Source organism: Chryseobacterium sp. MEBOG07 (assembly GCF_021869745.1).
GTDB lineage: Bacteria > Bacteroidota > Bacteroidia > Flavobacteriales > Weeksellaceae > Chryseobacterium > Chryseobacterium viscerum.
Genome location: NZ_CP084579.1, coordinates 4,902,078 through 4,957,574 on the forward strand (window position 1 = coordinate 4,902,078; position 55,497 = coordinate 4,957,574).

Sequence of the window (55,497 nt, forward strand, 5' to 3'; positions counted from 1 at the left end):
GAAAACATCAAAAGTAAGCTGCTTAAATTCCGGCCACGTGTGGATACAAAGGTGCGACTCTTTAAGGATCACTGCCGAAGTAAAACTCTCATTTTCAAAAACATGATTCGTTACTCCTACGATTTCTACATCTTTAGTTTTCAGAATTTCTTCCGTAAACGTCAGAAAACCTTTGCTGTCTAATAACAAATCTTCTGACTCTGTTTCCAAAGTCAGAAGAATATGTAAACCTTTACTTGATAATGGGTTCAATTAATTTTTTCGTAAATATATTATTTTTTTGGAAGAAAAACCTCAGCAAGCATACATCTTGCGCTTCCTCCTCCATTTACTTCAATGGTATTGAGGTCTGAATAGATAATTTCGCAGTATTTTTCAATAGCTGCAACCTGTTCTGTTGTTAAAGATTGGTAAGCAGTCTGGCTCATCACCAGGAATTTCTCTCCATCTTTGTTCTGAACCTGAAGCATATTTCCAGCAAACTGCTGCATCTGGTCTTCTGATATCTCAATAATTTCTTTTCCGGAAACTTTAATGGTTTCAATTACCTTTTCTCTTTCCAATTCATCATCAATACAGTCAAGGCAGATTACTACAAACTGATCAGCCACACACATCATTACGTTGGTGTGATAAATAGGAAGTCTTTCTGTTCCTACCGTCTGGAATGAATGGAAAACAACCGGAGTGAAACCATATTTTGTACAGAATTCTCTGAACAGTTTTTCATCTAGTCTTAAAGAAACAGAACCGTAAGCAATTTTATTTTCATGATCAAAAATCATACTTCCCGTTCCTTCCAGGAAGTGTCCCTGTGTTTCAGAAAAAGACCAGTCATCAATTTCAGCAACCTCAAAGCCCTGCCCCTGGATGCTTTCAATAATATCTTCTCTTCTTTCCACTCTTCTGTTGGAGGCGAACATCGGGTATAAAACCACTTTTCCGTCTTTATGGAAACTTACCCAGTTATTTGGGAAAATAGAATCCGGCGTATGAGGATCCAATGTATCTTTTATTGTAATTACATTGATTCCTTTTCCTCTCAGTTTTCCAACAAAGGTATTGAACTCTGCCAAAGCTTTGAACTGGATATCAGAACCTGTCTGTTCCACCTGGAAGTAATTGTTTTTCGCTGTCTCAGCGTTGTAACCGAATGCAATCGGTTCTATCATTAATACTGTATCTGTTGTTTGCATTTTCTATAAGTTTGAGGGTATTAGTGTATGAGAGTTTGAGAGTCTGAATAACGGTTTACAAATTATTCTCTTCTTTATTAACCGGAGAGAATGAGCACCACTTTTCCGACTGACTCATCATATTAACTAACATCCCTATTATTTGGTTATATTGTTTGTGCAAATTTTCATATTGCTCTTCATTGATATAATTGCAGGCAAAAGCAAACTGAAGCCATGTTTGGGTTTCTCTTGCTTCTCCCTCAGAATCTGTAAGCTTAGCGATGAAGGATTTTTCATATTTTCTTTTTCCCCAAGCCTCACTAATATTTGCTGTTACAGATCTTGAAGATCTCCTTATTTGGTCTGTAAGTGAATAAAGTTCTTCTTTGGGAAAAGACTTTGAGAGTTCATAAATCAGCTGTGCAGTTTCAAATGATTTCTGAAAAACTTTTAAGTCCTGATGAAATTTAATCGTTGACATACCCTATATATTTATTTAAAATTAAAAAAATATTCAACCGCACCAACACTCTAACTCTCAGACCCTAAAACAGCCGCACTCTAAAACTCTCCCACTCAATTATTCTCTCACAAGCGGCATTGTAGAGCATCTCAACAAACCACCCATTTTGGAGATTTCTCTGTAAGGAATTTCTTCAACGGTCATTCCCCATTCGTTTCTCAAATGATTGTTCATTCTTGTGAATGCTTTGTCAGAAACTACTATATCAGGAGAAATAGAGAAAATATTAGGGACCATTTCAAACATTTCTTCATCATTGATATGGAAACAGTTTTCTTCTCCGAAAATATCAATAATTAAACGGTAGTCGCTTTCATCTACGAATCCGTTTTTATAAATAATACATTTGTCTTCTCCTACCGGATTGAATGTACAATCCAAATGCAGAATACCTTCAAACGGAATTTTATCGTTTTTCTTCAGTTCCAGGTCAATGATTCTTTTCTTTGGAAAATATTCTTTTAATATTTCAATGGCATACTCATTGGTTCTTGCCGTCTTATAGTTTCTGTAATCTTCGCTGAAACAGGTTCCGATGAAAAGAAAATCATCCCATACGATAACATCACCTCCTTCAATATGGGCTGTTTCCGGAAGATTGATGATTTTTCTCCATGCTACTTTTTCAAAAACATTTTTGTATGCGCCCTGCTCGTCTGCTCTGTCTGCGATCACATTGGAAATGATCATTTTATCATCAATTACAAAGGCTACATCTCTTGAAAAAACCTGATTGTAATCTTTAATGATACTTGGACGCAGTACTTCAACGTCATACTTTTTTAGAACTGCTTCAAAAGCGTTCATTTCGTTAATAATATCCTGTTCTTTAGGATAAATATTATGTTCGATTGAGTAATATGACTTTGCGTCATAACTTTCCTCTAGTGTGGGAACCGGTCCCAGTGAATTAGGCTGGCCTAGAACTACTGACTTCAGCCTACCCGTTTCATTTTTAATGTTTAGTCTCATAAAGATTTATGCAATACTACAAATATAAGTAAAGGTCTCTACCTATAAAACTTTTGGATTATTTTATGCATTAAATTTGAATGTGTCCAAAATTTTTTTTACCATTTTTTAACAAAAAAGGAAAAGTATTATTTCAAAAATCTCTACAACCTACTATATTTCATCTACATAAGTATAAAAAAACATATTATTTTTATTATTTAAATTCATATCTTAGTGATATAGTTTTCGCGAAATTATAGATCATAAAACTTAACTATTAACACCAAAAAATCAAAGTCATGAACAAGAACAATCCGGTGCTGAAAAACGCACAAAAACTAGGAAGAGACCAACAAAAATCCGTTATGGGAGGAGCACCAATCTCTACAGCCAGAAGATGCTGTGAATGGGATGATACAGGAAAATGCTATATCTGGACATGCGACAGATGCCAATGTCCTTAATACAATCGAAAGCCTGCTTTTTCAAGCAGGTTTTCTTATCTCGCTCTGTTTTCTTCTTCTGTTTTCTGGGTTTCTTTTACCTGATATTTTGTACTTCCTATGCTGTAACTGAGCGAAAATACAAGCCGGCTGCTATCCCACCAGTGTGTAAGGCGGTTATCCATGATCTGTTTATGCCGGAATTCCAGTTGCTGTTCATATGAATCCAGGAGATTATTAAACCCGATTTTAGTGTTCAGTTTATTATCAAGCCAAGACTTCTGAATTGATACATCTATGGTATATCTTGGTTTAATGATGTAAAGACTGTTACCTGTTTTGGACTCATAATTGGCAAAAATATTCACCGTGTATCCTTTTGGAAGTGAAAATACCTGATTGATTCTTACTCCATAATTATAGATATTCAATGCAAAAACCTCATCCAGATAGGGCATAAATTCATAATTGTAATTTCCTGTGAACTGGCTGGTGATATTCCACCATTTTGTAATTCTGACCGGAAAACTGGTTTCAAAAACAGCGAAATTCCGATATGGAAGATTGGTTCCCAAATATTGCAGTACGTTCGTTTCCGGGTTGTAAATGGGATAACGTGTCATGAAATCTTTTTCTTTTCCGACCGTAAAGCTTGTAACCCAGTTTTTATAACGATAGGTTACTTTGATCTGACTGGTAAATGAAGGCCGTAAATAGGGATTCCCAATCCAGTAATTGAGTGGACTGAAATAAAACCTGAACGGATTAAGCTGCGAGAAAGCCGGTCTTGTTATCTTTCTGCTATAGGAGAGAGAAAGTTCACTGGATTTATTAAAAGTATAGCCTGTACTAAATGACGGAAGCCATTCCAGGTAGTTTCTTGAAACAACAGAATCTAAAGTAACCGCATTGGAAATACTGTTTGTATTTTCAAATCTTAACCCGACATTGATCTGCAGATTTCCAATTTTCTGCCTGTACGCGAGATACCCGGCCCATATTTTTTCTTTATATGAAAATACATTACTTCGCGTAGGGTCAAAAATAAACTGATTTCCGACAGACAATGTATCATACCTGATATTATTACGGGTATCAGAGTTACTGTACTTGAAACCTGCCTCGATGTCTATATTATTTATTTTTTGGGAAGCGTCTATCTGAGCGGTATAGATATTAATTTTGTTAAGCAGATCAGACTTCCAATAAGACAAAAGATTAGCTGTAGCCTTATCTTTATTGATAAAATCATCATCCTGCTTATTTTTAACGGAAAGATAGTTTCCTAAAAAGATGAGTTTAAATCCTCTGTCCTGGAAAGAATAATCGGCTGCTATTCCATAATTATCCTGCAAATAATTTGTGGGATTTTCACTCACAGTATGAAACACCAATTGTGTTTCATTTTTATCAGTAGCATAAAGTGATCCGCTGCGTTCACGGTCATTTTCACGGAAGTTACTTCTTAGACTGATTCCTGCTCTGTTTTTATCATTCAGTCTGAAATCTGCTCCTGCCTGAATATTATAGACTTTGCCGAAATCTTCCTGATAGGTATTGGTACGCAAAACATTAGTATTCGCTAACCGCTGCAGCGCTTGATATCGATAGGTTGAAATCCCTTCATTATAACCTGCCTGCAGATTGTATGTTGCCTTTCCTGTATGATAAGATAGGTTGAGTGCATTTTCCCGGTAGTTGAATTTATTAGTATACACATTCCCGCTATAGTTTGCTTTCCAGCCAAGGTTGGTATTCTTTTTTAATTTAATATCAATAATTCCTTTAAATTCTGCATCATATTTTGAAGATGGATTGGTATTTACTTCTACAGATTCTACCATTTCGGGTGATAAAGATCGTAAATATGCCTGTATCTCCTGATTACTCATGACAACAGGCTTGCCATCAATAAAAATGGCAGGAGTAATTCTTCCCCCAATAAAAATTCCGTCTTCCTGGTCTACTGTAACACCGGGTGTTTTTCTCAGAACATCGAGAAGATGGGTAGAGGTTTTAAAGTCTTTATTTCCAGCAACAGACATTACCACATTTCCATCGTTCAGTTTCATCTTTCGGGGGGCTGATTGAATAACAACTTCTGAAATATTGGTTGTGGAAGACTTTGTTTTTGTCAGAGAATCTGAGGTTACTTTCTGTGCTTTTCCATAAGATGAGAGAAGCAAGAACAGCATCAAAAACCATAATTTGATCATCATAAATATTAAATTTTATGACATCAAAAGTATTGGGTTGTCGTAAAAAAGAGGTTTTGAAATTAAAATTCCGCAGTACTGAATTATAAATCCAAACTTTGAAACCTAGGTTCAGTAAGGGTTTTTGATTGTTTGTACAAAAGTGGTGTTGTATTTTTTATTTTCTTAAAAGTAGAAAAGAAAGTTGATTTGGAATTAAATCCTACTTCATACCCAATCTCCTCAATTTTCAAATAGGATCCGTTTTCAATTTTTTCACAGGCTTCACCGATTCTGTATTCGTTGATATAGGTAGAAAAACTTTTATCCAAATTATCATTCAATAGTTGGGAAAGCTGATGGGCAGACATATTCATTCTGGAAGCCAGATCGCTCAGTTTAAGATTCGGATTTCTATAAAGTTCTTCAGCACTCATCAGCCTCTGTAATCTGGATACAAAATTATCGGCCTGTTCTTCTGAAATCTTTTTATTGGAGTATCTTACGGGTTCTTTTACCGGAAGCTGTTGATATTTTTTATTGAATAAGATCAAAAAGTTTGCATACAGCACAAATGAAAATACAAGACTCCCTCCCGCACAGTATATCTGTACCCAACCTGTAGAAATCAGCTGATATGTCAAAAAGATAATCACATTACTGATCAGTACCGGAAGAACAAATTGGTTTGGGCTTGTATGGTTCTGTTTAACCAAAGTATAATACTTATACACTGTAGAAAATATAAATACGGACCAGGCGGTATAAATGAAACTTCCAAAATAGTGATCCCAGGTAATAGGAAACACCAAATATAATAACCCGACTGCTCCTAAAATAATCGTTAATATCCCAAACCACTTCTGACAGTTTTTCCAATCAAATTGGTCTTGCTGGAAGGAAGATTTCACATAGTAATATAAGGCAGGGCCTGTAAAAAACAGAGCCGACAATCCCAAATGTGGGATAATTCTTGGTAAATCAGGATAAAAGTAGATGCATACAGAGATTCCTACTCTTGTACTCAGCATTAAAAGTAGAAGTCCAAGAAAAAAATTCGGCAGGTATTCCAGTTTTTTTATAAACAGCAGATAAATTCCCAGCAGGAACCCATTGAATGCTCCTACCGCACTAAAGAAAAATAACAGCTGCTGTCCGAAAGTCATTGTATATTAATTTTTTACAGTAGTAAATTTAATCAAAATATTGTATTCGGTTTTCTATAATTTTTGTAAAATAGTAAAATTGGTCCTTAAGGCTGCTCAACATTATTCTCTGATCCGTTTTCCAACCTTTTTAAAATCAATGTTCGCAAACGCTCTTCGTGATCATCCCCCCATTTTCCTAGTGCAGCAATCACAGGAATTAGTGTCTGTCCAAACTCTGTAAGCCTGTATTCTACTTTTGGAGGCAAAACAGGATAAATTTTCTTAGTCAGGAGATCATGCTCTTCAAGTTCTTTCAACTGCACATTCAAAACTCTACGGGAAGCATTGGGAATCTTCCGTTGCAGTTCACTTGGTCTCTGAATTCCTTCATTAATAAACCACAACAAACGGATTTTCCATTTACCATACAACACTTCTGCAATCAGATCGAGACCGCAGTTCAGGTTGGGCGGGATTTTTCTTTCATACATAAAACAAATGTAGCACAAAGACATGATACCACAATAGGGGATAAATTTATCCCTATTTGATTCGTAACCCCGTACTTGTATGAGCCTGTCATACTCCTGAAATTTGTACAAAAAGAAATCATGACAGAATCATTTAATTTCAACAACGAATTATCAGATAAAATCGTTTTGGTAACAGGGGGAACAAAGGGAACCGGAAAAGTAATTGCCGAAAGATTATTAGCTGCAGGCGCCACTGTAATTGTCACTGCAAGAAATCACCCTGAAAATATCAGCAACCGCCTTCATTTTATTGCTGGCGATATGAGTCAGCCAAAAGAAACCGAACAATTGGTACGGGAAGTTCTTTCCAAATTTGGCAGACTGGATATTCTGATTAATACTCTTGGCGGTTCAGATACGCCCGGTGGTGGTTTTGCTGTTCTCAGTGATGAAGATTGGGAGAACACGATTCAGACGAATCTTCTCGCGCCAGTTCGTTTAGACAGAGGATTTCTCCCCCAAATGCTGGAGCGAAAAAATGGAGTAATTATCCATATTGCCTCTATTCAGGGAAGATTACCTTTATTTGATTCTACATTACCCTATGCAGCTGCCAAAGCTGGACTTATCAACTACAGTAAAGGTTTATCAAAAGAAGTTTCCCCAAAAGGGATCCGTGTACTCACTGTTTCTCCGGGCTGGATTATGACTTCATCAGCAACCCGAATGATGGAACGTATTGCTGATAGTTCAAAGGTCACTATTGAAGAAGCTACGCAAAGTGTCATGGATGCACTGGGAGGTATCCCCATCGGTAAACCGGCACAACCTGAAGATATTGCAGAGTTTGTTGGTTTTCTAGTTTCTCCACGGGCTGGATATTTAACAGGAACCGAATATGTAGTAGATGGCGGCACCATTCCTACTATTTAATGATTTAAAATAACAATATGAATCTACCGAACATTTTACAGGAATTTTTAAAAGCACAGAAGCTTTTTGACAGTACATCTTTTTCCAATTGTTTTTCGGATCAGGCAACTGTGTTTGATGAAGGAAAAATATATCGCGGAAAAGAGGAAATAAGACAATGGAATGAGAAATCCAACAATGAATTTCAAACATTGTTTGAAGTACAAGATTTTTCAACAAGGGATACTACAATTCTTTTAAGGATTAATATTTCCGGCTCCTTCGATGGAAGCCCGGTACTACTGAATTTTTATTTCAGAATTGAGAGCAATCTTATTACAGCTTTAATTATTACTGGATAAGTTATAAAAAACAAAGAATCCCAAAGCAAGCTTTGGGATTCTTTTATGGTATAAGCAAATATTATCTGCTTGCAATATCGATGTAGTTTCTTTCCTGAGCACCTTGGTAAACCTGTCTTGGTCTTCCAATCGGGTCTCCTTTTAGTCTCATTTCTTTCCATTGAGAAATCCATCCTGGAAGTCTTCCTAATGCAAACATTACTGTGAACATTTCTGTAGGAATTCCTAATGCTCTGTAGATGATTCCTGAATAGAAGTCTACGTTTGGATATAGTTTTCTTTCGATGAAGTACTCATCCTCAAGTGCTACTCTTTCTAACTGCATTGCAATGTCAAGAGCTTTATCCTGAATACCAAGTGCAGTAAGGATATCGTCAGCAGCTTTCTTAATGATTTTCGCTCTTGGGTCGAAGTTTTTGTAAACTCTGTGTCCGAATCCCATTAGACGGAAGTTATCATTTTTATCTTTAGCTTTAGCAACATATTTAGATACATCACCACCATCTTTCTCGATAAGCTCAAGCATTTCGATTACAGCTTGGTTAGCTCCACCGTGAAGTGGTCCCCAAAGTGCAGATACTCCCGCAGAGATAGAAGCAAAAAGACCTGTGTGAGCAGAACCTACCATTCTTACTGTAGAAGTAGAACAGTTTTGCTCGTGGTCAGCGTGAAGAATTAATAATTTATCTAAAGCACCTACAACTACCGGATCAATTTCGAAATCAGCGTTTGGTAATCTGAATGCCATTTTGTAGAAGTTCTCTACGTAGTTTAGGTTGTTATCTCCGTGGTTTAATGGTAAACCTTGAGTTTTTCTGTAAGTCCAAGCACAAAGGTGAGAGAACTTAGCAATCATCAGCTCAGCTGCATGATCCATTTCTTCTTTAGAGTTTACATTAACGGCTTTAGGGTTAAAAGCTGTCAATGCAGAAGTCATAGAAGATAAAACTCCCATAGGGTGAGCAGAACGAGGAAAAACATCAATGATCTTTTTCATTTCGTCTGCGATGAAGTTATATTTTTTAATATTATTGTCGAATGAAGTAAACTGATCCTGGTTAGGTAATTCTCCATGTAATAAAAGATACATTACTTCAGTGAAGTTAGATTTTTCAGCAATTTGCTCAATTGGATAACCTCTGTAGAATAATTCTCCTTTATCTCCGTCTAAGTAAGTGATGTCGCTAATAGTAGCTCCTGTATTTTTGTAACCTAAATCCAGAGTGATCAAACCTGTCTGGTCTCTTAATTTTGAAATATCAATCCCTCTGTCTCCGATAGTACTATCCACGATTGGATATTCATATGAATTACCGTCGTAATTCAATATTACTTTGTTGTCTGACATTATTTATTTATTTTTTTTAAATATACCACTTTCCATAAAATACGGCAAACAAAAATTATCGCTTGCCGTTATTTATAAATTCAATTATCTTTTTATTTTAAATGCTTCCAGTCCTGGGAAAATTGCAGTTTCGCCTAGTGCTTCTTCAATTCTCAACAACTGGTTGTATTTTGCCATTCTGTCTGATCTTGAAGCTGAACCTGTTTTGATTTGTCCACAGTTCATTGCTACTGCTAAATCAGCAATGGTAGAATCTTCAGTTTCTCCTGATCTGTGAGACATTACGGAAGTGAATTTGTTATTCTGAGCCATTTGTACCGCTGCCATTGTTTCAGAAAGAGAACCAATCTGGTTTACTTTTACAAGGATAGAGTTGGCAATATTTTCTTTTACTCCTCTTGATAGCCTTTCTACGTTGGTTACAAATAAATCATCTCCTACTAACTGTACTCTGTCACCGATTTTATCAGTTAACATTTTCCAACCTTCCCAGTCATTTTCCTGCATACCGTCTTCGATAGAAATGATTGGATATTTAGCCGCCAATTCCGCAAGGTAAGAAACCTGTTCACTGCTTGAAAACTGAGCTGCATCCGGAGTCTGGAATTTTCTGTAATCGTAAATTCCATCTTTGTAGAATTCAGAAGCGGCACAGTCAAGTGCTAACATAATGTCGTCACCTGGCTTATAGCCTGCTTTTTCAATTGCCTGAAGTAATGTATCCAAAGCATCTTCAGTTCCTTTGAAAGTAGGAGCAAAACCACCTTCGTCACCTACCGCAGTAGATAAACCTCTTGAATGAAGAATAGATTTAAGATTGTGGAAAATCTCAGTTCCTTTTCTCAATGCATGAGAGAAAGAATCTGCTTTTACAGGCATAATCATGAATTCCTGGAATGCAATAGGAGCATCTGAGTGAGATCCACCATTGATAACATTCATCATAGGAACAGGAAGTGTATTTGCATTCACACCACCCACATATTTATATAGAGGCATTCCTAATTCTGCAGCTGCAGCTCTTGCTACGGCCAAAGAAACACCAAGAATTGCATTAGCACCAAGATTTCCTTTGTTTGAAGTTCCATCAAGATCAATCATAATCTGATCGATATAATTTTGTTCGAAAACCGGTTGTCCAACTAAATTCTCTGCAATTACTTCTTTTACATTTTCAATAGCTTTCAGAACTCCTTTTCCCTGATATTCTGAACCACCGTCACGTAATTCTACCGCTTCGTGTTCTCCTGTAGACGCTCCTGAAGGTACAGCAGCACGGCCCATAGCCCCACTTTCTGTAAATACATCTACTTCGATGGTAGGATTTCCTCTGGAATCTAAAATCTGTCTTGCTTCTATGTAAGAAATTGCACTCATTTTTTATTTTTTTAGTTTAGACAAATTTAATCAAAATTAAACTTTCAGGGGTATTTCAAGGGATTTTTTTGAAAGAAATGCAAGTTAAATTTTAGTTAATTTATATTATGATAACTCTACAAATTCTTTGTGGAGAGCCGGAGATTTAAAATGGGGAAATAATGATAAAAAAACTCACCTTTTAAAATTTAAAAGGTGAGTTTTTTACTTTAATTATGATACTATTCTTTTTTCATTGCATCAAAATTGAAACTGACATTTAAGAATCCAAAAAGATTATTGTTTTTAATGTCATATTTTAAAATCAATGGAACCCAAAGGTTTTTTAAAATCCTTATTCTTAAATCTGCATTGGCTAGGAACTGGTCATTTTTTTCATCAGTCATTATTCCTGAAACAATTCTTTTATATTCAAAATTAGGCTTAAGCTCTACGATAGATTTCTCTTTAGTTTCCCAAATCGAAATATTCAATCCTAATTGTGACGAAAATTCTTTTCGTTTTATAACCGATGTCGTGATACTGTCTTTTGCTTTAAACTGATTTCGGAAGTCTATTTCCAGTTTACTCCCTTTCTTAGATTTTAATCCTTGCAGATAAACCAAATTGGCATCAAACTCGTCTAAAAATTTTGTGTTTTTTTGAAAGTTACTATGGAACCCTATTGTTAATAAAGGCCGCCTTTTAAATCGGCCTAATTCATTTTGAAAGGTATCTAAAAATTTTTTAGCATCAATTCCATCCTGCTCTTCCAGTAATATTTTTTTAAAATCATCTGGTAAATTATCTATAGGTAAATAATATTGTTTTTCAATTGATTCTTTTGCTAATTTCTCTACTTTTTCATATTTATCAGAAGGTGCAATGTTTCTATATTTCTGTAAAGCAAATATTAAAGCAGAACTAAGCTTTTCAAAATACTTGCCTGATTCATACTCTTCTCGGGCTAGGCTTGCTATGGTTGTATCCCTTTTGTTAATGATTGCCCAATCAAATCCATAATTAAATCCTTTAAACTTATAATCATTATCAAGGTTTAATCCTATCTGCACTTGAAAATTTCTATAAAATGTCTCTCGCTTACTTGTGTAATTATAGTCAATTAATAATGTACTATCAGCCTTAGCTCTTAATGAAAATATATTTGCTTTAAACTGAAAAGATTTATTTTCACTTGTTAATCCTTTAAAAGAGGCTTGCATAAAATCAGTTAATACATCTTTCCAATTTCCTGATTTTGTTTCTTCAATTTTATTATAAAAACTGTCTGATTTTAAATCCTTTTTAGAAAGAACTCCATTCTGGGCAAAAACTAAGATTATATTAAAGAAAAATATAATAATCCCTAATTTATATGTTAGCGTTTTCATAATTTATCTTTATTTATTACTTTAAAATGATATGTTAATAAGTATCCATTTCCCTTTCTATTTGCAGGGTTTAAATCAGAATCTTCACTAAGAACAATATCACCATCAATTTTCACTCTTGTATTTTTATCTATTGATAAAGGATTTGATCCAATTATATAAAGATCATATTCTGCGTTTTCATTTAATTTAAAATCTTCAGAAAAAGATCCATTTTCTGTTTTCTCAAAAAGAGGCACTGTAGTTCCCTTTTTAAAGATTTTATAAATAATTCCCAAAATTGAAGTTCCACCACTTACTGTAATATTCAATGTTATAGTTTTCATGATATATAGTTTTTTTAAGTTATTTATTTTCTTGGTGTAGGAGATAAAAGCCCTGCTAAAGCACCTATTGCTCCTGATGAAATGGTCGCAAAAATAGTGACCAGTTGATTATCTTTAGCAGCACCATCATTCCAGTAAGCAATGAGAATAAGTCCTGCTATAATTGTAATGACTGCCAACCCGAGCATGAGTACAATAATTCTATAGATCCAATAGTCTGTGTCTTTTGGGCTTCTTATTTCTACGTTTTTAATAGCCTCTATCGGATTTGTTTTAAATCTTTCCTGAAGATCACTGTTGTTTTTTAAAGCAGCTTCCAAATCTCCAATACTGTCGTTAATAAGAGTTTTCATGGCTTTTAATTTTATATATCAAATTTCCCTCTAAAAAACAGAACAGTCAATTACACAAAAGGGTAATTTTTATACAGTTATTTTAAAAACCAGACAGGTTCCAGGGTTTTCAGATAAAATATGACATTCACCGGACAGTTCATTCATTCTTCTTTTCATATTTCTGAGGCCATTTCCCTTTGGTTGCTCATCCGGAATACCGATTCCGTTATCTGATATTTTCATAGAAAAATTATTTTTTTCCTGTGAAAATGAAAGTTTCAATGTATCTGCATGACTGTGTTTGTATACATTATTCACGGCTTCTTTTAAACAGAGAAAAAGATTACGTCTCATTTCTGTGGAAATAGAAGTTTCAGTAATGATATCTTCACATTCCGAACGTAATACTATTTTTGTTTTCTTTAAAAAATTTCCGGTATATAATATCGCATAATCGATGAAACTGCCTAATGTATCATTTCCTGAGTTCAGACTCCAGAGCATTTCTCTCATGGAGATGTTCATTTCTTCAGAGGTCTTCAGAAGTTCATCGATATCACTTTGCAGATCATCGTCTTCTGCTTTCTGTTTCAGAAATTCTGCCTGAAGTTTCAATGCTGAAATTCCTGCTCCCAGGTCATCATGCATATCGAGGGAAATACGTTCCCGTTCCTGTTTCAGCACTTTTTGTTTTTCGAGTTCTTTCTGGAGCAGCTGGTTTTGGTGTTCGGATTCTTTAAGCTGTTGCTGCTGAATATAAAAAAGCTGCCTTTTATTATACAAAACAACAATGAAAACAATGAAAATAACAAAAGTTATTAACAGAATGACTGCTATAATATAAGCCAATCTTATTGTATCCGGCAATTGTTTCATATTGTGTTTTATTTTCCGCTATTTTCAAATTTCCTTAGGGCAATATAGAATATTCCATACATAATGATGTTAACACAGTACTGTATAACTTTTAAAATTTGTAGAAAACCAGGATCATTCTCTTTAAGAAAAAACATTGGTATTGACCTAAAAAGAAAGAAGATACTCCAAAAGAGTAAGCCACAAGAAACCCAAAAATGGGGATCGTTAAAAATCTTTATTTCATCAAAGTTTTTCAGCCTGAAATAGAACCAAACCAATGCATTGATGATAAAATAAAAGCAAACTAATATTCCTAATGTATTTTCATAGTTTTCACTATAAAATTTCACAAACAGAACAATATAGGCAAGTATGGCAATGAGGACATACAGAAAGAGTGTTTTGAATTTTTGAGGGAAACTTTTTGCATAATATCTGTTGAAAAAGATAATCAGAAAAATACTGTAATAATTGAAGAGATAAGCAAAGTCGAATTCCTGAATATATATTTTATAATGTCCATAAAGCTCCAGACATAGAGACAGAAATAAATATACCGTAAAATAGTTTTGGCTGGAAAGACCTTTCTTCCCAGCTAAAACCATCGACTTTACAGTATCTATAAAGAGTATTGATATGTAGATAATCTGAATGAGCATTTCTATGGATAAAGTGAGCCCATATCGAAAAATACTTCTTTCCCGACAAGGTCATCCGGCAGGTATCTTCCGATTGGGGTAAGTCTTTTTTCATTTCCGTTATAGGCTGCAGCATACGCCACATCATCGAAAGCATAATAAGGATTGTCTCTGAAATACTCTCTGATGATGTCAAGCTCTATCACTTCACCAAGAGTAAACTGGACTTCTTTGTAAAGGTGACCATCTATATTTCTTTCATGCAATATCTTACTGATATCTGCCCAGGTATAGTATATTCCTTCTGCCTGCAGCAATGGAGCTCTGTAAGTATTCATATTAGTATAAAATTGTGATGACAGGTAGTTATCATGCAAGATTCGTCTTTCTTCAGGGCTAATGAAGTCCATATCTGCTTCAAACTTATGTCCCAAATTAAAGATAATATAATGTCCCATTGCGTTATCATTATGATCCAATGGTGTTGCAACAAAGTATAAAAATTCGTTTGCACCGGTAGAAACATTTGTACTGCCCGTGTACTTAATATAATCCTGCTGGCTAATGAATATAAACTCAAATTTAATCCCTTTTCCCTGAGGACTGAAGGTGTTGAATAACGTTTCAAAAGTACTTATATCTACCAAATAGCTGTTCAGGTACGGATTGACCAGTTTTGATGCAGCTCCGGAATTACTTAAAACACCTTTTTTCGCCTGAAACATAAACATGATTCCGATATCATGATCCATATGTCCTACTGCAACCAATGGATTAGTTCTTTCTTTTCTTAGCGAAACCAGATCCGCTAGTTTGTTTCCAATAGCCTCTGTCCCAAATTCGGGATTTTTTAACTCTAATGTCTCCATAATTTCTTAGTTTTTAAAATTGTTAAACTTATTGATAGCCTCCACCTTATTGTTTACGTGAAGTTTTCTGTAGATATTTCCAACATGTTTTTTGACGGTATCGATACTGATAAATTTCTGATCCGCAATTTCTTTGTATAGAAGGCCTTGCGATAGAAGTTCCAGAATTTCTTTTTCCCGTTCCGTAAGTTCGTCGAAGCCTTTGATCTCTGGGAGTTTTTTTTCAAAATGTTTAAGAACTTTTCTGGCAATAGAAAAACTCATTGGAGCTCCGCCTTGGTATACATCCCGGATGGAAGAAAGAATCTTGTCCATGCTTTCTCCTTTCACCAAGTACCCCATCGCACCAGCTTTTAAAGAATTGAAGATCTTTTCATCATCGTCAAAACTGGTACACATGATGAACTGTGTATTGGGCATTTTTTTTCGTAGTTTTTCTATGATTTCGATTCCGAGCATATCTTGCAGCTGGATATCCATCATTACTACATCCGGAGAAAAATCGGGCAGATTTTTCATAGCATCATTCCCATCAAAGAACTGAGCAATTACTTTCATGTCCTCCTGGTAATTGATGACTTTCTTCAACGCATTGTTGTAGTTCTTTTCGTCCTCTACTATGGCGATGGAAATGCTCATGACCTTTTTTGTTTGTAGCAAATTTCAACAGAAAACAAATGGAAATCAATTACACCTTTGTGTAATATTGACATTTGAGTTTATAGTTATGGTGCAGTCTTTTAGTTTTTACTAAATTTAATCAATTTTTCACTTCAAAATCAATATTAATTTAAATTAATATCAACATAATAAAATAAACAGTGAATAAATATCAAATAAAGCTTCAGAAATGAGGCTCAACCTTCAAATAATAATGTTACAGAACCAAGCTCTCTAACATTATTTTATTTTCTTAATTAAAAAAAGAGAATTATACATTAATATCGGTGGAAAATTCTCATATTATCAGGCATGATTTTTGTAAAATTTAAAGAATAGAAATTATAATAAATATCAAAAAAAATAATCATGAAAAAAGGTCTTTTAGCACTTGGTGCTGTACTTGCATTAACAGCAGTAAGCTGTAAAAAAAGCGAAAGTGGAAACAAAAGCGTTATCAAAATAGACAGTTCAACAACTGTTGTTACGGACAACAATGGAAAAGTAGATTCGGTAACACAAAGTTCTTCTACTGTAGATATCAATGGACAGAAAACTGAGAAAACAGATTTCGTTTATAAAGCTACAGACGGAACATTAGTAAAAGTGGTATTCAAAAATGATCCGAAGGAAAGTACAGTAGCCATTACCAGCAACAAGAAAACATTTACATTACCTAAATCAGAAACCAAAGGTGATGAAACGGTTTACAAGAAAGATGATATGACTGCAAGGGTAAAAGGAGACAGTCTCCACCTTGAGCAAGGTAATAATATTATTGAACTGAAAAGAACAAAGATTTAAAATAGAAATGTCCCTCAATAAGAGGGACATTTTATTTATATAAGTTTTTAAACTTTCTTCACCAAATCACTGTTGATCCAACCGTATATAGGCTCACCATCTTTTCCTGCTTCCATCAAAACATATACATAGAACCATCCCAGTTTACTTTTGATAAACTCGACCTGGGTATTTTTCTTAAGTTTAACCACTGTTTCAAATCCGGTTCCTGCACCGGTTCTTACATTAGCGTATTCCGCGCTTACCTCAAACATATCTGCAGTATCATCTTCTCTTCCCAATAGTTTCGCTCTGAAGCTTTCCATAGGAAATGCCGGACCTGGATCGTTTTTTCTGAAAGGAGCAATATCATCATGCCCAAGAATATCTTTAATATTGTAGGTTTCCATCAACAGTTTACAAACCTGAAAACAGGTCTCCAATTGTTTTTCTGTAAAGCTATGCCAATAAGAAGTAGTATTTTCATGTTTATGCTTAGCTGCCACTACAACATCTTTAGAATATTCTTTTTCAAACCATGCATAAAACCGTTCATTTACTTTCGTAAGTCTTCCCGGGTTTTCGAGCTCAATACCAATAGAAAAATCATTGAACCCTGAACGGTCGGCCCATCGGCTTCTTCCCGCATGCCAGGCTTTCTTATTAAATTCTACCATTTGGGTAATCCTGCCATCTCTATCGATAATAATATGAGCTGAAGCTTTTGCTGTAGGGTCCTGAAACCAGTTTATCGAATTTTCAGCTCCGCGTCCTGCTGTAAAATGAATGATAATGTATTCCGGAATAATAATTCCCTCTTTATTGGGAGATTCTGTAAAGGTAATGCTCTCCCCGGAAATTGTTTTTCCTAACTTATCTTTTACGATGATCATGATCAAGATTTTTTTAAACCCTCAAAGTTATTCTAAATATATTAATTAAACATTAATGAAATAAAAAAAAACCATCCGTATTACGAATGGTTTTCATTATATATCTGAATGAATATTATTCTTCAGTTTTTTCTTCAGTAGAATCAGCTTTAGCTTCTTCTACTTTCTCTTCTACTACAGGAGCATCAGCAACTACTGCTGTTTTAGCCGTTGTAGATCTTCTGCTTCTTCTCGTAGCTTTTTTCTCTTCAGCATTAGGGTTGTAAAGCTCGTTGAAATCTACCAATTCGATAAGAGCCATATCAGCAGCATCACCTGGTCTGAAACCTGTCTTAATGATTCTTGTATAACCACCGTTTCTTTCAGCGATTTTAGGAGCTACAGTTCTGAATAATTCAGCAACCGCAAATTTATTTTGAAGGTAAGAGAATACTACTCTTCTGTTGTGTGTAGTATCTTCTTTTGCTTTTGTTAATAGAGGCTCAACATATACTCTTAAAGCTTTCGCTTTAGCTACAGTAGTGTTGATTCTTTTATGCTCAATTAGAGAACAAGCCATATTAGAAAGTAAAGCGCTTCTGTGAGAAGCTGTTCTTCCTAAGTGATTGAATTTTTTACCGTGTCTCATTATTAATTATTTATCAGCGTCTAACTTATATTTTGCAACGTCGAAACCGAAGTTAAGACCTTTTGAATGCACTAATTCTTCTAGTTCTGTCAAAGATTTTTTACCAAAATTTCTGAATTTCATCAAATCAGACTTACTGTAAGAAACCAATTCTCCAAGAGTTTCTACTTCAGCTGCTTTAAGACAGTTAAGGGCTCTTACTGAAAGATCCATATCTGCTAATTTAGACTTAAGTAGTTGTCTTGTATGAAGAGTTTCCTCATCATATTGGATAGATGCTTTTACAGCTTCAGTTTCAAGCGTTATTCTCTCATCAGAGAACAACATGAAGTGATAAATTAATATCTTAGAAGCTTCTGTTAAAGCATTCTGAGGGCTAATAGACCCGTCAGTTTCTATATCTAATACAAGTTTTTCGTAGTCTGTTTTTTGCTCTACACGATAATTTTCAATGCTATATTGTACTTTCTTGATCGGCGTAAAAATAGAGTCGATAGCAATAGTTCCTACAGGAGCATTGTTTGACTTATTTTGTTCAGAAGGCACATACCCTCTACCTTTTTCAATATTGAAAGTAATTTCGAAAGTTACATCACTGTTTAGGTTACAAATCACTAAATCTGGGTTTAGAACCTCAAATCCATTGATAGATTTCCCTAAATCACCAGCAGTAATAACCGTCTGACCTGAAACTTTAGCAACAACCTGCTCGTTAGCCTGGCCTTCTGCTGAAGCTTTTAATCTTACCTGCTTAAGGTTAAGAATAATTTCGGTAACGTCTTCGATTACTCCTGGAATAGTTGAAAATTCGTGCTCTACACCTTCTATTTTGATAGATGAAATAGCGTATCCTTCCAGAGAAGAAAGCAACACTCTTCTCAAAGCATTACCGATTGTAAGCCCGAAACCTGGTTCTAAAGGTCTAAATTCGAATTGACCTTTAAATTCATCAGAGTTAAGTAAAATTACTTTATCGGGTTTTATGAATTGTAAAATTGCCATATTATTGGGTTGAGCAAAAATTTGATTAAAAAATTATTTAGAGTAAAGTTCGACGATAAGGTTTTCCTTAATGTCCTCCGGAATCTGGATTCTTTCAGGAGCAGAAATGAAAGTACCTTCTTTCTTCTCATCGTTGAATTGTAACCACTCATAGTTTGACTTAGAAGCCAATGAATTGGTAACAACTTCAAGAGACTTAGACTTTTCTCTTACAGTGATTACATCACCAGCTTTTACCAAGTAAGAAGGGATATTAAGAATTTCTCCGTTCACAGTGATGTGTCTGTGAGAAACCAATTGTCTAGCTCCAGATCTAGTTTTTGCAAACCCTAATCTGTATACTACGTTATCCAATCTTGATTCGCAAAGCTGTAGAAGTACTTCACCTGTTACACCTTTGCTTCTGTGTGCTTTTTCAAATAAATTAGCAAACTGTCTTTCTAAAATACCGTAAGTATATTTAGCTTTTTGTTTTTCAGCTAACTGAACTGCATATTCTGATTTTTTAGCACCTCTTCTTTTGTTAGGACCGTGTTGTCCTGGCGGTTGGTTTTTTCTTTTCTCGAAGTTTTTGTCATCTCCGTAGATTGCAGCACCAAACTTTCTAGCAATCTTAGTTTTAGGTCCAATATATCTTGCCATAATGGGTAAATTCTAAAAATTAAACTCTTCTTCTTTTTGGAGGTCTACATCCATTGTGTGGCATTGGAGTCACATCAACGATTTCACTAACTTCAATTCCTGAGTTGTGAATAGTTCTGATTGCAGATTCTCTACCTGCACCAGGACCTTTAACGTATACCTTTACTCTTCTTAATCCAGCTTCGTGAGCAACATTAGAGCAATTTTCAGCTGCCATTTGAGCAGCAAATGGAGTATTCTTTTTAGAACCTCTGAAACCCATTTTACCGGCAGATGCCCAAGAGATAACTTCTCCGCTTTTATTTGTTAAAGAAATGATGATGTTATTGAAAGAAGCTTGAATATGTGCTTCACCAATAGCTTCAACTTTTACTTTTCTTTTTTTAACTACTTTACTTTGTTTTGCCATAATTCCTAACGATTATTTACTTGCCTTTTTCTTGTTAGCAACTGTTTTTCTCTTTCCTTTACGGGTTCTAGAGTTGTTTTTCGTTCTCTGGCCTCTTAAAGGTAATCCTAGTCTGTGACGTATTCCTCGTTGGCATCCTATGTCCATCAATCTCTTGATGTTCAATTGCACTTCAGATCTCAATTCTCCTTCTACTTTAACGTTTTCGGAGATATATGTTCTGATTGCAGCCAATTCATCGTCATTCCATTCGTTGACTTTCTTGTCTTCGCTGATACCGGCAGCTTTAAGGATTTCAGAAGAAGTACTTCTTCCTACTCCATAGATGTAAGTTAAACCGATAACACCTCTTTTGTTTTTTGGTAAATCAATACCTGCAATTCTCGCCATAATTTAATGTTAACCTTGTCTTTGTTTAAATTTTGGGTTCTTCTTGTTGATTACGAATAGCACACCTTTTCTGCGTACAATTTTGCAATCAGCGCTTCTTTTTTTAATTGATGCTCTTACTTTCATTTTGATAGTATTTATTTTTTACAAATGCCAAATGGAATGTGTATTCCATTTGGCTAAATGTTTTAGTATCTAAATGTGATCCTCCCTTTTGTTAAATCGTAGGGAGACATTTCTAGTTTTACCTTATCACCAGGTAAAAGTTTAATATAGTGCATTCGCATTTTGCCGGAAATATGAGCAATAAGAATATGCCCATTTTCAAGTTCTACACGGAACTGGGCGTTCGAAAGTGCTTCCGTTATAACGCCGTCTTGTTCAATATGTTTTTGTTTTGCCATAAATTAATATCCAGTCGTTCTAGACAGTTTAGACTGCATTAAGCCATCATAATGATGGTTCAGCAGATATGTATTAATCTGTTGAACTGTATCTAAAATTACCCCCACCATAATCAACAATGATGTTCCCCCGAAAAATAGGGCAAACGCATCTGTCTGAACAAAGCTTCCATGCACAATTGCCGGAAGGATTGCAAAGATAGATAAAAAAATTGCACCTGGCAAGGTAATTTTTGATAAAATATCATCTAAGTAATCAGCTGTCTCTTTACCGGGTCTTACTTTCGGTACTAAACCTCCATTTCTCTTTAAGTCATCAGCCATCTGGTTTACCGGAATTGTAATTGCAGTATAGAAAAACGAGAAGATAATAATTAATAGCGCAAACAATACATTGTACTGCCAGCTAAAAACATTCTTGAAACCTGCAAGAAAAGTGTTGGACTCATCGAATTTTGTTAATAATCCTGGTACGAACATCAATGCCTGAGCAAAGATAATCGGCATTACACCAGCAGCATTTACTTTCAATGGGATCCATTGTCTTGCGCCCTGCATAAGATTCTTGTTTACACCTCCTCTTGCTTGAGCTCTGCTTACATACTGAATAGGGATTTTTCTAACAGCAACTGATAAAATCACCGCTAAAAGAACTACCACCATCCAGAATAATACTTCAATAAGGATCATAATAGATCCCATTCCTCCTTTTCCGTTCTGTACGGCCATCTCCTGTAAGAATGCTTCAGGTAGTCTTGAAAGAATACCTACCATAATAAGGATGGAAATACCATTTCCGATTCCTTTGTCGGTAATCTTTTCACCTAACCACATTGCGAACACTGAACCAGCAACCAGAATAACAATACTTGGTAACCAGAACATGATAGAATTTGGCTCTACAAAATATGCAGATTGGAACTGAGCATACGGTAAGAATAATTGAGTAATAGAAGTTAGGTAAGAAGGTGCCTGTACCAGACAAACTCCAATCGTTAACCATCTTGTAATTTGGTTCAATGTATTTCTACCTGACTCTCCATCTTTCTGAAGCTTCTGAAGATAAGGAATAGCCATCCCCATCAACTGAACAATAATAGAAGCAGAAATATAAGGCATAATTCCCAACGCCATTACGGAAGCGTGGCTAAAAGCTCCCCCCGTAAACGACGAAAGCAAGCCAAGGAGACCTGCTCCTTGCTTGTTACCGCCTTGATTTTTATAATGCTCTAAGAGATCTCCCACTTCTGCAAGATTAATTGCGGGAAGTGAGATATAAGATGCGAATCTATACACAAGGATAATACCTAACGTAAAGAGAATCTTATCTCTTAACTCCTTTAGGCTCCATATATTTTTAAGTGTTTGTATAAATTCTTTCATTAGTAAGTATTATAAGGTAATTGCTTTTCCTCCTGCCTTAGCAATAAGCTCTTCAGCAGACTTAGTGAATTTGTCAGCAGAGATTGAAACCGCAGATTTCAATTCTCCTCTACCCATAATTTTCACTAATTCGTTTTTAGAAACTATTCCGTTTGCTACTAAAACTTCTTTCGTGATTTCTCCAGTAATAGATTTGTTCTCGATTAAAGTTTGAATAGTATCAAGGTTAATTCCTCTAAACTCTTTTCTGTTTACGTTTTTGAATCCGAATTTAGGTAATCTTCTTTGTAAAGGCATCTGTCCACCTTCGAAACCGATTTTCTGAGAATAACCAGCTCTAGCTTTCTGACCTTTGTGTCCTTTTGTTGAAGTACCTCCTTTTCCACTACCTTGACCTCTACCAATTCTTTTTGAGTTGAAAGTAGATCCAGCAGCAGGTTGTATGTTATTTAAATTCATTTTAATTTCTCTTTTATAAAATTATTTTTGAACTTCAAGTAAGTGTCCTACTGCAGCGATCATTCCTAAGATGGAAGGAGTAGCTTCATGTTCTACAACTTGGTGAAGTTTTTTTAATCCTAATGCTTCAAGCGTTCTCTTTTGGGTTTTTGTTCTACCAATAGCGCTTCTTACTTGTTTTACTTTAATTGTTGCCATTGTTTTTATATTAACCGTTAAACACTTTACTTAGAGAAACTCCTCTCATTCTAGCGATCTCTTCAGGTCTTCTGATGTCTAATAACGCTTTGAAAGTAGCTTTCACTACGTTGTGAGGGTTAGAAGATCCTTTAGATTTTGAAAGGATATCGTGAATACCAGCTGATTCTAATACTGCTCTTACCGCACCACCGGCGATAAGTCCTGTACCGTGAGAAGCAGGTCTTAAGAAGATATCTGCACCACCGTATCTAGCAGTAGTTTGGTGAGGAATAGTGTGGTTCATTACAGGAACTTTCACAAGGTTTTTCTTAGCGTCTTCAACTGCTTTAGCAATTGCAGAAGCAACCTCTTTAGATTTTCCTAAACCGAAACCAATAATACCTTCTTCGTTTCCTACTACAACAATAGCAGAAAATCCGAAAGCTCTACCCCCTTTTGTTACTTTTGTTACTCTGTTAACAGCTACGAGACGATCTTTTAATTCTAATCCTCCCGGTTTTACTCTTTCTATATTATCTAGTCCTAACATATTTTCCGAAATTTAATGATTAGAATTTAAGTCCACCTTCTCTCGCACCGTCAGCTAGAGCTTTCACTCTACCGTGATATACGAAACCGTTTCTGTCAAATACAATACTTCCGATTCCTGCAGCGATAGCTTTAGCAGCGATAGCTTTACCAACAGCAGCAGAAATTTCAGTCTTAGTACCTTTAGCGTCTACACCTTTCTCTCTAGAAGAAGCTGATGCTAAAGTTTTACCATTTTTATCGTCGATTAACTGAGCGTAAATTTCCTTATTACTTTTGTATACAGATAATCTTGGCAATTCAGAAGATCCAGAGATTTTCCCTCTTACTCTTCTTTTGATTCTTATTCTTTTTTCTAATTTACTTAATGCCATAATACTTATAATTTATTAAGCAGATTTACCAGCTTTACGTCTAACAATTTCTCCTACGAATCTTACACCTTTTCCTTTGTATGGCTCAGGCTTTCTGAAAGAACGGATCTTTGCAGTAACCATTCCTAGAAGTTGCTTGTCATGAGACGCTAAAGTAATAATTGGGTTTTTACCTTTTTCAGTCAATGTATCAACTTTCACTTCACCTGGAAGTTCTAATACGATACCGTGAGAGAATCCTAAAGCTAACTCAAGTTTTTGACCTGTGTGAGAAGCTCTATATCCTACCCCTACTAGTTCCAGTTTCTTTTCGAAACCTTCAGTTACACCAACGATCATGTTGGCGATTAACGCTCTGTATAAACCGTGAAGCGCTTTGTGTTGCTTAGAATCAGATGGTCTGTTTACATTAAGCTCACCATCTTTTTGTTCTAAAGTAATTCCTGCTGTAAGCTCTTGAGAAAGTTCTCCTTTTGCTCCTTTTACAGTTACTACACCGTTATTTTCAGTGATTGTAACTCCAGCTGGAATTGTTATAATTGCTTTACCAATTCTTGACATTTTCCTCTGATTAAAAATTAATAAACATAGCAGATTACTTCACCGCCTACTTTCTCTTCTCTAGCTTTCTTGTCAGTCATTACTCCTTTAGAAGTAGAGATGATAGAAATACCCAAACCGTTTAGTACTCTTGGAAGTTCCGTAGAACCTTTGTACTGTCTCAAACCTGGTCTAGAAGCTCTTTGAATAGACTTAATAGCAGGTTTGCTAGTTTGCTTATCGTACTTTAAAGCGATTTTGATCACTCCTTGAACAGCGTTATCTTCAAACTTGAAGTTTAAGATATACCCTTGATCAAATAGGATCTTAGTAATCTCCTTTTTGATTTTCGATGCAGGAATTTCCACCACTTTGTGGCCTGCGCTTTGTGCGTTCCTTACTCTTGTTAGGAAATCTGAAATTGGATCTGTTACCATTTTTCTTTTATAAATTATTGGTTAAAGACAATCAGTATTGAAAAGACTTGAAGATAAAAATATCAGACTTCAGAAAACCTCGGTCTGATATTTATTCTTTAGTATCTAAACAACTTAATTGTCTCGATTTTAATTAGTAATTATTACCAACTAGCTTTTCTTACACCTGGGATAAGACCGTTGTTTGCCATTTCTCTGAAAGTTACTCTGGAAAGTCCGAACGTTCTCATATATCCTCTTGGTCTACCTGTTAGTTTACATCTGTTGTGTAATCTTACAGGAGAAGCATTTTTAGGTAATTTCTGAAGTCCCTCATAATCACCAGCTTCTTTTAAAGCTTTTCTTTTGTCAGCGTATTTAGCAACTAGTGCTTCTCTTTTGCGCTCACGCGCTTTCATTGATTCTTTAGCCATTTCTTAGTTCTTTTTAAATGGTAAACCGAAGTGAGTTAGTAATGCTTTAGCTTCTTTATCTGTCTTCGCAGTAGTAACAAAAGTGATGTCCATCCCTTGGATTTTTTTCACTTTGTCGATTACGATTTCAGGGAAGATAATTTGCTCAGTAATACCTAAGTTGTAGTTACCTCTACCATCGAAACCATCAGCTTTGATACCAGAGAAATCTCTGATACGTGGCAAAGCAGAAGAAGTAAGTCTGTCTAAGAACTCATACATTCTGTGAGCTCTCAATGTTACTTTCGCACCTACAGGCATTCCTTTTCTCAATTTGAATGCAGCTTCGTCTTTCTTAGAGATCGTACCTACTGCTTTCTGACCTGTGATGTTTGAAAGTTCTTCTACAGCATAATCGATAATTTTCTTATCTGCAGTAGCGTCTCCTAAACCTTGTGATACAACGATTTTCTCTAATCTAGGTACTTGCATGATTGACTTGTACCCGAATTCTTCCATCATCGCTGGAACAATTGTTTCTCTGTATATTTTTTTGGGTCTTGCTATAAATTCCATGTTAATTCAAATTATAAAGTTTCACCCGTTTTTTTGTTGATTCTTACTTTCTTATCTCCTTCGATTTTGTAACCGATTTTGATAGCTTTTCCATCTTTACCAACTAAAGCTACGTTTGAGATATGAATAGAAGCTTCCTTTTCAGTAATTCCTCCTTGAGGATTTGAAGCTGAAGGCTTAACGTGTTTTTTAACGATGTTAAGTCCTGCAATAATTACTCTTGGGTCTCTTCCTTCTTTCTTGATCACTTCAATAACTTCACCAGTCTTACCTTTGATATCTTTCTTACCAGTAGTAATGATTACGTTATCTCCTCTTTTTATTTTTAACTTTGACATTTCTTTTAAAAATTTTAAAAATTAAAGTACTTCAGGAGCTAATGAAATGATTTTCATATATTCTTTATCTCTCAACTCACGAGCAACTGGTCCGAAAACACGAGTTCCTCTCATTTCTCCCGCTGCGTTTAGTAATACACAAGCATTGTCGTCGAATTTGATGTATGAACCATCTTTTCTTCTTACTGCTTTTTTAGTTCTTACTACTACAGCTTTAGATACCTGACCTTTTTTAGCGTTTCCTGATGGTGTAGAATCCTTGATAGTAACAACGATTTTATCACCAACTGAAGCATATCTTCTTCTGGTTCCTCCCAGAACTCTGATAACTAGTACTTCTTTTGCACCTGTGTTATCAGCAACTTTTAATCTTGATTCTGTTTGTAACATTATTACTTAGCTTTTTCAATGATTCTTACTAATCTCCATCTCTTGCTCTTGCTCAAAGGTCTAGTTTCTTGGATCAAAACTGTATCACCTTCTGTGCATTCGTTGTTCTCGTCATGTGCAGTATATTTTTTCGTTTTCAAAACGAATTTACCGTACATCGGGTGCTTTACTCTTGTAGTTTCACTAACAACAATAGTTTTTTCCATTTTATTGCTGGAAACCACTCCGATTCTTTCTTTTCTTAAATTTCTATCCATTGTAAAATGAAATTATTGTTTGTTAGTTAACTCAGTGTTTAGTCTTGCGATTGCTTTTCTCAAATCTCTGATTTGAATCGGGTTTTCAATTGGGCTGATTGCATGAGCCAATTTCAATTTAGAATATTGAGCTTTTACTTCAGTTAATTGAGCTTGAATATCACCCGCGCTTAAATTTTTAATATCAGCATTTTTCATTGTATTCAAAGATTATAGAGGTTTAACAAAATCGTTAGCAACGATGAATTTAGTAACTACTGGTAATTTTTGTGCAGCAAGTCTTAAAGCTTCCTTAGCGATATCGTAAGGTACACCTCCGATTTCGAACATAATTTTACCAGGTTTTACTACAGCTACCCAATATTCAACAGCACCCTTACCTTTACCCATACGTACTTCCGCTGGTTTTTTAGTAATTGGCTTATCTGGGAAGATTTTGATCCATAGTTGACCTTCTCTCTTCATATATCTTGTCGCAGCAATACGAGCTGCTTCAATCTGTCTTGCAGTGATCCAAGCTCCTTCCGTCGCTTTGATCCCAAATGTTCCGTAAGCAAGTTGACTACCTCTTTGGGCATTCCCCTTCATCTTCATCTTGTGAACTCTACGGAATTTGGTTCTTTTTGGTTGTAACATAATTTCTAAATTTTAGATTTTAGATTTTAGATTTTAGATTTTTTTTAATTTTAAAAAAGTAACGGTAATTTAAAATTCAAAATTTCTAATCTAAAATTTTAATTATTATTGTTATTGTTGTTGTTTTTTCTAGGTCTTCTGTTGTCTCTGTCTCCTCCTCTGTTTCCTCTATCTGACTGACCTCCTTTTTTCTGTTGTCCCACTAGTGGAGAAAGTTCTCTTTTACCGTAAACTTCTCCTTTCATGATCCATACCTTTACACCTAATCTACCGTAAGTAGTGTGAGCTTCCGCCCAGTGGTAATCGATATCTGCTCTGAAAGTAGACAATGGAATTCTTCCGTCTTTGAAAGATTCTGATCTTGCCATTTCAGCTCCGTTCAATCTACCAGAGATTTGAACTTTGATACCTTCAGCACCCATTCTCATAGTACTTGCGATTGCCATTTTAACAGCTCTTCTGTAAGAAATTCTGTTTTCAATTTGCTTAGAAATACTATCAGCAACTAGTACAGCGTCTAATTCAGGTCTTTTGATTTCGAAAATGTTGATTTGAATATCCTTACCTGTAAGTTTCTTCAATTCTTCTTTCAATTTATCAACTTCCTGACCTCCTTTACCGATGATAAGTCCCGGTCTAGCAGTAGTAATTGTAACTGTTACTAATTTAAGTGTTCTTTCGATATAAATTTTTGAAATACCACCTTTAGATAATCTAGCCTCAAGGTATCTTCTGATTTTGTAGTCTTCAGCGATTCTGTCTCCATAATCGTTTCCACCAAACCAGTTAGAATCCCATCCTCTGATGATACCTAATCTATTACCAATTGGATTTGTCTTCTGTCCCATACCTTGATTAATTTTCTTTTTTACCTAAGATTAATGTAATGTGGTTTGATCTTTTTCTGATTCTATACCCTCTACCTTGTGGAGCTGGTCTTAGTCTCTTCAATTGTCTTGCACTGTCTACAAAAATTTCTTTAACGATAAGATTTGCTTCTTCAATATCAGCACCTTCGTTTTTAGTTTGCCAGTTAGCCATTGCAGAAAGCAATACTTTTTCTAACTTGTTAGATGCGTCTTTTTTAGAATATTTTAGAATGTATAAAGCTTTGTCTACCTGCTCTCCTCTAATGATATCAGCTACTAATCTCATTTTTCTTGGAGAAGATGGGCAATCATTGTGTATTGCTTTTACTACATCTTGGTTTGTCAATTTACGTGCTAATGCACTTTCTCTTTTTCTTGATCCCATGATTATCTGCTTCCTTTGTTTTTGTTACCACCATGACCTCTGAAAGATCTTGTTGGAGAAAATTCGCCTAGCTTGTGACCAACCATGTTTTCTGTAACATAAACAGGGATAAAAGATTTCCCGTTGTGTACTGCAATAGTTTGTCCTACGAAGTCCGGAGAGATCATTGATGCTCTAGACCAAGTTTTGATAACTGTCTTCTTACCAGACTCTATATTTGTCTGAACCTTCTTATCTAAAGTATGATGAATGAATGGTCCTTTTTTAAGTGATCTTGCCATAATTATTTACGTTTAGATATGATATGACGGTTAGACGCTTTATTTTTCTTTCTGGTTTTGTAACCTTTAGCAGGCATACCGTTTCTAGATCTTGGGTGACCTCCTGAAGAACGACCTTCACCACCTCCCATTGGGTGATCAACCGGGTTCATTACAACAGCTCTTGTTCTTGGTCTTCTACCTAACCATCTGCTTCTACCAGCCTTACCTGATACAGTTAACTGGTGGTCAGAGTTAGAAACAGATCCAATCATTGCATAACATTCAGTAAGGATCATTCTAGATTCTCCTGAAGGCAATTTGATGATTGCATATTTCCCGTCTCTTGAAGTTAATTGAGCTGAAGAACCAGCACTTCTTGCTAAAATTGCACCTTGACCAGGCTTCATTTCAACACAAGAAATAACAGTACCCAAAGGAATGTTTTTCAACTTCATTGCGTTCCCTACATTTGGTTCTACGCTTTCTCCAGAAATTACTTTCTGATCAACTTTGATACCGTTTGGAGCGATGATATATCTCTTCTCTCCGTCAGCATATTCTAATAAAGCGATAAATGCAGTTCTGTTTGGATCATATTCTACAGATTTTACAGTGGCTTCAACGTTTGCTTTGTTTCTTTTGAAGTCAATAATTCTGTATTTCTTTTTGTGTCCACCTCCGGTGTAACGCATGGTCATTTTACCAGTTTGGTTACGTCCACCTGACTTACTAATACCAACTGTTAGAGATTTCTCTGGTTTGTTGGTAGTAATTTCTTCAAAATTGTTTACAATTCTGAATCTCTGTCCCGGGGTGATAGGTTTTAATTTTCTAACAGACATTACTATTATTTATAATTAATAATTAATTTACAGCAAAAATATCGATAACCTCACCTTCAGCAAGTTTGATTACCGCTTTTTTCAATTTGTTTGTCTTTCCTACTTGAAGACCTTTTTTAGTGTACTTTGAAGAAACCTTCGGAGCATAAATCATTGTGTTAACGTCTGCTACTTTTACACCGTAAGCTGCTTCAACAGCTTTTTTAATCTGGATTTTATTCGCCTTAGGTTCAACTAAGAAAGAATAAGAACCTCTTAAATCTGTAAGGTAATTAGCCTTTTCTGAAATAACTGGTTTAATAATAATAGACATGACTTATTTCTTTAAATTTTCCTGGAATTTTTCAACTGCACCTTCGAAGAAAATAATCTCACCTGCGTTTACTAAGTCGTAAGAACTGATCTCGTTGAAGTTCATTACTTTAGTTTTAGGTAAGTTTCTTGAAGACAAATACACATTCTTGTTAGCTTCAGGAAGAACGAATAAAGATTTTTTACCGTTAAGTTCCAATGCATTCAATACATTGATAAAATCTTTAGTCTTAGGAGCACCAAAGCTCAAATCTTCTAAAACTTTAATGCTGTTGTCTCTCATTTTCTGAGATAAAACAGATTTCTTAGCTAATCTCTTAAGAGCTTTGTTCAATTTGAATCTGTAGTCTCTTGGCTTAGGTCCGAATACTCTACCTCCACCTCTGAAAGTTGGAGATTTAATATCACCATATCTAGCAGATCCTGATCCTTTTTGCTTCTTAAGCTTTTTAGTAGAAGCAGTAATTTCGCTTCTTTCTTTTGCTTTATGAGTCCCTTGTCTTTGTGCAGCAAGGTACTGTTTAACTTCTAAGTAAACCGCGTGCTGATTTGGCTCAATTCCGAATACTGTTTCGTCTAGAGTTACTTTTCTTCCGGTCTCTTTTCCTGATGTATTTAATACTACTAGTTCCATTTTCTGATAATTACATAAGAATTTTTAGCTCCCGGAACAGCACCTTTTACTACTAAAAGATTTTGTTCTTGATCAACTTTTAACACTTGAAGGTTTTGAACAGTTACCTGCTCACCTCCCATTCTTCCAGCCATTCTCATCCCTTTGAATACTCTTGAAGGGTCTGAACCAGCACCGATAGAACCTGGAGCTCTAAGTCTGTTGTGCTGTCCATGAGTTGCCTGCATTACACCTCCAAATCCGTGTCTTTTAACAACACCCTGGAAGCCTTTACCTTTTGAAGTTCCTGTTACGTCAACATATTCACCTTCAGTGAACAAATCAACTTTTACTTCTTCTCCTACTTTTACATCAGCGAATCCGTGATTGAATTCTACTAATTTAGCTTTAGGAGCAGAACCAGCCTTTTTAAAATGGCCAGCTAACGCTTTACCAACGTTCTTCTCACTCTTGTCATCGAAACCCAATTGAACAGCTGTATAGCCGTCCTTTTCCAAGGTTCTGACCTGTAAAATCGAGCATGGACCTGCTTGAATAACGGTACAAGGCATGTTTTTGCCGTTCTCGTCAAACAGAGATGTCATCCCGATTTTTTTTCCAATAATACCTGACATTGTTTATATTATAATAAAATTTATCCTTTATTCATTATCATTTTTCCGAGTCTGAAGTAATTTCTACTTTTGATATAGGCATACTACGCCCGTAAAATGAGTGTGCAAATGTATGAATAATTTTATAACTGACAAATATTTCAAGTAAAATATTTTGATTTTTAATCAATTAGATGATTTTGAAAAAATTCAGAACAAATTTCCCAAAAATTTATTTTGATTTTAAAAAAGAAATTAAGATGAAGGGTATTATTTAGCAATAACATTTACCCCTACTTCCTCGAGTTCAGCCCTTTCTTCAACAGAAATACCATGATCTGTGATCAGATAATCCACCTGATCCAAAGCTGCTATTTTACCAAACCCTTTCTTATTCAATTTTGAAGAATCTGCAAGAATCACCGTTTGATCTGCACACTCCATCATGACCTGATTAAGGTGAGCCTCCGCAGCATTGGACGTACTGATTCCAAATTCAGGATCAATTCCATCTACACCCAAGAAAAGTTTATTACAGGAAAACTGCTTAAGAATTCCTTCGGAAATAGAACCTACTATAGAAGTAGAACTCTTGCGGACTTCACCTCCCAACTGGATGATATTAATATTAGGATTATTACAAAGTTCAATTGCTACCCTTAAAGAAGAGGTAAGAACCGTAAGCGGTCCAAAATTTACCAGCATTCTGGCAAGATAATGCATCGTTGTTCCGGAAGCCAATATGATACAATCATTTTCCTGGATCAGAGACAAAGCTGCCTTTGCAATAGCCTGCTTCGCTTCCACATTGATATTTTCTTTTTCTCCTACATTTTTCTCATAAGCATACCTCACCTGCTTACTCGCCCCTCCATGATTTCTGAAAAGAAGCCCCAAACTTTCGAGATAGTTCAGATCCTTTCGGATCGTAACCGAAGAAACACTAAGCTTTTCGCACAGATCCTGAACAAGCACATGTCCTTTCTCATCAAGCTCTTTTAGTATTTCATCCTGCCTTGGTAGTAGCTTTTCCATTTTATTCGTTTCATCAAAAATACCGATTTTTTTTCACATCTAAAAATTTCATTTATTTTCTTTTTGCTTTCATTTTTAATTTATATATTTGAAAACGAAACATAAACGAAACATTTATGAAACGAAACGAAGAACTAAATAAGTTAACCGATGTAAAAGAATGGGACTTTATTGTCATAGGAGGAGGAGCCAGTGGTTTAGGTTCAGCATTAGATGCGGTAAGCAGAGGATTCAAAACTTTATTACTTGAATCTCATGACTTCGCAAAAGCAACATCCAGCAGAAGTACCAAATTGGTACATGGTGGAGTTAGATATCTCGCCCAGGGAGATGTCGGATTGGTAAAAGAAGCATTAAAAGAAAGAGGTCTCTTGGCAAAAAATGCAGCGCATATCGTGAAAAATCAATCTTTTATTATCCCAAACTACACTTGGTGGGGCGGAATCTACTATAAGATTGGGCTATCCGTTTACGATTTCCTTGCCGGAAAACTAAGTCTGGGGAAAACAAGATACATCAGCAAATCAAAAACCATTGAAAAGCTTCCCACTATTGAACAAAATCACTTAATGAGTGGTGTTGTTTACCAGGACGGACAGTTTGATGATGCAAGGCTTGCTGTAAACCTTACCCAAACCATTATTGAGAAAGGAGGAACCGCTGTTAATTATGTAAAAGTAATCAACCTTTTGAAAGATGCTTCTGATAAAGTAATAGGTGTCGTTGCGGAAGATCAGTTTTCAAAGCAGCAATATCAGATTCATAGTAAAGTAGTCATCAATGCAACAGGTGTATTTACGAATGACATTCTTAACATGAACAATCCTAAGCATGGTAAATTAGTTGTACCAAGCCAGGGAATTCACCTGGTACTGGATAAATCATTCCTGAAAAGCGATGATGCGATTATGATCCCGAAAACTTCAGACGGAAGAGTTTTATTTGTTGTCCCTTGGCATGACAGAGCGCTGGTAGGAACTACAGATACCCTTCTGAAAGATGAAAGTTTTGAACCCCGTGCCTTAGAAGAGGAAATCAATTTTGTTTTAAATACAGCCAGACAATATTTAGCTAAAAAACCGACCCGCGAAGATGTAAAATCAGTGTACGCAGGACTTCGCCCCCTTGCTGCTCCTAAAGACGGAAGCAAAAGCACAAAAGAGGTTTCCCGAAGCCACAAAGTCATTACTTCAGATACAGGATTAGTTTCTATTATCGGAGGAAAATGGACCACATACCGTAAAATGGCAGAAGATACAGTAGATGAAGCCATGAAAGTTCACCGATTGGGAAATTCTCCTTCTAAAACAGAACACCTTTCCATCCATGGAAATGTGAAACCTGAACAGGTAGACAGAACCAATCACCTTTACGTTTACGGATCTGATATACCTGCTATAAAGGCTCTTCAGGAAAGTAATCCGCGCTATGCACAGAAAATCCATCCTGACCACGCTTTCACCGTAGCAGAAATAGTATGGGCAGTAAGAAATGAAATGGCAGAAACTATTGAGGATATTCTCGCAAGAAGAGTACGTCTCCTATTTTTAGATGCAAGAGCAGCAATAGACTGCGCTCACAATATTGCCAGAATCATTGCCGAAGAAAAAGGTTTTACCGAAGAATGGGCACAGCAACAGGAAAATGAATTCATTGAATTGGCAAGAGGATATCTATTAACTCCTTATTCGCCAAAAGTTATCAACCTATATTAACATCCTACCTATGAATGAGAAATTGATTCTCGCTTTGGATCAGGGAACAACATCTTCCAGAGCGATTTTATTTAACCACAGTGGAGAAATAAAATATGTATCACAAAAAGATTTCGAACAGATCTTTCCTACCCCGGGCTGGGTAGAACATGATCCCAACGAAATCTGGTCATCACAAATCTCCGTAGCAGCAGAAATTATAGCGAAAGCAGGAATCTCCGGACTGGAAGTTGCCGCCATCGGTATTACAAATCAACGTGAAACCACAATAGTTTGGGACAAAGAAACTGGTGAACCCATCTACAATGCTATTGTATGGCAGGACCGCAGAACATCAAAATATTGTGATGAACTGAAAGATCAGGGACACGCTGAGATTATTAAAGAAAAAACAGGACTTGTTCTTGATGCTTATTTTTCAGCGACCAAGCTAAAATGGATTCTTGATAATATAGAAGGAGCCAGACAAAAGGCTGAGGAAGGGAAATTATGTTTCGGAACCGTTGATACCTGGCTTGTCTGGAAACTGACCCGTGGGAAAATGTTTATCACAGACGTTTCCAATGCCAGCAGAACAATGCTTCTGAACATCCATACTTTAGAATGGGACAATGATCTTTTAGAATTATTCAACATTCCTAAAGCGATTCTTCCTGAGGTTAAGCAAAGCAGCGAAATCTATGGAGAAACAGCGACGACTCTATTCTCTACTAAAATTCCGATTGCTGGTATTGCCGGTGATCAGCAGGCTGCCTTATTTGGTCAGATGTGTACTACTCCGGGAATGGTAAAAAACACCTACGGAACAGGCTGCTTTCTACTAATGAATACAGGTACAGAAGCAGTTTCTTCTAAAAACAATCTTCTTACAACCGTAGCCTGGAAAATCAATGGAGAGGTGAATTATGCACTGGAAGGAAGTGTATTTGTAGGAGGTGCAGCCATTCAATGGCTAAGAGATGGGCTTAAAATCATTCATTCTTCAGATCAGGTGAACGAACTAGCCGCTTCCGTACCAGATAATGGCGGAGTATATTTCGTACCGGCACTTACGGGTCTTGGCGCTCCTTACTGGGATCAATATGCCCGCGGAACGATTGTAGGAATCACCCGTGGTACTACCGACGCACACATCGCAAGAGCTACACTGGAAGGAATAGCATTTCAAGTTTATGAGATTGTAAAAGCTATGGAAGCAGATTCAGGAAGAGAGAGTCTTGAGCTAAGAGTAGACGGAGGTGCATCAGCAAGCGATCTTTTGATGCAAATACAGTCTGATCTATTCGCGGTTAAAATAACACGTCCAAAAACCCTGGAAACTACAGCACTAGGTGCCGCCTATCTTGCCGGTCTTGCAGTAGGATACTGGAAAAATATAGACGAGATCCAGGAACAGTGGATAGTAGATAAGGACTTTTACCCTCAACTGGACAGAGTGCAAGTGGATAAAATGACCCACTTCTGGAAGAAAGCTGTAAAAAGCGCTCAAAGCTGGATAGAAGATTAATTCACTCACTTAAAAAAAACTTATATGACCCCATTTATTGCAGAAGTTATCGGAACGATGCTTCTTATATTGTTAGGCAACGGTGTTGTAGCCAATGTTGTCTTAAAAGATACGAAAGGAAATAATTCCGGATGGATTGTTATTACTACCGCATGGGCACTAGCCGTTTTTGTGGGAGTAACCGTTGCAGGGCCAATAAGTGGGGCCCATCTGAACCCAGCTGTGACCATTGGTCTTGCAGCTGCAGGAAAATTCTCATGGGACCTGGTTCCATCTTATATCGCTGCACAAATGATCGGAGGAATGCTGGGTGCATTTCTGGTATGGCTGTTTAATAAAGATCATTTTGCCATTACCGAAGATGAAGGAGCAAAACTAGCCTGCTTCAGTACGAGTCCTGCCATCAGAAAAACATCTTCTAATCTTATCAGTGAGATTATTGGAACATTTGTACTAGTATTTGTTATTTTCCATTTTTCTGATCCTAGTATTTCATTACAAGCCGATACGACAGCAAAAGTAGGATTGGGTACTGTAGGAGCTATTCCCGTTACTTTTCTGGTATGGGTAATAGGTTTGTCTCTGGGAGGAACAACAGGATATGCCATCAACCCGGCAAGAGACCTTGCTCCAAGAATCATGCACGCAATCCTTCCTGTAAAAGGGAGCAGTGATTGGGGATATGCCTGGATTCCTGTAGTAGGTCCAATTATCGGAGCTGCTATTGCTGCACTATTATATGGATTTTTAAAATAAACATATGATGAGAAAAATCTTAAAAGGAATCTTCCTTCTGGCAATAGGCACAGGAAGGTTGTTTTCACAGGAAAATGGTGAAGCCAAGGAGACCAAAGAAGGAAGACTTGATTTTACAGCCAATATTCAGAACAATCATTTATGGAGAGGGCTTATCATTACTGATAAACCTGTGGTTATGGGAAATCTTTCCTATGCTTTGGATGCGGAAAAAAAATGGAAAGTGGGAATTTGGGGAGCTTCTGCATTAGCAGATGATAAGGACAATACCCATTACAAAGAGATCAATTATTATGTTCAATATTCTGACGGACGTTTCTATATTGGATTATGGGACCTTTACAACTCCAGGAATATTAATACTGCAGTGGCAGTTGATGATATTTTCAGCTATTCACAGAGAAGAACAGCTCATATTATTGATCTAAGAACGAACTATACTTTCGGACCTTCATTTCCCATTAATATTGAAGCAGATATTATGCTTTACGGAGGTGCTAATGCGGGAGAGGTTATTCTGGAAGCAGACGGAAGTTATAAGAAAAACAGATATTCTACCTATGTACAGGCAAGCTATCCCGTCATTAAAGACCAGAAAGTAAATCTGGATGCTTTTGTAGGAGCCGGATTTGCTCTTAATGATAAGACTTTTCTATATGGCAACGGCAAAAACAGCTTTGACATCGTAAATGTGGGCGTAAAAGCAGGAAAAGTAGTAAAGATAACGGATCATTACAGCCTTCCTGTATCTATGATGGCCATGTGGAATCCGTCTAATAAGTATGCAAGAATTCAGCTTGCTGCAACTGTTTTTTAATTAAGCTTTAACTAAATTATATACAGCCACTTCTTCTTAGGAGTGGTTTTGTTTTTGCAATGAACCACTCTCCGTTACATTATAGATTTGCTCCTTCAAAGAAAGAGAATGACTATACATATTCTGTTGATATTCTAAAGCCACAATCAATGATCTGCAATAACCGGGTTTTTACGGTGTTTGTTTTGCTTAAATATATTTACTTTTGAAAAAAATATATATGAAAAAGATTTTCTGCTTAATTATATTTTGCATCAGCATTTTTTCTTTAGCACAAGTAAATGTTCCTTTTGTTGGACATAGAAGTTTTGATATCATGAAAGGATATAGTGGTACGGGTACTCCTCATTATTATCTGGATATCAAAAAGAATGGAGATGTTCATTTTGGCTATGTTCAGGTGAATCAAGCTAACGGAAAAGAGACAAAAGAAGAAATAAATGCCGGTAAATATGCTCCTAATAAAGTAATGAAAGTCGTTTTCAAAAAATTCGAAGAAACATTCCTGGTGAAATTTGATAAAAATAAAATCTATCTCACCGACCAGAAAGGAAATGTTCAAAACCTTGAGGGCTGCTGTTCTTCCAGTGAAAGTATTGATAAAGAAACCTGCGCCTGCGAAAGTGAACTGTACAAGTAGTTAAATAGTATATAGAGAAAGCCGCTCCATCTGGGGTGGTTTTCTTGTTGTGAGATACCACATCGCCGGAGGAGAGGAATAGTTATACAATCTACTGCATTTGAACAAATCATAATACATAAATACGATATTCTTTTGCTTCCTGCCTTTATAATCACCAATCACCGGGATTTTACGGTTTATATTCTGCTTAAATATCTTTACTTTTGAAAAAATTATGCCTGAACCTAATGGTAGTTGCAAGAGTGATTTATACCAATGAAAAATTTTAAAATTTTATTTCTATTTCTTCTTTTCCTTATTGTGTCATGCAATAGGAAAGAAAATCATCCTTATACGTTTTATTACTGGAAAACCAAATTAAAGCTTGATGGTGAAGAGAAGAAAGCATTAGACAAGGCAGTCGTTCCTTATTTGTACACAAGATTCTTTGATGTAGATAAAGTGAACGGGAAATTTCAGCCGTTAGCAGTTATTACTAAAGACCAGAGTTTTCAGACCAATAAACAGATTGTTCCTACAGTTTTCATTACCAATCAGACATTGCTGGGTATTTCTGCAGAAGAGATTAAATTTCTTGCTGAAAGCATTCATCTTTTAATTCAAAAGAAAGCGGAAGAATATCAACTGAAAACAAACAATGAAATCCAAATCGACTGCGACTGGACTGCCGGAACACGGAATGATTATTTTAAATTTCTGAAAGAACTCAAAAGAGTTTCGGGAAGAGAAATTACCTGTACCCTTCGCCTTCATCAGGTGAAAGATAAAAAGCAGACCGGAATTCCTCCTGTGGAAAAAGTTTATCTGATGTGCTACTCCACTTCATCGCCTCTGGAAAATTCTGATAAGAATTCTATTCTGGATGTCAATATTCTGAAAAGCTATCTTTCCAAAATGGAAGACTACCCTATCAAAAAATTGAAGTGGCACTTCCTATTTACTCCTGGGGGATTGTCACTAATCATTTGGGAAAACATAAATTGATAAATGCCTTATCGAAAAGAGATCTGGAAAACTCCAACTTTAAGAAGACGTCCGATCATGAGATTGAGGTTCTGAAAGACGGGTTCTACTTTGGAAGTTATTTAAACAAAGGCTTCAAAATAAAGGCAGAGGAAATATCTGAAGAACAGCTTGAAGAGGTAATTTATTTTCTGGAGAAAAAAATCCCGCATTTTAATATTATTTATTATCAATTAGATAGTAAATTTGTGTTAGATCGGAAATTGTAAATCTCCCGGAGATAGAGACATACCCACTGTCAAGACCAAACCATAAACTATTAAGAAACAAAAACACACTACAAACCCTATGAAAAAGTACATTCTTTCACTTGCGGTTGTATCACTTTTCTATACACAATCTGATGCGTGCGCGTGGTCAGATCCTGATTATGATTACTTCAACCTTTTTACGCAAAGTATTATCAAAGACAAGGCTTATCTTCCTTTTCTGCACAGCTATTCAAGCAGGTTCTATGGAGGATACAACCCATCATTGATTCCTGACGATAATATTGAAACATGGAAAAAGTTCTTTAATAATCAGCTTAGCTATTCTGAAACTCAGAATCTGGTGTATAAGATCAGCATGAACGATCTGAATGCTTTAAAGAACGGAAATCCGTCCAATCCTCTTTTACAAAAACTGGGTTCCGGATTTTACCAGAAATATAAAGAAGGCATTGATTATCTAATTGAGGCCAAATATCTGGAGCCTTATATGAGCATCAATTATGTTGAAAATGATAATTCATTTTATTACGACCGGGATGCCAACAGAAAAAATGCCACAGCTCTTGATTATAATAAAACTATTGCTGCCTTAACGTCTTTGTACAATGCAGCAAGAAACCCTGAAATCAAACAACGGTACGGATATCAACTGGTACGTCTGAATCATTATACCAGAAACTATGATTCTGCAGTACAGGCTTTCAAAACCTATGTTGCTCCGATAAAACTGAAAGGATCAGTGTACTTCATGTCCCTGGATCAGCTGGGGGGAGCACAAAGAGGATTGGAAATGAACAGTGACGCCAACTGGAACTTCTTCCAGGTATTCATGAACAGCAAAGACCGCAAGGAATCTGCATTTGTTTCTATGAAACTTTCTGATACGGCATCTTTCAGCAATATCATGAAAAGAGCCAATACCAATGAAGAAAAGAATATGGCTTATTTCCTTCTGGGATATGAGGACTTCAACAATCCTATTCCTACCATGGAAAAGATGTATGAAATAAACCCTGATTCTGAAATTCTGAAAGTAATGGCAGCCAGAAGCATCAATGAACTGGAAAGAAGTTACCTGCCTACTTATTATTACACTTCTGATGCGGCCAATAATCCTTATGTACAAAGAGGAAAAGCTGATACCAATACTACTTCAAAAGATGCTGATACCACGACCAAAACAGAAGTAAAAGAGGAAAAATTGTCTTTCTGGCAAAAGATTGTAAGGTTCTTTAAAAATCTCTTTGGAGGTTCAAAATCTAAAGAATCTGCCGATGGAAGTAAAACAGATCAGAGTGATGATGAATTACTGAATAATCCGAACAGAATTCCGTTCTATACTACTTCCGGCTATGGATATGATGATAAGATGAAGGATTATCTTGACGATCTTGAGAAATTCACTGACAAAACCAAAGAGAAATCTAAGGACGAATATTGGCAGATTGCCAATGCTTATCTTAAATTCCTGAAAAAGGATTACAAAGAAAGCACAGAAATTCTGAATGATATCAAAACAACCAATCCTGAATATCTGGAAGAGATCAAACGAATGAAAGTTCTGAATGATATTGTTTCACAGCCAAAAATTGATGCCGAATATGAAGATCATCTGATGAAAGATTATGCGGAGTATTTCGTAGAGAAAAAAGTAGTGAAAGACACAGCCACTACAGATAATTTCGATTATTATGGCGAAGTACCTTCTACTGCTGACTTCCTGAAGGATGTTATGGCCAACCGTTATTTACTTCAGGGTGAAGACGGAAAGTCTTTCCTGATGAATAATAAGCTTTCTGATCTTCAGTACAATCCAAACTCCGGTTTGGTGAAAAGTGTAGAAGATTTTTACAGAAAGGCTAATAAAACTCAGTTTGAGCAGCAGATCATCACCAAAAACATGGATAGTGTAGGTAACATTGATGCATTCTTCAGCACAATTTACGGAGACAGAGCCATGAGACTTGCCGACTTTGAAAAGGCAAAATCTTATTACGAAAAAGCAAAAAGCTTTGCTGGCATTCCAAGACAAAATTATGAATGGACAGAAAAGAGCGGCCAAACCATAACGACCAAACAATATACTCCTGCAGAATATGACGGATTCAAAAACATTTCAGATCTCGTATTCGGGCATAATGTCTGGGAAAGCTTCGGAAGTCCAGATGCAGAGAGTATGAAAGCTGAAAATTATACCGATTTCCCTTTCATCAAAACAAGCATGGATAAACTTGAACTTGCTGATGTACTGATTCAATTGAAAAAAATTGGAAACGGTACAGGTGAAAAAGCAGCAAAAGCCAATCAGCTTATCGGTAACTTACTGTACAATACTTCTATTCTAGGATATTACCGTGAATTGTTTGTAATGGATATCGACAACAGCAACGGAGGTAAATACAACTTCTGGAACACCGACAGAAAAACCCCTTACAAGTATTATTATAAAAACTTCCTGGACACTTCTTATATTGAACCTGATAATTTTGATCTGTCAATAAGCTATTATCAAAAAGCTCTTAAGCTTTCTAATAACAAGGAAGAAAAAGCAAGACTCTTATTCCAGATGGCAAGTGCTGAACAGGGTAAATATTACCAGTACGAAGCAAAGGCTCCAAAAGATTTTGATTATTCTGATCCGAAATGGTCTGAAAAAGAAGATGCCCGCCAGAAAGAAATGGACCATCTTAAGAATCAAAAATACAGAACCTATTTTGCTCAGTTAAAAGCTCAGTATTCTGATACAGAAACTACGAAAAACCTGATGGGAAGCTGTAGTTATTTTAGTTATTTCATGAAATAATATCTTCATAAAAAAAACCTCTGATGACTCAGAGGTTTTTTATTTTATTGTTTATTAAATTATTTCTTAACAAACTTTGTCGTACTTTTTTCTTCTTTATTGTTGATTGTAATAAAGTAAACTCCTTTTACAAGATTTCTGACATTAATTTTACCATCTCCGATACTTCCTTTTGAAATCAATTGCCCTGGAGCATTGAAGATTTCATAAGATGCGTTTGGAGAGATATTCAGAACATTCAATACATCCTCCGCAGGGTTTGGATAAATCTTAACAGACTTCACACTTCCAGCTTCAGAAACAGCCAGTAGGCTAGCTACAGTAGCCTGTTTCACTGCATAAAACACATTTCCGATTGCAGAAACTCTCAAATAAATTGTTTTACCAGCTAGTGATGCAGGAATGAAAACACTTGCTGACCCGTTATTCGGCACTGATGCCGCCAGGTTATTCCAAGTTACTCCATTATCTTCTGTATAATCAATTTTAACATTAGCTACGTTATATGGAGAAGCTGTTGTTCCGGAAACCGTCCATGCAATAGTAGAGTTTACATTAGGGCTAAGTGAAGTTGTATTAGCTGTAAATGCAGCCGCAGATCCTACCACAATAGCCTGTGTCGCATAAGCCGTCTGAGCCTGTCCTCCAGGTTTGTTATCTCTTACGGTTACTCGGAAGCTTGTATTTCTCGCCACAGTACTTGCAGCTTCAAAATCTGTCGTGTTTTTTACGGCTCCTCCTAAAACAGTTGCCAATTTAGGAAAATACCTTGTAGGACTTGCTGTTGCTGGCCAAGATCTGAAGCTTGCTCCAGATGTTGTATTACCTATAGCTGCAGCTCCATCGCCTGTACCCGATGCTTTACCAATACCATTGGCCAACGAACTTGAATTAACCTGTTCCCAGTTATATGACAATGCATCACCATCCGGATCTGTTGCTGAAGCTGTTAAAACAAAAGCAGTTGATTTCGGAATAGTATAACTTGTCGTCATTGGAGTAACAACCGGTGGATTATTTGTGATTGGCGTTTCTACATCAACTGTTACTGTTGCCATATTGGTCTGTACCTGATCAATACTTACACTATGAAAATAGGCATCAGAGTGTTGTTGAACATCGGTATTTGCACCAGTGATACCAGCATATCCCATAATGGTAGATCCAGATCCTGGTTCCACACAAACACCGGTTCCTTCATTATAACTGTATGTATGATTATCTCCCAATTGATGCCCTATTTCATGAGCTACATAATCTATATCAAAATTATCACCCATAGGAACATTACTAGCCGGGGAAGTAATTCCACTTCCTTTATAGTTATCTGGAGCTATATAAGCATAATAATTACTTCCGCTATCCTGACAGTCACTTTGAGCTACGGTATAAGAAGTTGTAGAAACATCATTACTTCCTATACAACCAATACAACCTGCATTTCCTCCTCCTCCTGAAGCTCCAAACAAATGTCCAATATCAAAACTAGCATCAGTAACACCATAAGACCCTCCATGCAAAACATTCATCAATTCATAATTCCACTTACACATGAACTCAGATGTACTGTAAGGGTCGGTAGCTGCGTTGGTAAAGATAAGGTTAGGAGCATCGATCGCATTGACATGAAGGTTAAATTCTTTTTCAAATACACCGTTTACTCTTGACAAAGTAGCATTGATCTGTGCAAGCGCTCCAGCAACACCACCAAAATAAGCTGTATACTCACCTGTCACCGACATAGCCAATTTAAGTGTATGAAAAGTTTTGTTATTGGATTTAGCTGTAGCACCTGCATTCATTAGTTTCTGTAGGTTTTCCACAGACTCTTTACTTTCTTTAGTTTTGCAGGTAAATGCGTGTCCACTCTTCTTGGTCTTTCCGTGTATAGAGTAATAAGATTTATCAGACGTTGCCGGCTCTATAAATTCGTATTTACCATCTAAGCCAATGATCATAGATTGAAAATCATTGGGAGCAACACTAAATCTGATATACTTGGTAGGATCATCAATTCCTATCCCCACGAATGACCCTAGTTGGTATTTATTAGCCAAAGTCTCATCCATTACCGGAAAACTATTGACGGTAAATTTTTCAATTTTCCCTTCAAGGGTAGGAATACTAATTGTAATGGGAGCACCTTCACCCATTTTTGGAGCTCTCAGAAGTTGGGTTCTTATCTGATCTATATCAAGCTGATAATAAACAGAATTGTCGCTTTGTTTAGTGATCTTCTGGCTAGGGATACCTCTATTCCATTGTGCATTTGCCGCTATTGCTAAAAATAATACCGGCAAACAAAGTAATTTTGTTTTCATTTATTTTTTTAACAAATGTAAATATTTATCAAAGAAAACACTAAAAAACAATTAAAAAATTAAAAGTATAAAGTGAAATGCAAACTTAAAATAATATCACAATATTGATAGTTTAAAGATTTTTTCAACCCAAAACCCCATTATTTTCTCTTTTCCTGCTTCTCTATCCATTCTTCATGTTTTCTTTTAAAGAATTCATATTTATAATCTTGATTTCTCTGCGCAGCATCAATGGAGTGAGAAGTATGGATATCTGCATCTTTTTTGGCAAGTTCACCTAACTTTTCATAATAGATATGAAGCTGATCCAATTCTGCTTCTGTAAGATCTTCAATATCTACAATCCTGTTGCTGGCTTTTTCGTGAGCTGCCAAAAGCTCATTCAGCTTTATTTGTATGGCTTTTGAATCTTTATTCTGAGCTTTCTGAATCAGGAATACCATGAGAAATGTAATGATTGTAGTTCCGGTATTGATTACCAGCTGCCAGGTTTCTGAATAGTTAAAAAAAGGACCGGAAACTGCCCATACTACAACGATGAGGAAAGCTCCTATAAAAGCATAGGCACTTCCTGTAAATTTTACAGCCCAGTTTGAAAATTTTTCAAAAAAATGATTCCCTTTATGACCCATAACTTTTACTTTTTTATATACTAAATGTATAAAAAAATAACCTGAAAACGGAAAAAGAAATGAAGATATGGTACCTAAACACTTCAAACTGCAGCCTAGCCTATTTTATTTCATTTTTCTAAACCTATGCCACCAGATGAGAAATCCAGTCACAGGCAGAGAGCAGCCAATAAGAGATACTATAAAGTAGAGAATGATGCTCGGCAGCCCCATGATCTCCCCTGTATGCAAGGGTTTTGCTAAAGCGGTAAATTGTTTGTTCAAAGGTTTATCCGAGAATAGATCTTTGGTCTTGAAAACTCCTGTTTTATCAAATGTTACTTTATCCGGGAACATCATTCCAAGGAAATTCTGTCTGTTAGTTTTGATCACAACGTAACGCGGATTTTCCTTGTTGGGCAGTTCTATACTGGTAACCGCAGGATAAGGGAGGTGATGATCTGCCAGCTTTAAAATCTTATCTACAGAAGCTGAAGCAGTGTTCTTTAGGTTTTTCTTTTCATCCTGCTTTTGAAGCATGTCTTCAAGAAGTCCTCCAAAGGCATCTTCACCACTGTCTTTTTCTTTTGAAATATCATCTATTGAAGCCCCTCCCAAACTTACAATAAGTACATTCTTCACCCATGGATAGGTTATATACAATCCGGTAACAGCAATAAAGAAAAGCATTAAAAAAGTATAAAACCCAAGCGTATTGTGCAGATCATAATTGACCCGCTGAAATTTCGCTTTAAACATAACCATCAATCCCTGTTTCAAAAACTTCAGCTTCTTCGGAAGCCAAAGGATGAAACCAGAGATCAGAAGAATACAAAACATCAGAACCGATGCTCCCACAATCTCTCTTCCTACATTTCCCATCATCAGATTTCTGTGAAGATCAAGAACTACTTCAAAAAATTGACTCGATCCCACATTGGGCTGCCCAAGAATTTCCCCAGTATACTGATTATAATAAGTGCTTTTATCCAACTGATTTTCGCGGTAACCAATCACATAACTTTTTCCTTTATCATCCGGAATCATTAAAGAGGTAAGTTCTTTATTCTGCTTTAATAATTCTGCCTGGATTACATCAGGATTTTTGACCTGTCCTGAGTGGGAATTTATATAAACTTTGTCTTTATTGCTAACATCAATAATCTGATTTTTGAAGGCATAGAGACATCCGGTAAGACACATCACAAAAACAATAGCACTTGATAAAAGTCCCAGCCAGAGATGAATGATCCACATCAGATATTTTGTGATGGATTCGTTTTTTCTTCTTTTCCTGTAAAGGCTTTTAAATAATAATCTCATTGTTTAATAGCAAAAACATTAAGACAGTTTGACCGTCTTAATGTTTTAAATTAAAATTGATATGAATAAATTAAAAAAAGTTAATACAAATTCGGGCAAGGAAGCATAAAGCTCTCGATGGAAGTTATTCCAGGCTAAAATCTTACAATTTAACTTTAATCTACATTCACCAAATTGAATACGTTTTCTTAAAAGTAGCAAGAACTTTTAGCCCAATATCTTATCCATTTTCTTCTTCCTGCTTCCAACCCTCATTGGTATCAATGTTGTTATTTTCTTCCTTTGAACTGAACGTCTTTTACAATTTCTTCGAATTTCGTATAGTGTTCAGGACTTAAGGCTTTCTGAATTGCCTGCTTTCTCTGGGAATCAAATTTCACCCAGTATTCTTTAGCCAAATCATTATTGCCGTGATAGACATCATGCGCATCATTGAATGCTTTTTCAAAAGCATCATTGGCTGCATTCACTACTTTGAATTCATCATCAGAAAGCTGAGCTTCAGTTTTGATTTTTTCTAATAGGACGTTGTCATATCTTGGTCTTTTTCTGGAGTTTTCATCAACAAATTTGTTGAACTTTTCCATCTGTGGGGTATCTAAAACCGTAGCAATTTCAATAGACTGCTGTGCTCTCAGTTCTTCATTTTTGATTCCTAAAGCTACTCGGTCCATATTTCCGCCTTGAGCTTTTGCTGCCTGAAAGTTCTGCTCTTGAAGATCCTGATATTTTTGGTGATCTCATCAAAGCTTTTTTCCTGTTCGGGAGTAAGCTTTACCTCAGTTTTGAACTGGTTATAATCTATTCCTTTCTTTTTATCTCCGGAACATGACATCGTCACAGCACCTATAGCCAATGCAAAAATTAATGTTTTGATACTTTTCATAATAACTGATTTTGTTGATTAGAATTTATAGTTTACCTGTACTGCAAAGTTTCTAGGCTGAATCTGATCGATGTATCCTCCTCTGAAATAAGAGTTATACCCTACTGAATCAAAGATATTATTGAAAAACCCTCTTAGTCCCATACCATTTTTGAATGTATACCCCACCTGAGCATCTACTGTGGTATAATTAGGCATATTGAAAGGTCTTTCTCCAGGTTGTGTTCCGTTTACATGTCCGTTATCAATTATTACTTCCTGCTTGTAATCATCCACAGGTCTGTTACCTACGTAATAAATTCCGGCTCCGATATCAAATCCATCAAGAACTCCACTGTTAAATTTATAATTCAACCATGCATTTGCAGTATGTTTCGGAGTATTAATAGGAGCTGAACCATTAACGAAAGAAGGGCTGTCCTTATATTGTGCATCTACATATGCCCATCCGGTCATTACCTGAAGATTTGGAAGGATTTTTCCGATTAGTTCTACTTCCATTCCTTTTCTTTTCAACTCACCCGCTAAAGCATATACTCCTAACCCTTGCCCATTATTACCCATAATCTCGTATGATAGATTATCTGTATTAATATTAAATAAAGTAACGTTAAATCTCAATCTCTCATTAAGCCAATCAGACTTTATCCCTGCTTCCCATTGCTTAGTTGTAGAAGCTCCTACTGTTCCTCCTACAGATAACGGGTTATTAGAGCTTCTTAAAGAAGTAGTACTGGTATAAGAACCAAATATATTCATGTTTTCAATAGGCGAGATCATCACCCCTAATGAAGGATTCCATGCAAAATCTTTTTCTTTATCAGAACCAATTAATCTACTGTAACGAACTCCAAGGTGAGCTTTAATGTATTTATTGAAAGTAATGACATCCTGAGCCATTAATCCCATTGTAGGTGTTATGGTATTGACTACAGCATTTTTCTTTACCAAGTCAAAGTTATTCCCATCAATAGTAGATGGCAGAATATTATTAATATCATTAAGAACATTGATACGATCTACTTTTTTAGCATCATAAGATTTGGTTGTTACATTGGATTCTTTCCAGTCAAAACCTACCTGAAAAGTATGTTTCATAAATCCTGTTTTCACATCAGTTCCGATAAAATCAAATTGGAATACTTTATTTAAATCTTCTCTATCCGATCTCGTTAAAGTTCTGTCACGATATTCATTTGGATTGTTACGGTCAAGAGGAGCAAGAGCAGCCCCTATAATCTCAGACTGGTAAGAAGAACTCATAAAAGCCGTTCTTACTTTCAAGTTATTAGTTAACTTTCTTGTCGCTGTTGTAGAGAAATTGAATGTCTCTATTTTTGCATTATCTGAAGCAAAACCCAGAAACTTTCTTCCCGGCATTTTGTATATCGCTTCTGTATCCCCCTTTGCCAGATTTACTGTTCCTCTGTCCGGCGTCGTATTATTGTGCATATAATCCATCTCCACAACAATTTCAGTTTTATCATCCGGACGGAAGGCAAAACTTGGATTTACATAAATACGTTCTGTATTGACAAATCTTCTAAAGCTATTATTATTTTGGTATGCTGCATTTAATCTGACTGCAATTTTTCCTTGTGAATCTAGTACCCTTTGGAAATCTACTGTAGGTCTGTAAAAATCCCAGCTTCCATATCTGAAACCTACGCTGGTTTGATCTATAAATTTAGGAACTTTAGTCACAACATTGATAACACCACCAGCAGAGCCTAATCCATCTCCTATTCCTTGCGTAACTGCTGCAGAGCCTTTAATTACCTGAATACTTTCTACTCCCTGCATATCAGTAAGCATTGCTCCTGTACGAAAATCAGAATCCATCTGTACTCCGTTTTTCAAAACAGGAACACCTCTATATCCTCTGATAGACATACTTTCTCTGATTCCTCCGTAGCTACCAAACTGAGTAACTCCCGGAACGTTTTTGGCAACATCAGTGACAGTTAATCCACCCAAATCTTCAATTACTTTATAAGAAATTACAGAAATACTCTGAATCTGGTCTCTTGGTTTTAGTGGTAGCCTTGTGATTGCTTCAAGACCTTCTGGCTGTTTCTTTTTTTCACCAAATAGTTCTACTTCTTCAATTTTCTTGTGTTTAACTGAATCATTTACTTTCTGTGCATTGGCAAGAACCCCACCTAATACTAGCAGAGAAAAGGATATTACTTTATTCATCTGATAATTTTTTGCAAAATTATTATTTTTATTAATTCTAAATAAACAAAACACACTGACATATGTCACCTTAAAAAGAACTATTAATATCAGATCATTAATCCTTCTTAAGGTCTCTTTAGAATACTAAAACAGATATAATCTATCGTTAATGGTTATCCCTTAAACCTATTTTATGATTACCGAAAGTATAATGCAAAAAAGGCCAAATTCATACATCAATGAATTTGACCTTTATGTTTTATTTCATGTTTATCAAAGATAACTTCACAAAAAAATCCGTCCCTAAAAAGGAACGGATTGTATAATCATTGCAAAGTATGCAGTTATCACACTTTAATTTCAACGTCTACACCTGAAGGAAGTTCTAATTTCATTAGAGCATCAACAGTTTTAGAAGAAGAAGAGTAGATATCCATTAGTCTCTTGTGAGCTGAAAGTTGGAACTGCTCTCTTGCCTTCTTGTTTACGTGCGGAGATCTCAACACTGTGAAGATTCTCTTATTCGTTGGCAATGGAATTGGTCCGTTTACAACAGCACCAGTAGCCTTTACCGTTTTTACGATTTTCTCAGCAGACTTGTCTACCAAGTTGTAATCGTAAGATTTTAGTTTTATTCTGATTCTTTGTGACATTTCTTTAATTTAAAAATTAACCTTTTGCTTTAGCTATGATATCTTCAGCAACGTTTTGTGGAGTAGCTTGATACTTCTCTAATTCCATAGAAGAAGTAGCTCTTCCTGATGAAAGTGTTCTTAGAGTAGTTACATATCCAAACATTTCAGAAAGTGGAACAGAACCTTTGATTACAACAGCTCCATTTTTCTCTTCCTGACCACTGATTGTACCTCTTCTCTTGTTAAGGTCACCAATGATGTTACCCATATATTCTTCTGGAGTTACAACTTCCAGTTTCATAATAGGCTCCATAATTACTGGCTTAGCAGCACGTCCCGCTTCTTTAAATCCTAATTTAGCAGCCATTTCAAAAGAAAGAGCATCAGAATCCACTGCGTGGAAAGATCCGTCTTTAAGAACAACTTTAATACCTTCAACTTCGAAACCAGCCAAAGGACCGTTCTTCATTGCAGCTTTAAAGCCTTTTTCAATTGCAGGAACAAATTCTCTAGGAACGTTACCACCTTTGATCTCATTGATGAATTCTAAACCGATTTTACCTTCGTCAGCAGGTCCTAGTTCAAATACGATATCAGCAAATTTACCTTTACCACCAGATTGTTTTTTGTAAACTTCTCTGTGTTGAGCAACTCTTGTAAGATTTTCTTTGTATTCAACCTGAGGCTGTCCTTGGTTAACTTCAACTTTGAATTCTCTTCTCATACGATCTACAAGAATGTCAAGGTGAAGTTCACCCATTCCTGAGATAATCGTTTGTCCAGAAGCTTCGTCAGTTTTAACCTGGAAAGTAGGATCTTCTTCAGCTAATTTAGCTAGAGCGTTACCCATTTTATCCTGGTCTGCCTTAGTTTTAGGCTCAACAGCGATACCAATAACCGGATCAGGGAAAACCATCGATTCTAGAACGATTGGGTGTTTCTCATCACACATAGTATCACCAGTTTTGATAGATTTGAAACCTACCGCTGCACCAATATCTCCTGCTTCAATATATTCTACAGGATTTTGCTTGTTAGCGTGCATCTGATAGATTCTTGAGATTCTTTCTTTATCTCCTGAACGAGTGTTCAAGATATAAGAACCTGCATCTAGTCTTCCAGAGTATGCTCTGAAGAATGCTAATCTTCCTACGAAAGGATCGGTAGCAATCTTAAATGCTAAAGCTGCGAAAGGCTCGTCTACAGATGGTTTTCTTGTAATATCAAGATCTGTTCTTGGGTCAGTTCCTTTGATATCATCTTTATCCAATGGAGAAGGCAGGTATTTACATACTGCATCCAACATAAACTGTACTCCTTTATTCTTGAATGAAGAACCACAAGTCATTGGGATAATAGATAAATCGATAGTTGCTTTTCTAAGAGCTTCGTTGATTTCTTCTTCTGAAATTGAATCTGGATCTTCGAAGAATTTCTCCATCAAAGTATCATCATAATCAGCAACAGCTTCAACTAATTTCTCTCTGTATTCCAGAACTTCAGCCTTCATGTCTTCAGGAATTGGCACTACTTCAAAAGTAGCTCCTTGTCCTGCTTCATCCCAGATGATCGCTCTGTTTTTAATTAAGTCTACAACACCTTTGAAATCTTCTTCAGCACCGATTGGTAAAACGATTGGAACTGCGTTTGATCCTAACATCGTCTTAACCTGGTTTACCACGTTAAGGAAGTCAGCACCTTGTCTGTCCATTTTGTTTACGAATCCCATTCTTGCTACTTTATAGTTGTCAGCAAGTCTCCAGTTTGTTTCAGACTGAGGCTCTACTCCATCTACTGCAGAGAAAAGGAATACCAATCCATCCAATACTCTTAAAGATCTGTTTACTTCTACTGTGAAGTCAACGTGTCCCGGTGTATCGATAATGTTGAAGTGGTAAGGCTTACTTTCAGGTAAAATTTTACCCTGATCTGTTGGAAAGTTCCAAGAACAAGTAGTTGCAGCAGAAGTAATAGTAATACCTCTTTCTGCTTCCTGCTCCATCCAGTCCATTGTAGAAGCACCATCGTGAACTTCTCCAATTTTATGGTTAACTCCAGTGTAGAATAAGATTCTTTCTGTAGTGGTAGTTTTACCTGCATCAATATGGGCAGCAATACCAATATTTCTTGTAAATTTAAGATCTCTACTCATTTCTAATTAGAATTTAAAGTGTGAGAAAGCTTTGTTAGCTTCCGCCATTTTGTGAGTATCAGATTTCTTTTTGAAAGCAGCACCTTCTTCTCTTGAAGCAGCTACTACTTCATTAGCTAATTTCAAAGCCATAGACTTATCATTTCTCTTTTTAGAGTAGCTAATTAACCATTTCATTGCCATAGAAATTTTTCTATCAGCTCTGATTGGCATAGGGATTTGGAAGTTAGCTCCACCTACTCTTCTAGAACGTACTTCTACGTGAGGCATTACATTTGTAAGTGCATCTTTCCAGATTTCAAGGGCAGTTTTTTCCGTTTCTCCTTTTTTAGTTTCTACGATCTCTAGTGCATCATAGAATATTTTGAATGCAATTGACTTCTTACCGTCAAGCATCAAGTTGTTTACGAATCTCGTTACCAATTGATCATTAAACTTTGGATCTGGTAACAACGGTCTTTTTTTCGCTTTTGTCTTTCTCATTGCTTTTGTACCTTATTTAATGATTATTTTTTCTTTCCTTTTGCAGGAGCAGCAGGTGCTTGTCCTGGTTTAGGTCTCTTAGCTCCGTACTTAGATCTTCTCTGAGTTCTTCCATTTACACCAGCTGTGTCTAATGCACCTCTTACGATGTGGTAACGTACTCCCGGTAGGTCTTTCACCCTTCCGCCTCTAACCAATACTATCGAGTGCTCTTGAAGATTATGTCCTTCGCCCGGGATATAGGCGTTAACTTCTTTACCGTTAGAAAGTCTTACCCTTGCTACTTTTCTAAGTGCAGAGTTAGGTTTCTTCGGTGTAGTTGTATATACTCTCGTACATACACCACGTCTTTGTGGACAAGAATCAAGGGCAGCCGATTTGCTCTTCTTGGCAAGCGTGGCTCTTCCTTTTCTTACTAATTGTTGAATAGTAGGCATTTAATTGCTTTTTATTTTAGGGTGCAAAAATAGTAATATTTTTTAATCTGCAAATACTTATATGAAAATTAAAATCAAAGACTTACATCCAAAATCAAATGCATTTCAATATAATAACCAAAGAAGTATAATCTCCATGCGGAAAAGAGACCAGAAAAAATATATTTTACAGCGTAAAAAAAGAGTATTAAATAATTATGAAATTTGCATCATTGTATTTTTTTTATAAAGTTTCATATCCAAAATAGAACCCAAGTATTTTATCTGATACATCCAAACTATTTTTAAAAATTTTCTTATAGTTATCATCTATTAATAAAGAGAGGAGTTCGGCACGATATTTCGTAAATTTGGGATATACAAATGATCAACTCATACAATCGCCAAAACGGTATTTCAAAACTTATCCAATGGAGCCGGCGATCTATTTAACCTAAAAAAAATAAATATATACATATGAAAAATGCTAGTATCATTGGCCTTAAAGAAGCCGATTGTAAAAAGATTTCAGAAAAATTAAATGCACTGTTAGCCAACTATTCTATATTTTATCAGAATACAAGAGGGTCACACTGGAACATCAAGGGAGAACAGTTCTTTACACTTCATCCGAAGTTCGAGGAATTATACAATAGCCTTGTTTTAAAGATTGATGAAATTGCAGAAAGAATTCTTACACTGGGTGCAATTCCTGCCCACAACTATTCAGATTATTTAAAAGTAGCTACGATTAAAGAAAGCAAAGAGGTAACTGACGGAACGAAAAGTGTTGAACTGATTTTAAATTCATTCAAAGTCGTGATTGATCTGCAGAGAGAACTTTTAGATATTACTGCTGAAGCGGGAGATGAAGGTACCAATTCGCAAATGAGCGACTATATTACCGAACAGGAGAAAGAAGTTTGGATGTACAATTCTTATCTTGGAAAATAACTCCATAAAAAGGATTGAAATATTTCAAAAAAATCGCCTTACATTTAGGCGATTTTATTTTTTATTTTTATATTTGCGTTAAAATTACACATATCATGAACGACGTAAGATTGAACTCTATTCTAGATAATGATTTCTATAAAATAACCATGCAGAATGCGGTGGTAAAACTATTCCCTGGTTCTATTGTAAAATATGAATTTATCAACAGAGGAAAACACCACTTTCCGGTGGGATTTGATGCTGCTTTAAGGGAAGCTGTTAACAAAATGGCAGAACTTAAACTTACGAAAGACGAAAAAAAGTTCATGGCAAGAACATGTCCTTATATTGATCTTCCCTATCTGGATTTTTTAGAAGGATACCATTTTGATCCATCTGAAGTGAAAATTCATCAGGAAGGAGGAGATCTTTCTGTCACTGTAGAAGGACTTTGGTATAGAACGATCCTTTGGGAAGTTCCTTTACTGGCATTGATCAGTGAGCTGCATTACGAAATGAACCATATGGAAAGAGATTCCAATGAAGTGGTGATGAGCAAAACACTGGAAAAAGCAGACTCATTAGGCAGGCTTGGAGTAACCTTTGCCGAATTCGGAACCAGAAGAAGACATTCTTATAAGGTGCAAAATTTGGTGATGGAAGCTTTAACACAAAAAAAAGAATCTACTTTTATAGGAAGCTCAAACGTGCATTTCGCAATGAAGTATGGCGTAAAGCCCATCGGGACCCATGCTCACGAATGGTTTATGTTCCACGCTGCTGAATATGGATTCAAAATGGCCAATGAAATGGCTTTGGAACATTGGGTAGATGTATACAGAGGTGATCTTGGAGTTGCCTTATCTGATACGTATACCACTGATGTTTTCTTCCAGCAGTTTGACAAAAAATTTGCAAAGCTTTTTGATGGTGTACGCCATGATAGTGGAGATGCTTTGGAATTTGCCGATAAAACAATTGCTCACTATCAAAGAAACGGGATCAATCCTATGTTTAAATACATTATATTTTCTGATGCCTTAAATCTTGAAAAAGTAGAAGAAATTACCAACTACTGCAGAGGAAAAATAGGAATATCCTTCGGAATAGGAACTAATCTAACGAATGATGTAGGATTGAAACCCATGAATATTGTCATGAAACTTATTGGGGTACAAGCCACTAATAAAGAATGGATTCCTACGGTAAAATTGTCTGATGAACATGGTAAGTATACCGGAGATCCTAAAATGATTGAACTGGCAAAAGAATTTTTAAGAATAAAAGATTAAAATAAACTTATCTGAACAATTAGATATAACCTCGTAACCATCGAGGTTTTTTTGTATCATATCATTTTTTGAAATTCAGTGCTCATAAATTTTTAAGGTTTTTATTATATTTATCAAAATAAAACAAGATGAAATCAAAACCATTACTAACCGCATGCCTCCTCATATCCGCATTATCCTTTGCACAGGAAAAGAAAGCAGGAAAACCAAAATTTAATCAG

The 55,497-nt window shown here is 36.0% G+C and carries 70 protein-coding genes (2 of these 70 running past the window's edge); 14 read left to right on the forward strand and 56 right to left on the reverse strand.

The genetic code is table 11. The features are described 5' to 3' along the window. The 4 genes from LF886_RS22565 to LF886_RS22580 form a co-directional block, all read right to left on the reverse strand. Positions 1–252: the 5' portion of an S-adenosylmethionine decarboxylase family protein gene (locus tag LF886_RS22565; protein ID WP_236851909.1), read on the reverse strand. The gene continues 108 nt to the left of window position 1, outside the view; the window shows 252 of its 360 coding nt (coding positions 1–252); its start codon is at positions 250–252; its stop codon lies off the left edge, out of view. Between the two features lie 20 nt (positions 253–272). Further along, positions 273–1,196 (reverse strand): citrulline utilization hydrolase CtlX, encoded by a 924-nt coding sequence (gene ctlX / locus LF886_RS22570; protein WP_236851910.1) that lies wholly within the window; start codon positions 1,194–1,196, stop codon positions 273–275. Positions 1,197–1,251: 55 nt separating this feature from the next. Then, positions 1,252–1,659, reverse strand: a complete 408-nt coding sequence (locus LF886_RS22575) for a four helix bundle protein (RefSeq protein ID WP_236851911.1) — start codon at positions 1,657–1,659, stop codon at positions 1,252–1,254. A 99-nt stretch (positions 1,660–1,758) separates the two neighbouring features. After that, positions 1,759–2,673: a dimethylarginine dimethylaminohydrolase family protein gene (locus LF886_RS22580; RefSeq protein ID WP_236851912.1), complete on the reverse strand. Its 915-nt coding sequence runs from the start codon at positions 2,671–2,673 to the stop codon at positions 1,759–1,761. A 281-nt stretch (positions 2,674–2,954) separates the two neighbouring features. Here LF886_RS22580 and LF886_RS22585 point away from each other — a divergent pair, with 281 nt between their 5' ends. Then, a complete protein-coding gene (locus LF886_RS22585; RefSeq protein WP_153816335.1) occupies positions 2,955–3,119 on the forward strand; it encodes a hypothetical protein in 165 nt (54 codons plus the stop codon). 35 nt (positions 3,120–3,154) lie between these two features. Here LF886_RS22585 and LF886_RS22590 read toward each other — a convergent pair whose 3' ends face one another. The 3 genes from LF886_RS22590 to LF886_RS22600 form a co-directional block, all read right to left on the reverse strand. Next, entirely contained in the window at positions 3,155–5,317 is a 2,163-nt protein-coding gene (locus LF886_RS22590) for an outer membrane beta-barrel protein (RefSeq protein WP_236851913.1), read from the reverse strand. An 80-nt stretch (positions 5,318–5,397) separates the two neighbouring features. Further along, on the reverse strand, positions 5,398–6,459 hold the full coding sequence (locus tag LF886_RS22595) for a helix-turn-helix domain-containing protein (protein ID WP_236851914.1): 1,062 nt from the start codon (positions 6,457–6,459) through the stop codon (positions 5,398–5,400). Between the two features lie 86 nt (positions 6,460–6,545). Further along, complete coding sequence (locus tag LF886_RS22600) at positions 6,546–6,932, reverse strand: winged helix-turn-helix transcriptional regulator (protein WP_236851915.1); 387 nt, start codon at positions 6,930–6,932, stop codon at positions 6,546–6,548. A gap of 120 nt (positions 6,933–7,052) precedes the next feature. Here LF886_RS22600 and LF886_RS22605 point away from each other — a divergent pair, with 120 nt between their 5' ends. Continuing rightward, the gene (locus LF886_RS22605; RefSeq protein ID WP_236851916.1) at positions 7,053–7,847 is read left to right on the forward strand and encodes an SDR family oxidoreductase; all 795 of its coding nucleotides are present in this window, start codon (positions 7,053–7,055) and stop codon (positions 7,845–7,847) included. Positions 7,848–7,864: 17 nt separating this feature from the next. Further along, positions 7,865–8,188 carry a nuclear transport factor 2 family protein gene (locus tag LF886_RS22610; RefSeq protein WP_236851917.1) on the forward strand — a complete coding sequence of 108 codons (324 nt, stop codon included), beginning with the start codon at positions 7,865–7,867 and terminating at the stop codon, positions 8,186–8,188. A 61-nt stretch (positions 8,189–8,249) separates the two neighbouring features. Here the strand turns inward: LF886_RS22610 and LF886_RS22615 are convergent, their stop codons facing one another. From LF886_RS22615 to LF886_RS22655, 9 genes are all read right to left on the reverse strand, one after another. Beyond that, positions 8,250–9,536 (reverse strand): citrate synthase, encoded by a 1,287-nt coding sequence (locus LF886_RS22615; RefSeq protein ID WP_103231534.1) that lies wholly within the window; start codon positions 9,534–9,536, stop codon positions 8,250–8,252. Between the two features lie 84 nt (positions 9,537–9,620). Next, the gene (gene eno, locus LF886_RS22620) at positions 9,621–10,913 is read right to left on the reverse strand and encodes a phosphopyruvate hydratase (RefSeq protein WP_124532170.1); all 1,293 of its coding nucleotides are present in this window, start codon (positions 10,911–10,913) and stop codon (positions 9,621–9,623) included. Between the two features lie 221 nt (positions 10,914–11,134). Next, on the reverse strand, positions 11,135–12,283 hold the full coding sequence (locus tag LF886_RS22625; RefSeq protein ID WP_236851918.1) for a hypothetical protein: 1,149 nt from the start codon (positions 12,281–12,283) through the stop codon (positions 11,135–11,137). Continuing rightward, a complete protein-coding gene (locus tag LF886_RS22630) occupies positions 12,280–12,609 on the reverse strand; it encodes a hypothetical protein (RefSeq protein ID WP_236851919.1) in 330 nt (109 codons plus the stop codon). The genes LF886_RS22625 and LF886_RS22630 overlap by 4 nt, the downstream gene beginning before the upstream one ends. Before the next feature lie 23 nt (positions 12,610–12,632). Further along, positions 12,633–12,962, reverse strand: coding sequence for a hypothetical protein (locus LF886_RS22635; protein ID WP_236851920.1), 330 nt, complete (start codon positions 12,960–12,962; stop codon positions 12,633–12,635). Between the two features lie 69 nt (positions 12,963–13,031). Beyond that, positions 13,032–13,820, reverse strand: a complete 789-nt coding sequence (locus LF886_RS22640; protein WP_236851921.1) for a sensor histidine kinase — start codon at positions 13,818–13,820, stop codon at positions 13,032–13,034. An 8-nt stretch (positions 13,821–13,828) separates the two neighbouring features. Next, positions 13,829–14,461, reverse strand: coding sequence for a hypothetical protein (locus LF886_RS22645; protein ID WP_236851922.1), 633 nt, complete (start codon positions 14,459–14,461; stop codon positions 13,829–13,831). A gap of 2 nt (positions 14,462–14,463) precedes the next feature. Then, complete coding sequence (locus tag LF886_RS22650) at positions 14,464–15,309, reverse strand: hypothetical protein (RefSeq protein WP_236851923.1); 846 nt, start codon at positions 15,307–15,309, stop codon at positions 14,464–14,466. A 6-nt stretch (positions 15,310–15,315) separates the two neighbouring features. Beyond that, positions 15,316–15,948 (reverse strand): response regulator, encoded by a 633-nt coding sequence (locus LF886_RS22655; RefSeq protein ID WP_236851924.1) that lies wholly within the window; start codon positions 15,946–15,948, stop codon positions 15,316–15,318. Positions 15,949–16,338: 390 nt separating this feature from the next. On the opposite strand from LF886_RS22655, the gene LF886_RS22660 reads away from it, so the two are divergent. Beyond that, a complete protein-coding gene (locus LF886_RS22660) occupies positions 16,339–16,773 on the forward strand; it encodes a hypothetical protein (RefSeq protein WP_236851925.1) in 435 nt (144 codons plus the stop codon). 47 nt (positions 16,774–16,820) lie between these two features. On the opposite strand, the gene LF886_RS22665 is transcribed toward LF886_RS22660, so the two are convergent. From LF886_RS22665 to LF886_RS22810, 30 genes are all read right to left on the reverse strand, one after another. Continuing rightward, positions 16,821–17,645, reverse strand: a complete 825-nt coding sequence (locus tag LF886_RS22665; RefSeq protein ID WP_236851926.1) for an N-acetylmuramoyl-L-alanine amidase — start codon at positions 17,643–17,645, stop codon at positions 16,821–16,823. A gap of 115 nt (positions 17,646–17,760) precedes the next feature. Continuing rightward, the gene (gene rplQ / locus LF886_RS22670; protein ID WP_236851927.1) at positions 17,761–18,273 is read right to left on the reverse strand and encodes a 50S ribosomal protein L17; all 513 of its coding nucleotides are present in this window, start codon (positions 18,271–18,273) and stop codon (positions 17,761–17,763) included. A gap of 6 nt (positions 18,274–18,279) precedes the next feature. Continuing rightward, positions 18,280–19,275, reverse strand: a complete 996-nt coding sequence (locus LF886_RS22675; protein WP_103231544.1) for a DNA-directed RNA polymerase subunit alpha — start codon at positions 19,273–19,275, stop codon at positions 18,280–18,282. A gap of 33 nt (positions 19,276–19,308) precedes the next feature. Continuing rightward, positions 19,309–19,917, reverse strand: coding sequence for a 30S ribosomal protein S4 (gene rpsD / locus LF886_RS22680; protein ID WP_103231545.1), 609 nt, complete (start codon positions 19,915–19,917; stop codon positions 19,309–19,311). Positions 19,918–19,936: 19 nt separating this feature from the next. Continuing rightward, positions 19,937–20,326, reverse strand: a complete 390-nt coding sequence (gene rpsK, locus LF886_RS22685; RefSeq protein ID WP_047491454.1) for a 30S ribosomal protein S11 — start codon at positions 20,324–20,326, stop codon at positions 19,937–19,939. Positions 20,327–20,338: 12 nt separating this feature from the next. Continuing rightward, entirely contained in the window at positions 20,339–20,716 is a 378-nt protein-coding gene (gene rpsM / locus LF886_RS22690; RefSeq protein WP_002983260.1) for a 30S ribosomal protein S13, read from the reverse strand. 9 nt (positions 20,717–20,725) lie between these two features. After that, the gene (gene rpmJ, locus LF886_RS22695; RefSeq protein ID WP_007839480.1) at positions 20,726–20,842 is read right to left on the reverse strand and encodes a 50S ribosomal protein L36; all 117 of its coding nucleotides are present in this window, start codon (positions 20,840–20,842) and stop codon (positions 20,726–20,728) included. Between the two features lie 62 nt (positions 20,843–20,904). Next, complete coding sequence (gene infA, locus LF886_RS22700; protein WP_034684855.1) at positions 20,905–21,120, reverse strand: translation initiation factor IF-1; 216 nt, start codon at positions 21,118–21,120, stop codon at positions 20,905–20,907. Between the two features lie 3 nt (positions 21,121–21,123). Continuing rightward, positions 21,124–22,503, reverse strand: coding sequence for a preprotein translocase subunit SecY (gene secY / locus LF886_RS22705; protein WP_103231546.1), 1,380 nt, complete (start codon positions 22,501–22,503; stop codon positions 21,124–21,126). Between the two features lie 9 nt (positions 22,504–22,512). Continuing rightward, entirely contained in the window at positions 22,513–22,962 is a 450-nt protein-coding gene (gene rplO, locus LF886_RS22710; RefSeq protein ID WP_103231547.1) for a 50S ribosomal protein L15, read from the reverse strand. A 21-nt stretch (positions 22,963–22,983) separates the two neighbouring features. Beyond that, complete coding sequence (gene rpmD / locus LF886_RS22715; protein ID WP_027371710.1) at positions 22,984–23,160, reverse strand: 50S ribosomal protein L30; 177 nt, start codon at positions 23,158–23,160, stop codon at positions 22,984–22,986. A gap of 10 nt (positions 23,161–23,170) precedes the next feature. Then, positions 23,171–23,692, reverse strand: coding sequence for a 30S ribosomal protein S5 (gene rpsE / locus LF886_RS22720; protein WP_045491132.1), 522 nt, complete (start codon positions 23,690–23,692; stop codon positions 23,171–23,173). A gap of 19 nt (positions 23,693–23,711) precedes the next feature. Next, positions 23,712–24,065 (reverse strand): 50S ribosomal protein L18, encoded by a 354-nt coding sequence (gene rplR, locus LF886_RS22725; protein ID WP_103231548.1) that lies wholly within the window; start codon positions 24,063–24,065, stop codon positions 23,712–23,714. A 15-nt stretch (positions 24,066–24,080) separates the two neighbouring features. Then, positions 24,081–24,626 (reverse strand): 50S ribosomal protein L6, encoded by a 546-nt coding sequence (gene rplF, locus LF886_RS22730; RefSeq protein ID WP_103231549.1) that lies wholly within the window; start codon positions 24,624–24,626, stop codon positions 24,081–24,083. Positions 24,627–24,643: 17 nt separating this feature from the next. Then, positions 24,644–25,042 (reverse strand): 30S ribosomal protein S8, encoded by a 399-nt coding sequence (rpsH, locus tag LF886_RS22735; protein ID WP_103231550.1) that lies wholly within the window; start codon positions 25,040–25,042, stop codon positions 24,644–24,646. Between the two features lie 143 nt (positions 25,043–25,185). Continuing rightward, the gene (gene rpsN, locus LF886_RS22740) at positions 25,186–25,455 is read right to left on the reverse strand and encodes a 30S ribosomal protein S14 (protein WP_076353267.1); all 270 of its coding nucleotides are present in this window, start codon (positions 25,453–25,455) and stop codon (positions 25,186–25,188) included. Between the two features lie 3 nt (positions 25,456–25,458). Next, on the reverse strand, positions 25,459–26,010 hold the full coding sequence (rplE, locus tag LF886_RS22745) for a 50S ribosomal protein L5 (protein WP_109737756.1): 552 nt from the start codon (positions 26,008–26,010) through the stop codon (positions 25,459–25,461). A gap of 11 nt (positions 26,011–26,021) precedes the next feature. After that, on the reverse strand, positions 26,022–26,348 hold the full coding sequence (gene rplX, locus LF886_RS22750) for a 50S ribosomal protein L24 (protein ID WP_103231552.1): 327 nt from the start codon (positions 26,346–26,348) through the stop codon (positions 26,022–26,024). Positions 26,349–26,369: 21 nt separating this feature from the next. Then, entirely contained in the window at positions 26,370–26,738 is a 369-nt protein-coding gene (gene rplN, locus LF886_RS22755; RefSeq protein WP_002983226.1) for a 50S ribosomal protein L14, read from the reverse strand. A 2-nt stretch (positions 26,739–26,740) separates the two neighbouring features. Next, positions 26,741–26,995 carry a 30S ribosomal protein S17 gene (rpsQ, locus tag LF886_RS22760; RefSeq protein WP_027371715.1) on the reverse strand — a complete coding sequence of 85 codons (255 nt, stop codon included), beginning with the start codon at positions 26,993–26,995 and terminating at the stop codon, positions 26,741–26,743. A gap of 12 nt (positions 26,996–27,007) precedes the next feature. Continuing rightward, entirely contained in the window at positions 27,008–27,193 is a 186-nt protein-coding gene (gene rpmC, locus LF886_RS22765) for a 50S ribosomal protein L29 (protein WP_236851928.1), read from the reverse strand. Between the two features lie 12 nt (positions 27,194–27,205). Then, on the reverse strand, positions 27,206–27,631 hold the full coding sequence (gene rplP, locus LF886_RS22770) for a 50S ribosomal protein L16 (RefSeq protein WP_029297776.1): 426 nt from the start codon (positions 27,629–27,631) through the stop codon (positions 27,206–27,208). Between the two features lie 98 nt (positions 27,632–27,729). Further along, a complete protein-coding gene (gene rpsC, locus LF886_RS22775) occupies positions 27,730–28,479 on the reverse strand; it encodes a 30S ribosomal protein S3 (protein WP_109621630.1) in 750 nt (249 codons plus the stop codon). A 7-nt stretch (positions 28,480–28,486) separates the two neighbouring features. Next, the gene (gene rplV, locus LF886_RS22780; RefSeq protein WP_034694674.1) at positions 28,487–28,885 is read right to left on the reverse strand and encodes a 50S ribosomal protein L22; all 399 of its coding nucleotides are present in this window, start codon (positions 28,883–28,885) and stop codon (positions 28,487–28,489) included. Positions 28,886–28,887: 2 nt separating this feature from the next. Further along, on the reverse strand, positions 28,888–29,166 hold the full coding sequence (gene rpsS / locus LF886_RS22785) for a 30S ribosomal protein S19 (protein ID WP_034702850.1): 279 nt from the start codon (positions 29,164–29,166) through the stop codon (positions 28,888–28,890). A gap of 2 nt (positions 29,167–29,168) precedes the next feature. Then, the gene (gene rplB, locus LF886_RS22790) at positions 29,169–29,990 is read right to left on the reverse strand and encodes a 50S ribosomal protein L2 (protein ID WP_103231554.1); all 822 of its coding nucleotides are present in this window, start codon (positions 29,988–29,990) and stop codon (positions 29,169–29,171) included. 22 nt (positions 29,991–30,012) lie between these two features. Continuing rightward, positions 30,013–30,303: a 50S ribosomal protein L23 gene (rplW, locus tag LF886_RS22795; protein ID WP_047380577.1), complete on the reverse strand. Its 291-nt coding sequence runs from the start codon at positions 30,301–30,303 to the stop codon at positions 30,013–30,015. Positions 30,304–30,306: 3 nt separating this feature from the next. After that, a complete protein-coding gene (gene rplD / locus LF886_RS22800) occupies positions 30,307–30,936 on the reverse strand; it encodes a 50S ribosomal protein L4 (protein ID WP_045491156.1) in 630 nt (209 codons plus the stop codon). Continuing rightward, a complete protein-coding gene (gene rplC, locus LF886_RS22805) occupies positions 30,927–31,550 on the reverse strand; it encodes a 50S ribosomal protein L3 (protein ID WP_236851929.1) in 624 nt (207 codons plus the stop codon). The genes rplD and rplC overlap by 10 nt, the downstream gene beginning before the upstream one ends. Before the next feature lie 249 nt (positions 31,551–31,799). Continuing rightward, positions 31,800–32,564 carry a DeoR/GlpR family DNA-binding transcription regulator gene (locus LF886_RS22810; RefSeq protein ID WP_236851930.1) on the reverse strand — a complete coding sequence of 255 codons (765 nt, stop codon included), beginning with the start codon at positions 32,562–32,564 and terminating at the stop codon, positions 31,800–31,802. Between the two features lie 116 nt (positions 32,565–32,680). Between LF886_RS22810 and LF886_RS22815 the strand changes: the two genes are divergently transcribed. The 7 genes from LF886_RS22815 to LF886_RS22845 all read left to right on the forward strand — a co-directional run bounded on the left by LF886_RS22815 (position 32,681) and on the right by LF886_RS22845 (position 42,040). Then, complete coding sequence (locus LF886_RS22815) at positions 32,681–34,279, forward strand: glycerol-3-phosphate dehydrogenase/oxidase (RefSeq protein WP_236851931.1); 1,599 nt, start codon at positions 32,681–32,683, stop codon at positions 34,277–34,279. A 10-nt stretch (positions 34,280–34,289) separates the two neighbouring features. Beyond that, on the forward strand, positions 34,290–35,786 hold the full coding sequence (glpK, locus tag LF886_RS22820; protein ID WP_236851932.1) for a glycerol kinase GlpK: 1,497 nt from the start codon (positions 34,290–34,292) through the stop codon (positions 35,784–35,786). Positions 35,787–35,810: 24 nt separating this feature from the next. Beyond that, entirely contained in the window at positions 35,811–36,542 is a 732-nt protein-coding gene (locus tag LF886_RS22825) for an MIP/aquaporin family protein (RefSeq protein ID WP_236851933.1), read from the forward strand. Positions 36,543–36,546: 4 nt separating this feature from the next. Continuing rightward, complete coding sequence (locus tag LF886_RS22830; protein ID WP_236851934.1) at positions 36,547–37,359, forward strand: hypothetical protein; 813 nt, start codon at positions 36,547–36,549, stop codon at positions 37,357–37,359. 220 nt (positions 37,360–37,579) lie between these two features. After that, a complete protein-coding gene (locus LF886_RS22835; RefSeq protein ID WP_103231561.1) occupies positions 37,580–37,999 on the forward strand; it encodes a hypothetical protein in 420 nt (139 codons plus the stop codon). 258 nt (positions 38,000–38,257) lie between these two features. Beyond that, positions 38,258–38,986 carry a hypothetical protein gene (locus LF886_RS22840; protein WP_317207641.1) on the forward strand — a complete coding sequence of 243 codons (729 nt, stop codon included), beginning with the start codon at positions 38,258–38,260 and terminating at the stop codon, positions 38,984–38,986. A 327-nt stretch (positions 38,987–39,313) separates the two neighbouring features. Then, entirely contained in the window at positions 39,314–42,040 is a 2,727-nt protein-coding gene (locus LF886_RS22845; RefSeq protein WP_236851935.1) for a hypothetical protein, read from the forward strand. 59 nt (positions 42,041–42,099) lie between these two features. On the opposite strand, the gene LF886_RS22850 is transcribed toward LF886_RS22845, so the two are convergent. The 10 genes from LF886_RS22850 to rpsL all read right to left on the reverse strand — a co-directional run bounded on the left by LF886_RS22850 (position 42,100) and on the right by rpsL (position 53,069). Next, positions 42,100–44,361, reverse strand: coding sequence for a zinc-dependent metalloprotease (locus tag LF886_RS22850; RefSeq protein ID WP_236851936.1), 2,262 nt, complete (start codon positions 44,359–44,361; stop codon positions 42,100–42,102). A gap of 140 nt (positions 44,362–44,501) precedes the next feature. Beyond that, on the reverse strand, positions 44,502–44,993 hold the full coding sequence (locus LF886_RS22855; RefSeq protein WP_236851937.1) for a low affinity iron permease family protein: 492 nt from the start codon (positions 44,991–44,993) through the stop codon (positions 44,502–44,504). Between the two features lie 105 nt (positions 44,994–45,098). Further along, positions 45,099–46,295 (reverse strand): PepSY-associated TM helix domain-containing protein, encoded by a 1,197-nt coding sequence (locus LF886_RS22860; RefSeq protein ID WP_236851938.1) that lies wholly within the window; start codon positions 46,293–46,295, stop codon positions 45,099–45,101. Between the two features lie 269 nt (positions 46,296–46,564). Beyond that, on the reverse strand, positions 46,565–46,969 hold the full coding sequence (locus LF886_RS22865) for a hypothetical protein (protein WP_236851939.1): 405 nt from the start codon (positions 46,967–46,969) through the stop codon (positions 46,565–46,567). After that, the gene (locus LF886_RS22870) at positions 46,957–47,181 is read right to left on the reverse strand and encodes a hypothetical protein (RefSeq protein ID WP_236851940.1); all 225 of its coding nucleotides are present in this window, start codon (positions 47,179–47,181) and stop codon (positions 46,957–46,959) included. The genes LF886_RS22865 and LF886_RS22870 overlap by 13 nt, the downstream gene beginning before the upstream one ends. Before the next feature lie 18 nt (positions 47,182–47,199). After that, the gene (locus LF886_RS22875; RefSeq protein ID WP_236851941.1) at positions 47,200–49,380 is read right to left on the reverse strand and encodes a TonB-dependent siderophore receptor; all 2,181 of its coding nucleotides are present in this window, start codon (positions 49,378–49,380) and stop codon (positions 47,200–47,202) included. 329 nt (positions 49,381–49,709) lie between these two features. After that, positions 49,710–50,015, reverse strand: a complete 306-nt coding sequence (rpsJ, locus tag LF886_RS22880; RefSeq protein ID WP_002661363.1) for a 30S ribosomal protein S10 — start codon at positions 50,013–50,015, stop codon at positions 49,710–49,712. A 16-nt stretch (positions 50,016–50,031) separates the two neighbouring features. Then, complete coding sequence (gene fusA / locus LF886_RS22885) at positions 50,032–52,149, reverse strand: elongation factor G (RefSeq protein ID WP_236851942.1); 2,118 nt, start codon at positions 52,147–52,149, stop codon at positions 50,032–50,034. 6 nt (positions 52,150–52,155) lie between these two features. After that, a complete protein-coding gene (rpsG, locus tag LF886_RS22890) occupies positions 52,156–52,632 on the reverse strand; it encodes a 30S ribosomal protein S7 (protein WP_089734635.1) in 477 nt (158 codons plus the stop codon). 23 nt (positions 52,633–52,655) lie between these two features. Beyond that, entirely contained in the window at positions 52,656–53,069 is a 414-nt protein-coding gene (gene rpsL / locus LF886_RS22895) for a 30S ribosomal protein S12 (protein WP_027381287.1), read from the reverse strand. A 456-nt stretch (positions 53,070–53,525) separates the two neighbouring features. Between rpsL and LF886_RS22900 the strand changes: the two genes are divergently transcribed. The 3 genes from LF886_RS22900 to LF886_RS22910 all read left to right on the forward strand — a co-directional run. Further along, complete coding sequence (locus LF886_RS22900) at positions 53,526–54,002, forward strand: Dps family protein (protein ID WP_236851943.1); 477 nt, start codon at positions 53,526–53,528, stop codon at positions 54,000–54,002. Between the two features lie 95 nt (positions 54,003–54,097). Continuing rightward, on the forward strand, positions 54,098–55,276 hold the full coding sequence (pncB, locus tag LF886_RS22905) for a nicotinate phosphoribosyltransferase (protein ID WP_103232424.1): 1,179 nt from the start codon (positions 54,098–54,100) through the stop codon (positions 55,274–55,276). A gap of 128 nt (positions 55,277–55,404) precedes the next feature. Further along, positions 55,405–55,497: the start of a YciI family protein gene (locus tag LF886_RS22910; RefSeq protein ID WP_236851944.1), read on the forward strand. Its footprint extends 378 nt past the window's final position; only the first 93 of its 471 coding nucleotides appear in the window; the start codon lies at positions 55,405–55,407; the stop codon falls past the right edge of the window.

Bases quoted from the DNA above. Each gene is read 5' to 3' on its own strand.
- ctlX (WP_236851910.1), bottom strand. From the start codon at position 1,196: ATGCAAACAACAGATACAGTATTAATGATAGAACCGATTGCATTCGGT.
- LF886_RS22575 (WP_236851911.1), bottom strand. From the start codon at position 1,659: ATGTCAACGATTAAATTTCATCAGGACTTAAAAGTTTTTCAGAAATCA.
- LF886_RS22580 (WP_236851912.1), bottom strand. From the start codon at position 2,673: ATGAGACTAAACATTAAAAATGAAACGGGTAGGCTGAAGTCAGTAGTT.
- LF886_RS22585 (WP_153816335.1), top strand. From the start codon at position 2,955: ATGAACAAGAACAATCCGGTGCTGAAAAACGCACAAAAACTAGGAAGA.
- LF886_RS22590 (WP_236851913.1), bottom strand. From the start codon at position 5,317: ATGATGATCAAATTATGGTTTTTGATGCTGTTCTTGCTTCTCTCATCT.
- LF886_RS22595 (WP_236851914.1), bottom strand. From the start codon at position 6,459: ATGACTTTCGGACAGCAGCTGTTATTTTTCTTTAGTGCGGTAGGAGCA.
- LF886_RS22600 (WP_236851915.1), bottom strand. From the start codon at position 6,932: ATGTATGAAAGAAAAATCCCGCCCAACCTGAACTGCGGTCTCGATCTG.
- LF886_RS22605 (WP_236851916.1), top strand. From the start codon at position 7,053: ATGACAGAATCATTTAATTTCAACAACGAATTATCAGATAAAATCGTT.
- LF886_RS22610 (WP_236851917.1), top strand. From the start codon at position 7,865: ATGAATCTACCGAACATTTTACAGGAATTTTTAAAAGCACAGAAGCTT.
- LF886_RS22615 (WP_103231534.1), bottom strand. From the start codon at position 9,536: ATGTCAGACAACAAAGTAATATTGAATTACGACGGTAATTCATATGAA.
- eno (WP_124532170.1), bottom strand. From the start codon at position 10,913: ATGAGTGCAATTTCTTACATAGAAGCAAGACAGATTTTAGATTCCAGA.
- LF886_RS22625 (WP_236851918.1), bottom strand. From the start codon at position 12,283: ATGAAAACGCTAACATATAAATTAGGGATTATTATATTTTTCTTTAAT.
- LF886_RS22630 (WP_236851919.1), bottom strand. From the start codon at position 12,609: ATGAAAACTATAACATTGAATATTACAGTAAGTGGTGGAACTTCAATT.
- LF886_RS22635 (WP_236851920.1), bottom strand. From the start codon at position 12,962: ATGAAAACTCTTATTAACGACAGTATTGGAGATTTGGAAGCTGCTTTA.
- LF886_RS22640 (WP_236851921.1), bottom strand. From the start codon at position 13,820: ATGAAACAATTGCCGGATACAATAAGATTGGCTTATATTATAGCAGTC.
- LF886_RS22645 (WP_236851922.1), bottom strand. From the start codon at position 14,461: ATGCTCATTCAGATTATCTACATATCAATACTCTTTATAGATACTGTA.
- LF886_RS22650 (WP_236851923.1), bottom strand. From the start codon at position 15,309: ATGGAGACATTAGAGTTAAAAAATCCCGAATTTGGGACAGAGGCTATT.
- LF886_RS22655 (WP_236851924.1), bottom strand. From the start codon at position 15,948: ATGAGCATTTCCATCGCCATAGTAGAGGACGAAAAGAACTACAACAAT.
- LF886_RS22660 (WP_236851925.1), top strand. From the start codon at position 16,339: ATGAAAAAAGGTCTTTTAGCACTTGGTGCTGTACTTGCATTAACAGCA.
- LF886_RS22665 (WP_236851926.1), bottom strand. From the start codon at position 17,645: ATGATCATCGTAAAAGATAAGTTAGGAAAAACAATTTCCGGGGAGAGC.
- rplQ (WP_236851927.1), bottom strand. From the start codon at position 18,273: ATGAGACACGGTAAAAAATTCAATCACTTAGGAAGAACAGCTTCTCAC.
- LF886_RS22675 (WP_103231544.1), bottom strand. From the start codon at position 19,275: ATGGCAATTTTACAATTCATAAAACCCGATAAAGTAATTTTACTTAAC.
- rpsD (WP_103231545.1), bottom strand. From the start codon at position 19,917: ATGGCAAGATATATTGGACCTAAAACTAAGATTGCTAGAAAGTTTGGT.
- rpsK (WP_047491454.1), bottom strand. From the start codon at position 20,326: ATGGCAAAACAAAGTAAAGTAGTTAAAAAAAGAAAAGTAAAAGTTGAA.
- rpsM (WP_002983260.1), bottom strand. From the start codon at position 20,716: ATGGCGAGAATTGCAGGTATTGATTTACCAAAAAACAAAAGAGGTGTT.
- rpmJ (WP_007839480.1), bottom strand. From the start codon at position 20,842: ATGAAAGTAAGAGCATCAATTAAAAAAAGAAGCGCTGATTGCAAAATT.
- infA (WP_034684855.1), bottom strand. From the start codon at position 21,120: ATGGCAAAACAAAAACATATTGAACAAGACGGCGTTATAACGGAAGCA.
- secY (WP_103231546.1), bottom strand. From the start codon at position 22,503: ATGAAAGAATTTATACAAACACTTAAAAATATATGGAGCCTAAAGGAG.
- rplO (WP_103231547.1), bottom strand. From the start codon at position 22,962: ATGAATTTAAATAACATACAACCTGCTGCTGGATCTACTTTCAACTCA.
- rpmD (WP_027371710.1), bottom strand. From the start codon at position 23,160: ATGGCAACAATTAAAGTAAAACAAGTAAGAAGCGCTATTGGTAGAACA.
- rpsE (WP_045491132.1), bottom strand. From the start codon at position 23,692: ATGTTAGGACTAGATAATATAGAAAGAGTAAAACCGGGAGGATTAGAA.
- rplR (WP_103231548.1), bottom strand. From the start codon at position 24,065: ATGGCATTAAGTAAATTAGAAAAAAGAATAAGAATCAAAAGAAGAGTA.
- rplF (WP_103231549.1), bottom strand. From the start codon at position 24,626: ATGTCAAGAATTGGTAAAGCAATTATAACAATTCCAGCTGGAGTTACA.
- rpsH (WP_103231550.1), bottom strand. From the start codon at position 25,042: ATGGTAACAGATCCAATTTCAGATTTCCTAACAAGAGTAAGGAACGCA.
- rpsN (WP_076353267.1), bottom strand. From the start codon at position 25,455: ATGGCTAAAGAATCAATGAAAGCGCGTGAGCGCAAAAGAGAAGCACTA.
- rplE (WP_109737756.1), bottom strand. From the start codon at position 26,010: ATGGAATTTATAGCAAGACCCAAAAAAATATACAGAGAAACAATTGTT.
- rplX (WP_103231552.1), bottom strand. From the start codon at position 26,348: ATGTCAAAGTTAAAAATAAAAAGAGGAGATAACGTAATCATTACTACT.
- rplN (WP_002983226.1), bottom strand. From the start codon at position 26,738: ATGTTACAAACAGAATCAAGATTAAAAGTTGCTGATAACACAGGTGCA.
- rpsQ (WP_027371715.1), bottom strand. From the start codon at position 26,995: ATGGATAGAAATTTAAGAAAAGAAAGAATCGGAGTGGTTTCCAGCAAT.
- rpmC (WP_236851928.1), bottom strand. From the start codon at position 27,193: ATGAAAAATGCTGATATTAAAAATTTAAGCGCGGGTGATATTCAAGCT.
- rplP (WP_029297776.1), bottom strand. From the start codon at position 27,631: ATGTTACAACCAAAAAGAACCAAATTCCGTAGAGTTCACAAGATGAAG.
- rpsC (WP_109621630.1), bottom strand. From the start codon at position 28,479: ATGGGACAGAAGACAAATCCAATTGGTAATAGATTAGGTATCATCAGA.
- rplV (WP_034694674.1), bottom strand. From the start codon at position 28,885: ATGGGATCAAGAAAAAGAGAAAGTGCATTAGCACGTAAATTGACAAAC.
- rpsS (WP_034702850.1), bottom strand. From the start codon at position 29,166: ATGGCAAGATCACTTAAAAAAGGACCATTCATTCATCATACTTTAGAT.
- rplB (WP_103231554.1), bottom strand. From the start codon at position 29,990: ATGTCTGTTAGAAAATTAAAACCTATCACCCCGGGACAGAGATTCAGA.
- rplW (WP_047380577.1), bottom strand. From the start codon at position 30,303: ATGTCTATTATTATTAAACCAGTTATTTCAGAAAAGGCTAATTACCTT.
- rplD (WP_045491156.1), bottom strand. From the start codon at position 30,936: ATGGAACTAGTAGTATTAAATACATCAGGAAAAGAGACCGGAAGAAAA.
- rplC (WP_236851929.1), bottom strand. From the start codon at position 31,550: ATGTCAGGTATTATTGGAAAAAAAATCGGGATGACATCTCTGTTTGAC.
- LF886_RS22810 (WP_236851930.1), bottom strand. From the start codon at position 32,564: ATGGAAAAGCTACTACCAAGGCAGGATGAAATACTAAAAGAGCTTGAT.
- LF886_RS22815 (WP_236851931.1), top strand. From the start codon at position 32,681: ATGAAACGAAACGAAGAACTAAATAAGTTAACCGATGTAAAAGAATGG.
- glpK (WP_236851932.1), top strand. From the start codon at position 34,290: ATGAATGAGAAATTGATTCTCGCTTTGGATCAGGGAACAACATCTTCC.
- LF886_RS22825 (WP_236851933.1), top strand. From the start codon at position 35,811: ATGACCCCATTTATTGCAGAAGTTATCGGAACGATGCTTCTTATATTG.
- LF886_RS22830 (WP_236851934.1), top strand. From the start codon at position 36,547: ATGATGAGAAAAATCTTAAAAGGAATCTTCCTTCTGGCAATAGGCACA.
- LF886_RS22835 (WP_103231561.1), top strand. From the start codon at position 37,580: ATGAAAAAGATTTTCTGCTTAATTATATTTTGCATCAGCATTTTTTCT.
- LF886_RS22840 (WP_317207641.1), top strand. From the start codon at position 38,258: ATGAAAAATTTTAAAATTTTATTTCTATTTCTTCTTTTCCTTATTGTG.
- LF886_RS22845 (WP_236851935.1), top strand. From the start codon at position 39,314: ATGAAAAAGTACATTCTTTCACTTGCGGTTGTATCACTTTTCTATACA.
- LF886_RS22850 (WP_236851936.1), bottom strand. From the start codon at position 44,361: ATGAAAACAAAATTACTTTGTTTGCCGGTATTATTTTTAGCAATAGCG.
- LF886_RS22855 (WP_236851937.1), bottom strand. From the start codon at position 44,993: ATGGGTCATAAAGGGAATCATTTTTTTGAAAAATTTTCAAACTGGGCT.
- LF886_RS22860 (WP_236851938.1), bottom strand. From the start codon at position 46,295: ATGAGATTATTATTTAAAAGCCTTTACAGGAAAAGAAGAAAAAACGAA.
- LF886_RS22865 (WP_236851939.1), bottom strand. From the start codon at position 46,969: ATGGACCGAGTAGCTTTAGGAATCAAAAATGAAGAACTGAGAGCACAG.
- LF886_RS22870 (WP_236851940.1), bottom strand. From the start codon at position 47,181: ATGAAAAGTATCAAAACATTAATTTTTGCATTGGCTATAGGTGCTGTG.
- LF886_RS22875 (WP_236851941.1), bottom strand. From the start codon at position 49,380: ATGAATAAAGTAATATCCTTTTCTCTGCTAGTATTAGGTGGGGTTCTT.
- rpsJ (WP_002661363.1), bottom strand. From the start codon at position 50,015: ATGTCACAAAGAATCAGAATAAAACTAAAATCTTACGATTACAACTTG.
- fusA (WP_236851942.1), bottom strand. From the start codon at position 52,149: ATGAGTAGAGATCTTAAATTTACAAGAAATATTGGTATTGCTGCCCAT.
- rpsG (WP_089734635.1), bottom strand. From the start codon at position 52,632: ATGAGAAAGACAAAAGCGAAAAAAAGACCGTTGTTACCAGATCCAAAG.
- rpsL (WP_027381287.1), bottom strand. From the start codon at position 53,069: ATGCCTACTATTCAACAATTAGTAAGAAAAGGAAGAGCCACGCTTGCC.
- LF886_RS22900 (WP_236851943.1), top strand. From the start codon at position 53,526: ATGAAAAATGCTAGTATCATTGGCCTTAAAGAAGCCGATTGTAAAAAG.
- pncB (WP_103232424.1), top strand. From the start codon at position 54,098: ATGAACGACGTAAGATTGAACTCTATTCTAGATAATGATTTCTATAAA.